Genomic DNA, 57,671 nt, shown 5'->3' on the forward strand with positions numbered 1-57,671 from the left:
GCCTGCTCCACCGGCACGCGGCAGCGGTCGATGAGCTTGGAGGCCAGCTCCTCGAACTTGGCGCGGGTGAGGGTGAGGTCGAGGTGCTTGGGGCCCTCGGGGGTGGCCGTGATGAACGGCAGGTTGATCTCGCTCTGGGTGGCGCTGGAGAGCTCGATCTTGGCCTTCTCGGCGGCCTCGGTGAGGCGCTGCAGGGCCTGCTTGTCCTGGCGCAGGTCGATGCCCTCGTTTGCCTTGAAGCTGTCGGCCAGGTAGTCGACGATCACCTTGTCGAAGTCGTCGCCGCCCAGGTGGGTGTCACCGGAGGTGGAGAGCACCTCGAACACACCGTCGCCCACCTCGAGCACGGACACGTCGAAGGTGCCGCCGCCCAGGTCGAACACCAGGATGCGCTCGTTGCTCTTCTTGTCGAGGCCGTAGGCCAGCGCCGCCGCCGTGGGCTCGTTGATGATGCGCAGCACCTCGAGGCCGGCGATCTTGCCGGCGTCCTTGGTGGCCTGGCGCTGGGAGTCGTTGAAGTAGGCGGGCACGGTGATCACCGCCTGGGTGACCGTCTCACCGAGGTACTTGCCGGCGTCTTCCGCCAGCTTGCGCAGCACCTGGGCGCTCACCTCCTCCGGGGCGAACTGCTTGTTCAGCACCGGGCACTTCACCTTCACGTTGGAGCCGGCCTTCTCCACGCCGTAGCTCACTTCCTTCGACTCTTCGTTGACTTCATCAACGCGACGGCCGATGAAGCGCTTCACCGAATAGAAGGTGTTCTCGGGGTTCATGACCGCCTGGCGCTTGGCGATCTGACCGACCAGCTGGTCCTGGTTCTTGGTGTAGGCCACCACGGAGGGCGTCGTGCGGAAGCCCTCGGCGTTGGCGATCACGGTGGGCTTGCCGCCCTCCATGACCGCGACGCAACTGTTGGTGGTGCCAAGGTCAATTCCGACAACCTTGCCCATGGATAACCGCCTCCCGCAGGGGATTTCAGACTGAAGGCATCCTCAACAGCAGGCCCCTGGTGGGGCTAGGTGTGGTTGCCGAACCGGGGCCGTACGGTGCGGCCCCGACCCCGTCCGGCCCGCGCCGGCGCGTGCGCCCCGATGCCGCCTGCCACCCCTCCCACCGCCGCCGCCGCGATCGGCCCCCTGGCGATCGATGGCCACACCGCCCTGGTGGGGGTGCTCGGCGATCCGGTGCGCCATTCGCTCTCGCCGGCCATGCACAACGCGGCCCTGCGGGAGCTGGGCCTGAACTGGGTGTATCTGGCCCTGCCGGCGCCTGCCGCCCAGCTCGACACTGTGGTGCGGGGCCTGGAGGCGATGGGCTGCCGCGGCCTGAACGTCACCATCCCCCACAAGCAGGCGGTGGCCGCCCTGGCCAGCGAGCTGACCCCCCTGGCCCAGCGGCTGGGGGCCGTGAACACCCTGGTGCCGCGGCCGGGCGGCGGCTGGCTGGGCACCAACACCGATGTGGAGGGCTTCCTGGCACCGCTGCGGCAGGGCGGCCGCAGCTGGCGGGGCCAGCGGGCCCTGGTGCTGGGCAGCGGCGGCAGCGCCCGGGCGGTGGTGGCGGGCCTGGTGGAGCTGGGGCTGGGCTCAATCCAGCTGGCCGGCCGGCGCGCCGCCGGCCGTGACGCCGTTCTGACGGACTGCCGCGGCTGGGCGCCGCAGCTGCAGGGCCTGGCCTGGGGTGAGCCCGGGGGCCTGGCCGCCGAGCTGGCCGCCGCCGACCTGGTGGTGAACACCACCCCCGTGGGCATGGCCAGCGCCAGCGATCCCGCCGCCACCCAGCGCTCGCCGCTCACCGCGGCTGAGCTGGAGGCCCTCCGGCCCGGCGCCAGCGTGTACGACCTGATCTACACGCCAAGGCCCACGGCCCTGCTGCAGGCGGCCGCGGCCCGGGGCTGCGCCACCCACGACGGCCTGGAGATGCTGGTGCAGCAGGGGGCCGCCGCCCTGCGGCTGTGGAGCGGCCAGGAGGCCATTCCCGTGGCGGCGATGCGCGCCGCCGCCCTGGCCCGGCTGGAGGGCCGCTGAGCCGGACGGCCGCTGAGACAGACCATCTAGCCTCGGCCCAGCAGCGGGCTTGCCCCTCCCATGGCCGACATCCCCCTCTGGCAGCGTCTGCTGGCCGTGCTGGCCTACCTGCTGCCCTGGAGCGACGGGCTGCCCTTCGGCCGCTCCCTGTTCGGGATGTTCCCGGCACTGCAGTGGCTCAGCCTGCCCGCCCTGCCGGTGGTGATGCTGCAGCAGATGGTGCCCTTCGGCGGCTTCCTGCTGTTCCTCGCCCTCTATCTGGCGGTGGTGCGCAACCAGAAGGTGCCCTACTACCTGCGCTTCAACGTGCTGCAGGCGATCCTGCTGGACATCGTGCTGGTGGTGATCTCCCTGGCCTTCAGCATCCTGCTCAGCCCCCTGGGCGGCGGCTTCGCCGCCCGCACCCTCAGCAACACGGTGTTCCTGGGGGTGCTGGTGCTGGTGGCCTTCGCCGTGGTGCAGTGCGTGCAGGGCAAGGAGGCGGACATCCCCAGCGTCTCCGACGCCGTGCGGATGCAGCTCTACTGAGGGGCTCCCCACCGCGGGATAAGGTGGTGGATCCGTCGCTGGTGGGGCACGCCCCAGGGCCACGCCGCCAGCCACCGTCCCCTTCGGCGCCCACGTCGGATCGCGCAAGCCATGTCGCAGCCCTACTACGAAACGATGTACATCCTTCGTCCGGACATCCCGGAGGAAGAGGTGGAAACCCATGTGACCAAGTACCGCGACCTCGTGACCGAGGCCGGTGCCGAGGTGCTGGACTGCCAGATGCGCGGCAAGCGCCGCCTGGCCTACCCCATCGCCAAGCACAAGGAAGGCATCTACGTGCAGCTGACCCACAACGGTGACGGTCAGCAGGTGGCCAGCCTGGAGCGCGCCATGCGCCTCAGCGAGGACGTGATCCGCTACCTCACCGTCAAGCAGGACGGCCCCCTGCCCGCTCCCCGCAGCGGCCCCGTGCCCACCGCCACCAGCGACGCCGCAGCCCTGCAGACCACCGAGGCCTGAGGCCCCGGCCTCACCGGCCTGGCCGGTGACCCCTTCAACCCTGACCCCTGTGATGGCTCAAGCCGTCGCAGGGGTCTTTCGCTGTGGCGGGCCATCCAGCGCCTGCCCCAGCGGTCCCGACAGGCACAGCCCGGGGGGCCGACACGGCGGAATCGGTCTAGGCTGAGTCCCACCCGGTGACGCGTCGCCCGCCCAGGCCCCCAAACGGACGGCCGATCCGCCAGCATCGCCACCCCAGCCAAGCCCGAAGGTCCTCCCGATCAGGCCCTGCAGACACCCTTGAGCAGCGACAGTCCCACTCCTGGAGAGCCCGCCGGCCGCACGACCAGCGGCAACGGGCCCAGCGGCAGCCCCGCCGCCGGCGAGGCCAACCCTGGCCGTGCGGTCGGTGGACTGGAGCGGGCCGCCCTGGAGGCCGCGCGCCTGGAGCTGGAGGCCAGCCAGCGCCAGATCGCCGAGCTGGAGGAGCTGCTCAACGACCTGCCGACGATCTTCGAGCGCAAGTTCGGCGAGCGGATCGAACCCCTGATCGAGCGCCAGCGCCTGCTGCTCGATGAAAACCACGCCCTGCACGACCGGCTGAGCCGGCTGCTGCCCCAGGCGGGTGAAACCGGCGGCAGCGCGGCGGCCGTCGAGCCGCCGGAACCCACCGCCGCCGCACCGGACCCCGCCCCGGAGCCCGTGGCCGAGACCCAGGCGCCGGAGGGCCAGGCCCCCGGCCAACCGAGCCTGCCGTCGCTGCCCGACCTGCGGCGCGGCCGCGCCGCCACCAGCCGTCTGATGGGTCAGAACGGCCGGGTGGCCTGAGGCTCAGCCTTCCGCTGAATCAGCCGCGGCGGGCGGCGGCCCAGAGGCGGGTGGGCAGGCCCCACACGTAGATGAAGCCCTCGGCGGCGCGGTGGTCGAACTGATCGCCGGCGTCGTAGGTGGCCATGGTGGGCACGTAGAGGCTGTTGGTGGCGCTGCTGCGGCCCACCACGGTGGCGTTGCCCTTGTGCAGCCTGATCCGCACACTGCCGTTCACGGTCAGCTGGGTGCGCTCGATGAAGCCGTCGAGGGCCTCCTTGAGCGGGCCATACCAGAGGCCCTGGTACACCAGATCGGCCCACTGCTGCTCCAGCTGGCGCTTGGTGCGCAGCACGTCGGCCGCCAGGGTGAGGCTCTCGAGCTCCTGGTGGGCCTTGATCAGCAGCAGCAGTCCCGGGGTCTCGTAGATCTCGCGGCTCTTGATGCCCACCACCCGGTTCTCGATCATGTCGAGCCGGCCGAAGCCGTGGCGGCCGGCCAGGGCATTGGCCTGGCGGATCAGGCTCACCGGATCGAGGCGCACGCCGTCGATGCTCACGGGGTTGCCGTTCTCGAAGCCGATCTCGACCACCTGGGGCTGATCCGGGGCGGCCTCCACACTCACGGTGAGGGCATAGATCTCCTCGGGGGGCTCCACGTTGGGATCCTCCAGGGGGCCCGCTTCGATCGAGCGGCCCAGCAAGTTGAGGTCGATCGAATAGGGCGACTTCTTGCTCACCGGCGAGGGGATGCCGCAGCGCTCGCCGTAGGCGATCGTCTGCTCGCGGCTCATGCCCCACTCCCGCGCCGGGGTGAGCACCTTGAGATCGGGGGCCAGGGCTCCGATGGCCACATCGAAGCGCACCTGGTCGTTGCCCTTGCCGGTGCAGCCGTGGGCCACCGCATCGGCGCCCACCTCGCGGGCGATCTCCACCAGGCGGCGGGCGATCAGGGGCCGGGCCAGGGCGGTGGAGAGGGGGTAGCGGCCCTCGTAGAGGGCGTTGGCGCGGATCGCCGGGAAGGCGAACTCGGTGATGAAGGGCTCGATCAGGTCGCCCACGATCGACTGGCTGGCGCCGGAATCGAGGGCCTTCTGGCGGATCGGCTCCAGCTCATCGCCCTGGCCCAGGTCGGCGGCGAAGGTGATCACCTCCTCCACGCCCCACTCGTTCTTCAGATAGGGGATGCAGACGCTGGTGTCCACGCCGCCGGAATACGCCAGCACCGCCTTCTTGGCCCGACCCATCAACGCTCTCCGTGTGCTCAGTCGGACGATTCTCCCCTGCCGGGGTCGCCCGGCGGCCCGGCCTCACCGGCCGGACGGGACGCCAGCAGACCCCGCACGAGCGCCAGGGCCATCAGGGCCGGGGGCACCAGCACCAGCACCAGGGCCAGCTCGGGGTTGACCGCCAGGCCGTTGGGCCAGAGCAGCCCGGCCCAGCGCAGCAGGGCACTCAGCCCCAGGGCGAAGCCCCAGACCCAGGCGAGCTGCACGAGCTTGGCGGTGATCGCAGGGGACAAGGGGGCGTGGCTACAGGTCGGTTACAATGGCTGATTGGCGGAGATTCCACATCCATGGGCAGCCCCAGCACGAGCCTCAGCCAGAGCCTGAGTCAGTTGGACGGAATCAACCCCTCGCTGACCCGCTACGGCCGCAACGAGCCCGCGCCGGTGCTGCCGCTGCGTGAGGAGCCCGATCTGCTCAGCTGGCTGGAGACCAGCGGCCGCCTGGTGGCCGACGAGGAGACCGCCAGCCCGGATGTGAGCACCGTGGAGGAGGAGGAACTCTCGGCGCTGATGGGCGAGAAGGAGGACTACAACGCCGCCGACGAGCAGACCGAAGAGGACTGGGAAGACTGAGGCCCTGCGGGACCCTGCACGGCCGGCCGCCTGATCGCTTGGTCGCACCGGTTGCCAGCCCCATGGATTGCCGGTCACATCGATGGCCGGCCCGATCGGCTGACCTAGGGTCCGGCCCGGCACGGGAAGCGCGCGTGGCCGCCCCGCGCGGCCCGTGTGCGGCCCGCTCGCTCTCGCCCGCCGCCCCCGCAGCCGCCCCTTGGCCTCCCCGACCTCGCCCTCCGGGGCCCCCAGCCGCCCCGCCGGGCCAATCACCCGGCTGCTGGCCTCCCTGCCCGGCAACAGTCGCCCGCTGGCCCTGGTGCTGGGCTTCGTGCTGCTGGGGATGGCCCTCGCCGGCGACTGGCTGGCCCGGGCGCCCCAGCTGAGCCTGCCGCTGCTGGTGGCGGCCCTGGTGAGCGCGGGCCTCGGCGCCTGGGGCGTGCCGCGGCTGCGGGCCCTCAAGCTGGGCCAGGTGATCCGCCAGGAGGGCCCCCAGGCGCACCTGAGCAAGGCGGGCACCCCCACCATGGGCGGTCTGCTGGCGGTGCCGGTGGGGGTGATCGTGGGGGGGCTGGTGGCCCCGGGCGATCCACGGCTGCTGGCGGTGGCCGGCCTCACCCTGGCCGCGATGGCCATCGGCGCCGTCGACGACTGGCAGAGCCTGACCAAGCGCCACAACACGGGCCTGAGCCCCCGCGGCAAGCTGCTGCTCCAGGCCCTCGCCGCCGCCGCCTTCCTGGGCTGGGCCTGGCAGGGCCAGTGGCTCGGCGGGGCCGATCCCGGCGACATCGCCCTGCCCCTGGGCTGGGTGCTGCCCCTGGGGCTGCTGATCTGGCCCCTGGGGCTGTTCGTGGTGCTGGCGGAGAGCAACGCCACCAACCTCACCGACGGCCTCGACGGCCTGGCGGCCGGCTGCGGCGCCACGGTGTTCAGCGGCCTGGGCCTGCAGCTGATGCTGCGGGGCAACGAGGGCGACCCCGCCCTGGCGGGGTTCTGCGCGGCCATGGCCGGCACCTGGCTGGGCTTCCTGCTCTGGAACCGCCACCCGGCGCGGATGTTCATGGGCGACACCGGCTCCCTGGCCATGGGCGCCGCCCTGGCGGCGGTGAGCCTGCTGAGCAACAGCCTCTGGCCGCTGCTGGTGATGGGCGGGGTGTTCCTGGCCGAATCCCTGTCGGTGATCGTGCAGGTGTGGGTGTTCAAGGCCACCAAGGGCCCCGATGGCGTGGGCCGGCGGGTGCTGCGCATGGCGCCGCTGCACCACCACTTCGAGCTGGGGGGCGCCAGCGAGCAGCAGGTGGTGGTGGGCTTCTGGGGCGTGAGCTTGCTACTGGTACTGGTGGGTCTGGTGCTGCTGCCCTGACCCGGCGCCCCCCAGCGGGTACCCCTGTCCTCGCCCCCCTGCCATGGCCTACTTCACCTGGAAGGAAACCGGCCTGACGGCCGACTGCGCCAGCCTCGAGGCGATGGCGGCCCGCTTCGAGGAGGCGGCGGCGCTGATGCGGCGCATGGCCAGCGAGGGCTTCGTGCTGGAGCGCCACAGCGACGGCCAGCACATCACCCATGGCGATGCCGCCGTGTTCGAGGCCTACGGCTTCATCAACGAGGAGTCGCCGGAGCGCCAGCTCGACCTGATCGCGTGAGGGGCCGTCAGCCGGGGCGCCGCACGTAGCCCACCACCCACACCACGATGAAGGCCAGCGAGGAAATCCCCAAGTAGATCAGGGCCCAGCGCTGCAGATCGTCGATGCTCCAGCCGTTGAGCAGGCCGTTGGCGGCGTCGCCCGCCGTCGCATAGGCCAGCAGTGCGGGGGTCGGCACGGAGTTCGACGCGGCAGAGTCTGTTGAGTATCTCGCCCCCCGCCGCGGCCATGGCCAGCCGACCGTTTCCCCGCACCCTGATGCTGCTGGGCAGCGGCGAACTGGGCAAGGAGGTGGCGATCGCCGCCCAGCGCCTGGGCTGCCGCGTGATCGCCGTGGATCGCTACGCCGGCGCCCCGGCCATGCAGGTGGCCGACACGGCCGAGGTGATCGCCATGACCGACCCCGAGGCCCTCAAGGCCGTGGTGCGGCGCCACCGGCCCGATGTGCTGATCCCGGAGATCGAGGCCCTGGCGGTGGATGCCCTGGCGGAGCTGGAGGCGGAGGGCATCACGGTGATCCCCACCGCCCGCGCCACGGCCGTCACGATGAACCGCGACCGCATCCGCGACCTGGCCGCCGGCGAGCTGGGCCTGCGCACGGCCCGCTTCGCCTACGCCGAGAGCGCCGAACAGCTGGCGGCGGCCGCCGCGCCCCTGGGCTGGCCCGTGGTGGTGAAGCCGGTGATGAGCTCCTCGGGCAAGGGCCAGAGCGTGGTGGAGGGCCCCGAGGGGATCGCGGCGGCCTGGGAGGCGGCGATGGCCGGCGCCCGCGGCAGCGGCGCCCGCGTGATCGTGGAGGAGTTCCTGCGCTTCGAGCAGGAGATCACCCTGCTCACCGTGAAGCCGTGGCAGGGCCCCACCCTCTTCTGCCCGCCGATCGGCCACCTGCAGGAGCGCGGCGACTACCAGACCAGCTGGCAGCCGGCCCACCTGGACTGGGACCAGCTGGCCGCCGCCCAGTCCATGGCCCGGGCCGTGACCGACAACCTGGGCGGTGCGGGGCTGTTCGGGGTGGAGTTCTTCGTGTGCGCCACCCCGGACGGCGGCAGCGAGGTGGTGTTCTCGGAGCTGTCGCCGCGGCCCCACGACACCGGCCTGGTGACCCTGACCGGCCAGAACCTGAGCGAGTTCGAGCTGCACCTGCGGGCCGTGCTGGGGCTGCCGATCCCGGAGATCCGCTCCACCGGCCCCGCGGCCAGCCGCGTGATCCTGGCGGAGGACACCCTGGAGAGCGTGGCCTACACGGGCCTGGAGCAGGCCCTCGCCGAAACCGACGTGCAGGTGCTGCTGTTCGGCAAGCCCGACGCGCGGCCGCAGCGGCGCATGGGCGTGGCCCTGGCCAGCGGCTCCGACCTGGAGGAGGCCCGCGCCAGGGCCGATCGGGCCGCCGGGCAGGTGCGGGTGGTGGCGGGTCCCTGAACCGGCGGAGGCCCCTGGCCGCGGCCAATCACGGGCTTTAAGGTGCGGCGATCGCAAGTAGCCATGGCCCAGGCCGTCCCCCGTCGCGACAGTGAGCGCCCCCGCCGCGGCAGGGCCCGGCGGGAGGATGCGCGGCGGGACGACGGACGGCGCCCGGCGGCAGCACGGGCCGAGGCGGAGCCCGCCACGGTGACGGCCCTGGACGGCCGCCGCAGGCGCCGGCCAGACCCACGCCAGCGCGGCGGCAAGGCGGCCCCCGGACTGCTGCGCCGCGGCCTCTCCAGCCTGCCGGTGTTCGTGGCGGGCCTGGGGCTGGGCTACGGCCTCAGCGGCCCATTGCCCCACCTGGCCAGCGCCGCCCTGGCCGCCCTGCCCCACCCCGGCAGCTCGCTCACCGATCTGGTGTCGCCGGCGGGCATGGGCAACCGCCGCATCGTGGTGCTGGGCAGCGACCAGGTGGCCAGCAACACCGACGTGATGATGACGGTGCAGCTCCAGCAGGGCCGCACCGTGCTCACCCAGGTGCCGCGCGACACCTTCATCGATTCGCCCCGGTATGGGGTGATCAAGGCCAACGCCCTCTACGCCAGCGGCGGACCGGAGCTGGTGAAGCAGGAGCTGAGCAAGCTGCTGGCGGCGCCGGTGGACCGCTACCTGCTGGTGAACCTGGACGCGGTGCAGCGCCTGGCCGACGCCCTCGGCGGCGTGGAGGTGGACGTGCCCAAGCGCCTCTACTACGTGGACAACAGCCAGGGGCTCTACATCGACCTCTACCCCGGCCGCCAGCTGCTCAAGGGCAAGGAGCTGGAGGGCTTCCTGCGCTTCCGCCACGACGAGCTGGGCGACATCGGCCGCATGGAGCGCCAGAAGCTGGTGCTCGCCGAGGTGTTCCGCAAGCTGGCCAGTCCCGCCACCGTGACCCGCCTGCCCGAACTGCTGCGCATCGCCGGCAGCGACATCCGCACCGACCTCTCACCGGTGGATCTGGGCACCCTGATGACGGCCATGGCCACCACCAAGCTGTCCTCGAGCCGGCTGCCCGGCACCCCCTACTGGCACGACGACATCAGCTACTGGATGCCGGATGCCAACCCCGACAGCGGCTACTACCGCAGCCACGAGCAGCCCCTGCCCTAGGAGCCCAGCCTCGCCGCCACGGGGAAACGGGCCCGGTTGGCCTGGTTGACAAGCCGGCCGAGCCCCTCGGCGTCCTCCTGGGGCGGGGCCAGCAGCAGGAAGCGATCCAGGGGAAGCCCCCAGCGCAGCGACAGATGACGGATCGCCTCGGCCTTGGAGGCCCGCGGCGGCAGCACGTCCAGATACCAGTGCTGAACCAGCTGGGCCCGGGCCTCCAGGCGCCGCTGGCGCAGGGTCTGGCGCACGATCGCCAGCGCCCCGGCCGGGGGCGGCCTCAGGAGGTAGCTGAGCTTGAACGGTCCCTGCTGGGCCTCCGCCTGGGGCCGCAGCCGGGACTCCAGCTCGGCCAGGGCCGCCAGCACCGCCTGGCGGTCCCAACCCGGGGCGATCTGCCGCTGCCAGAGCAGGTCGAGCTCGGCGCCAGGGCCCAGACGGATCTCGGTGCCGGCCTGGGTGATCCACACCAGGGGATCCACGAGCTGCAGATCGGCATAGCGGTGGCGGGCCGCCTGGAAACTGCGGCCGCTGAGCACCCCCAGGCCGCTGCGGGGATCGGCGGCCAGGCGGCGACGCAACTGGTCGAGGCCGGCGGCCTCGGGGGCCTGGAGGCAGCCGTCGAGATCCAGCAGCAGCAGCCGCTCCGGAATGGGATCCAGGCCGCTGGAGGCGGGGCTCGCCACAGGAACGGCAACCCGCGGAGCGGCCCCGACGGCTTCCGGCAGGCAGCGGCGGGCGGCATGGCCCAGGTAGCCGCACACGTGGGCATCCCAGCTGAAGCTACGGCTCACCGCCTCCAGGCCGTTGTCGCGCCAGCGGCGCCAGCGCAACGGATCGGCGGCGGCGGCCTCCAGGGCCGCCTGCAGCGCATCCAGGTCGGTCACATCCACGAGCTGGCCGTTGTCGCAGCGGGCCAGGATGTCGCGGGGCCCGCCGTCGTCGGTGGCCACCAGGGGCAGGCCGCAGGCGGCCGCCTCCAACAGGGTGAGGCCGAAGGGCTCGGTGAGGGCCGGGTTCACGAACACCCCGCCGCGGGCCGCGGCCCAGCGGTAGAGGGCGGGGATCTGGGCACCGCTGTGCTGCTTGGGGTAGGCCACCTGGCCGTAGAGATCGAAGCGGTCCACCAGCTCGAACACCTGCTGGAACAGCTCCCGCTGCTGGCGGTCCATCTGGCCGGGGTCCTGGCGGCAGCCGAGCACCAGCACCAGGTTGTGGCGCTGGCGCAGCAGGTCGGAGCGCCCGAAGGCCTCGATCAGGGCGGGGATGTTCTTGCGCCGCTCGGGCCGGCAGATCGCCAGCAGGGGCGGCTTGGCCGGGTCCCGCAGAAACGGCGCCAGCAGCGCCTCCACCGCCGCCGCCTCGCCGGGCAGCAGGGCCGGATGGAAACGGCGCGTGTCCACCCCCGGCGGCAGCACCTCGGCCCGCTCGCCGGCAAAGCGGTCGTAGCGGGCGTACTGGCCCTCCACCTCCTGGCGGGTGCTGGTCACCACCAGGGAGCTGGCCGCCAGGGCCTGCTCCTCGGCCTCGATGCGCTGACCCATGGCGTAGGTCTGCTCGATCAGCTCATGGGTGAGGCCGCTGGCCAGCAGGCGCCGCTGCTTCTCGCGGCCCAGGGAATGGCCGGTGAACACCAGGGGGATACCGAGGCGCCGGCTCACCAGGGTGCCCACGTAGCCGGCATCGGCGTAGTGGGCGTGGATCCAGTCGGGCAGCCGCGGGCGGGCGGCCAGGGTCGCCACCAGGGCATCGGCCAGCTCATCGAGGTGGGGCCAGAGCTGCTCCTTGCGCAGGTAGCGCCGGGGGCCGCAGGGCAGGCGCAGGATGGCGGCGCCGGGGCCGAGCGACTCCAGGGATTCGCCGTAGTCGGGCGAGACGCGCCGGTCGTGGATGCGGCGGGTCACCACCTCCACCCGCTCCACCTCCGGGCGGGCCGCCAGGGCGCGCACCAGCTCCAACACGTAGGTGGTCTGGCCGCCGGTGTCGGCATCACGGCCCAGCTCCAGGTCGCGGCCGCGGAACAGGCCGTGCAGGTGCAGATGCAGAAGCTGGAAGCCCATGGATCCCCCGAAGCGGTGGGCGCAGCGCCAGGCGCCGGCGACTAGCTCATGCCTAGGTGCGTTTCAAGGGGGTGGGCACAAATCCCCCAAAAGGGCTCCACCGCCGGCAGCGGGTGCTGCGGAGGGCCAGATCGACGGCAGCACAAGGGAAGCGAGGCGCCCGGGCGCCAGCCCGACCGCCAAAGTCGTTACGCAGTGAAACAGTCAGCGGTCCCTGGTGCGGGGCGCCTGTCCAGCGAAAGAGCGGCCTAGCCTGCAGCTCTGGCGAGGGCGCCACGGCGCGGCCCTGCCCGATTCGGCCATGACCCATCGAACCCGTCTGCTCGGCCTGGGACCTGCGGCGCTGCTGCTGGGCCAGCTGTCCGCACCGGCCATGGACCCGGCCCTGGCCAGCGCTGGGCAAGGCAAGGCCGGCGTCAGCGGAGCCGGCTGCTTCCAGGGGGTGGTGAAGGAGCGGCGCTTCGGCCGACTCATGGCCCCGGCCCAGACCCCCTTCTTCCAGACGGCGGTGGCGGTGCCGACCCGCGAGACGATCCTCACCCTGTTCAACGGGATGACCCTCACGGCCCTGCAGGAGGCCAACGACACCACCTTCTTCGACAACTTCCAGCTGGGCCACACGGTGAGTGTGTGCAGCGAAACCAGGGTGGCCGCCTGCGCCGATGGCCGGCGGGCGCCGGCCCTGCTCTCCGTCTACGACGAGGTGAGCCACAGCAAGGCCTTGGGCTACATCGGCAGCGACGCCTGCGGGCAGGGCTGAGGGCTAAGGCGGCAGCCTGATCCTGATAGGCAGCCTTGTGGTCAGAGAGTAGTGGTGTGGGACACGAAGCCTGTGCCAGGCAAGATCACAGAATCAGTCACATGGCCTGCATAACAGGAGCGTCTAGATCTCATCAGACCGACTCGGGTCGCGGCACCCACTGAATCACAATGGGGCTTCCCAGAATGTAGACAGCAGAGTAGGTTGATCTGAAGACCATTCCCCAAATCCAGCGGCTGCAGTGGCGAGCTGGCTTTGCATGGCGGCCTCCAGAGCCGGGTCGTAGCTCAGCATGGCAGCTGCATCGACACCATCCACATAGTCAGCCGTGATGGTTTCAGTGGAAGAGTATGAAGAGGGACTGCTGGCACCAAATTCGTCATAGGAGTCGCTATAGGTATTAGTAGCCGAGACCACGAGCCCGGTCAGGGGATCCGTAACCACCTGACCCGTCTGCTCACTAGACCCGCCGGCATCATTGCTAAATGAGGAACTCTGCCGAGATCTCCATGCGACAACGCTTGGATCAAAGCCAGGCACCGAACCTTGGAAAAGACCAGAAAAAACAGGAGCACCAACCGAGAGCTCATATGGGCTGTTACCTGTCAACAAAAGATCTGATCTCAGCCACTGAGACACGGTGCCAAATCCACCAGAGTAGATGTCTCCAGTTGCGTCATAACTCGCCATGTCCGCGTATGGAGTATTATATATCTTGTAATTAATGCCTATAGAGGCAGGAGAGGCATTAACATCTACGCTAACATTATACAAGCTGCTAGCTATTGATTGATATGAAATCTGACGCGACGCATTGGTTTCAGAGCTTTTAATTACAGAATACAGGTCCCTGTTGCTAAGAGCAAGGGCAAGATTAGACTCTGTGGGCGTATAAATGACACCTAGGTCATACTCAAAGCTACCAGCATATCCGCCTCGCTCAAAGAGTTCGATTCCCCCATAACGCACACCTCCTTCGGAAAGACCTTGGATGGACTCAAGCGCATAGCCGCCATCGGGCAAGGAGGCAAAGCTAACCACTGAGAGCAGCCGAACATCAGTGACGGGATAAAGCGTGCCCTCGGCGTCACTACCTGAGAACATCGCGATAGAAATGCCCCCAGGTCGATAGGAATAGTAATAGTAATTAACTTCTGGATTCTCGAAGGTCACACCCCCCGTAAAACTGCCCGAGATAGAGACAGAGGCTGTCTGCTTGACTATGGAAGGCCTGCTGGCATTGTCAAGATGATAAGCATATTGGGAATCTTTGTTGAATTGAGACGTGTAATAGCCATCAACATCCGAATAGCTTTGTGATGATGATGATTGCGTACTAGAAAAAAGAAACGTCGTCTCAAGTTGGCTGGAGACTGGCAAGGGCTGAAATCTGAAGGCCTGAGAGCCTGCAACAAGCCCATCGCCATTGAGATCTTGCCCCAAGCCCCCCTCAGCCGTTTTCTGCTGATCTTGAGTAAGACGACTCCATTCAATGGCACCAACGGTGCCTGGATCAAGGGAGCCATAGTCAATGGCGTCCCAAGCTATCGCCTGATAGGCAGAAGTTGCGATGCTGGACTGATTGACTTCCTGCCAATCGACTACATTGACATCGAAGTTAGCACCTGCAGATGCTTTCTTTAGATTGATCTTACCCCAGTCTAAGTCAGCGCGAGTGACACTGGCAACCGACGACCAATCAACGGAAGACCACGCAAAGCTCGCGTAGGCTTTCGTTGCAGTCCTTGCACTGTTGACTTCCTGCCAATCAACAATATTGATATCGAAGCTAGCGCCTGCAGAGGCTTTCATTAGATTAATTCTTCCCCAGTCCAAGTCAGCGCGTGTGACGCTATCAACCGACGACCAGTCAACGGAAGACCACGCAAAGCTCGCATAGGCTTTCGTTGCAGTGCTTGAACTATTAACTTCCTGCCAATCAACATACTGTATAGAGAAAGTGCTAGAGCTTGCAGCTGCTGTCAGATTGACAAGCGACCAGTTAATACTATCATTTCCGTAGAGTAGCTCACTAAAGGTGGCGTTTTTCCAATTAATTGCCTTGTACAGAGGAACGGGGTTAGCCGCTGAATTGATGGCATCAAAATCGAGCAAGCTCAGATCAAAAGCCGGGGATGTTTGAGCTTTAAGATCAGCAGGCAGATAAGTCATCGAAGGCAGACAGTCGTTAGGAGTGGAACGCTATAAATGAGCGACTTGAGATCGAGTCGGGTCGAGCCCAAGGCTTACCCCAAGCCAATCGCTCAAGAGGGACACTCTCTAGAGATTGCTTAGGTCAAGCCCCTAGAACATGCCCGTACCCTACCCCATAGGGGGGCGACATTGGCTCCCCACCATAAGGCAGTGAGGTACATGGCCGCGAAAGGGTAGCCAGGGACACCTTGATGCCCCGTTGTTCCTGTAACTGCAGTACCCGACAGGCCTCAACCCTCCCGAAGCCCAGTCTCAACGCATCAGCTATGCGTTAGTCGCATAGAATCTAGGCTATTCCAACCGCACAATCAGGCACAGCAGAGGCCTGCAGCGAGCTGTCCGAAGGAATCCTGTGCGTGGGCTGCATCCAATCAGCCCAAATCGACCAGCGGGCGCCCTGGCCTGAGTTCTCAGGCCACCGTTCCCATTGGCTCAGGAGGATGCTGCGCCAGCTCCTCTGGAGTGCCCGTCACCACAATCTCTCCTCCCTTATCTCCCTCCCCTCGGGGCCGAGATCCACGATCCAGTCGGCATGACGAATCACATCGAGGTTGTGCTCGGTCACTAGGATTGAGTTGCCCTTGTCCACCAGCCGCTGCATCATATCCATCAGCTTGTGCACATCAAAGAAGCTGAGGCCGGTGGTGGGCTCGTCGATCAGGTAGAGGGTCTTGCCGCTGGCGCGCTTGGAGAGCTGAGTAGCCAGCTTCACCCGCGGGGCTTCACCGCCGGAGAGCGTGGGCGATGCAGAGGGCCAGATCGACGACAGCACAAGGAAAGCGAGGCGCCCGGGCGCCACAGTCGTTACGCAGTAAAACAGTCAGCAGTCCGTGGCTCGGAGCGCATGTCCGCCGAAAGTGCGGCCTAGCCCGCAGCTCTGGCGAGGGCGCCACGGCGCGGCCCTGCCCGATTCGGCGATGACCCATCAGATCCGTCTGCTCGGCCTTAGTCCTACGGCACTGCTGCTGGGCCAGCTGGCCGCACCGGCCATGGGCCCTGCCCTGGCCAGCGCTGGGCAAGGCAAGGCCGGCATCAGCGGACCCGGCTGCTTCCAGGGGGTGGTGAAGGAGCGGCGCTTCGGCCGTCTGATGGCCCCGGCCCAGACCCCCTTCTTCCAGACGGCGGTAGCGGTGCCGACCCGTGAGACGATCCTCACCCTGTTCAACGGGATGACCCTCACGGCCCTGCAGGAAGCCAACGACACCACCTTCTTCGACAACTTCCAGCTGGGCCACACGGTGAGTGTGTGCAGTGAGACCAAGGTGGCTGCCTGCGCCGATGGCCGGCGGGCGCCGGCCCTGCTCTCCGTCTACGACGAGGTGAGCCACAGCAAGGCCCTGGGCTACGTCGGCAGCGACGCCTGCGGACAGGGCTGAGGGGTCAGGCCACTGCTGCTGCGACCTGAGGAGGCTGCTAAGTCAGCACCTGCTGGAGATACCGACCCGTGTGACTGGTGGGATGCTCGGCGACCTCCTCCGGGGTACCAGTCACCAAGATCTAACCTAGACAGCCTGCATGACATTGAAGGATCCATCAAGGCAGACGAAAGTACTTTTAATGCCCTGAGAAACACAGATCATTCATAATATGCAACACATGCAGGATCGAGTAGAATACTCGAATGCCATATTGCGTGTGTAGCGCCAAATGAAGACTCAACTATGCACACTTTTCTTCACGGAGGCAATTATCTGCTCCAATGCTTCACACGGCCGAGAGCTAACAGTTGCTGATCCAACTGGCAGTCCCCTAAACATTAGGAATGCCAGGGGAGAAGTGGTTTGCGCCGTTCAAAACGGGGCCAAGGTAATTGAGATAGAAAAGGATGGTGGTTTATATTATGTGAGCTCGGAATGGACCGCAGTAAGAACACGAAGCGGCTGCACTGGAAAGGCATGGAGTAAGTACTTGAGGCCTGCCGACCCTAAGACCTTGACCGTTGCGGATCCAACCGGGACACCCTTAAATATTCGGGGCTCAGATGGAAGCATTAAATGCAAAGCGAGGAATGGAGAGATTGTAACCATAGTCAAGAAGTCCGGGGAGTACACAAGTCTAGGGACCGAATGGACAGTTATACAGACATCAACAGGGTGCACTGGAAAGACATGGAGCAAGTACCTAAGATAGACATTATTGAGATTCTGCCAAGATCCGCTTTAGGCTCATCTCCCAAGATATTCGCACATAGAACTGCTAGCACGATTACCTGGGCTGTGTTGGCGGAAAACGTGATTACACCACTAGAAGAACGTAACGCAAAAGTAGATATGCGCGCATCTCAGAGCACCCAGCAAGAATTACGCCCCTATCGGCAGTGATCATCGATCATTGAATCAAGAAGTTCGGTTTTTCGAGTCTCACCGCCTGAATCCCTGGCAGCCTTAAACCCTATTAACAAGCTCACCATGATAGCATCCATAGCACCATGAAGCCTTATAGATGGATAACAAGAAGAGTTAGAATAGACAAGTAAGAGCACTGAGACATGGCAGGTTATTACTGGAGCCATCTAGACATATGCAGTACAATGCGCAGATGCCTTAAAGTTGCACATAGCAAAGCTGAGGCAGTTAATAGCCTGAGGGCGTCCAGTGGGCCGCTACGGTCTGTAATTACAGAGATGGTTACAAGGATCCAGGCATGATCAAAGCGCTCGAGGTCGCCATGAGGCAAACGATTTCTTGTTCAGATAGGGCAATAAGCAGAGTCACTATTTTAAATGGGCTTTTAGTTGCAATTATTTCTTGTGTCTCAGCTCTAACTCAACGCGCAGAAGCATGTTCACATGGTCCGCTTGATCGGATAGTTGCCGGAGAAGGCATCTCAGCAGCTTTTAGAAAGCTAGGCGCATGTGGTGGAGAAGCACTGATAAGCCCTTACAATGGAAGGCACGGTAGTGGAGCTGTATTATGTGCCGATCCAAGCAGAGATAGCAATGGAAAACGAGTTCTAATAATTAATGACAAGGTGGCAGCGGTCCGAAATGGGAGAGGCAATAAAATATTTTGTTCATGGGGAAAGAAATATGGATCCGACTAGGAGGCTGCTGATAACGCGAGAAAAGGCCGGCCTGTCGTTCGGTTCCTGAGTGTTCTTGGCGCCGCGTCAATCAGGTCGACTGGCTGCAAGCCGCTGGCCCCCTGGATGGAGAGGCTCGAGAGCATCAATCCGCACCCGCACCAGCAGGCAGCTAATGAGCACGGGGGAACTTCCTCGGCAGGACGGGGCGAAGAAGGCTTGGGAAAGCCTGGGAGGTCTTGGAGGGACGCGGTGGCTACGGGAGTGACAGACATAGAGCAATCGTGCCAGACTTAGGAAGGCGAGATACCATCAAAAGAATGCTTAGAGAAGCTTTGGCTATCACACTCATTTCTAGCAGCCTCATTTTTAGCAATAGCCCAGAAGCACACGCATGCGCAGATATGGGGCATCTAGATGGATACCAGAAGGGATCTACGCTGGGGGAAATCATTAGGGGCATGAATACGGCCTGCCCTTCGACCATCACCCTAAATGCAGGAATGGATGGCTTTGCAGTGTGCGAGAACTCAAGGTTCTCTAGGCATGGAAAGACAGTCTTTCTGATCGGAAGCGGCAACCGCGTTACAGCAATAAGAAGGGGTCCGAATAGTTATGGAAGCTACTGCGCTTGGTAATCAATCAAAACGAAGGGCTCAACAATTTCCACCTACCTGGCCTTACACCAGCAGGCAGCCGATGAGGTCGGGGGCAACCTGCTCGGCGGGGCGGGCGAAGAAAGCTTGGGGTAGGGCTGGGAGGTGCTGGGAGGTGCTGGGATGTCGGGGCAGCTATGGGAGTGGCTTGGGTCGGAAGAGACTTGGTGGCATTATGGTTAGGCGAGTTGCATGAGTTGCGTAAATAGAGATGAAGGCTCGGGGGCAGACGCTGCTACTTTCTCTTTCAGTAATTTTCCTCAGCATTACTTTGCCACTCAAAGTAGAGGCTGGGTGCGACAGCCAGGAAGCACCCGCTTACTCTGTCAGCCTATCCACTCAATCAAGGCCACAAGTTGACTACGGAGAAGTCGCCGGATGCCAGAGCCTGAAAGGCAGCTTCCAAAGCTCTAAAGGAGAGACATTAGATTTTGAGTGGGCTAACTGCGTTGCCAGTTGCGAGAAAGAGTTCAAGCCTGCGGAGATATACGTCAGAGTTGGCAACACTTTCAAGCCAGGCTCTCACAAAAGAGATGGCTGGGACAAAACATGCATGCGACAGTTTGGCAGTGCAACCATGCATTGCCTTGAAACACTGTAGAATTGAATGGAAAGCGCCCTACATTCCTGGATTAGCTTACCTGCATAGATATCAGCGCCTGGAGGTGTCTATAAGCTTTATTTTTCTTCTGCGCCTCCCCGCTAGCATTGCCGACTCCACATTAGGGTGGCAGATTGCAGTGGTCTTTATTTGGCTACCGCCTCCTACTTCTACAGTCGCTCCAGCTTCTCTGCGATGGCTGCTCAGCAGAATGCAGAGATATTCAGCCAATGACTTCTATTCAGTGGCAGCAGTACTTGGTGAAGTTGCTGGGCATTTCCTTCTGGGTAGGTGTTGGTTAGTTGACCAGGCCCCTCTGGCATTGCTTGGACGCCCTCTTGAATCCATCGCAGGGGCCCCACCCACAGCAAAGCCATATAATTCGCGAAGTCATCCAATCACATTTATTAGGCAAGAGCGATGTTAAGACTGATCGCGTTAGTCTTGGTACTGTTCTCCGAAGCCCCTGAGAGTGCTTTAGCCGAACAACAAGAGCCATGGGTTACATGCAGTTACAATGGAAAATCAATAAAATGCCAACGTAGTTTTCTCTGCAAACAAGCACCATGCAATTCCTTTAGCATAAAGTGGGCGGACGGAGCAAAAGATACCTACAAGCTTGTGAGCACAAGTTCGCGATTAAGCGCAACTTACTCAGACAGCAGAGGAGGACAATGGAATTTGTTGGCATACGCAGGATCTTTCGTCCTACGAAGTCCCGCCAATGGAAATACGATTTTATTCAATGGATCGTACAACACATGCAGAAGAATATGGCTGTTTGGGGATTTATGTGGCAAGCAGTAATCATAGAGTTCGGCACCAAGATGCTTGTCTCATGTCTGAGCATTTGCGTCGAGGCTAGAAAGCCAGAACTGCACTCGAGACAATAGCCTGATTTGCTCCACTATAGCTAAAACAGGAAGAACATCATCTCCGACTGCCGGAGATAGGGGCATTTAATTGCACACTTTGAAAAGCAAGTCCTTGAGCTCAACTTGACATTGCTTGCCAGGACACTTGCCATTAACATCAAACGCACTAATTACATAGGATTTATTAGGATTATTGCGGTCGGGAATATATGAGTATGGGGAACTGTGGGAAGTGTAGACAAAGCTGCCTCTTTGCAGATTACAATTAAAGCCCGTAATAGGCTTTGCTTTAACTCCATCCCAAATACATGCTTTGCCGAGAACGGGTTTGGCTTGGACATTTATTGGGTGCAGGGTCGTCGCAGTTATTAAGAAAAGAAAAATCCTAGATTTTGCAGAAAGAGAAAGCTTGTTAAAGCTTGCTGTTCATAGGAAGGCGGCAAAAGCTCATGGCATGGTTTTAGTTTGAATATGTCTTATTAATAAAGTCACATCCTAGATCTCGTGGAAACTTCTTGCAATATTGGATTCTGCTTCCATATCTCTTGCCATTTTTGCCAGAGCATTTCATCTGGATGTTCTCCATTTCATTACAAAACGGCAGGCTGGAGGAAGCGAATGTGGGAGGGGCAGCCAAAAGAAAGAGATATACGAGCAGAATAGAAATAGGCATGGCAAGCTTTTTCATAGATTCAGATTATAGACTCGAAGAGAATTGCTATCGCCATTGACCGGTACGAACTCAACATATTTTTGAGTATGAATAACATTAAACTTTCTGTCAAGCGTGTCCGCTGCATTGCTTTTGCTAGTCAACTCATATACTGGAGCAGCTTGATAACCTCCAATAAGAACTTTTTTCTTCTCGACACCAACATTGCAGGGTAGCATCATGGAGTCCAATTCACATTGAGTATTCATTTCATATGAGTACAGCCAACCCAACGAAGAATCGCATGAAGCAAAAACAGCACGTGAAGACGCTATTTTTTGCAAGTCATTAAGTGAGTCTTCCAGATCTGTTGTCTTAACACAATAACTTACCTTCTGACCCCAGGGTGTCTGAACAAGAATGGAACTCATTGCCTCATCAGAAGCTACGATCTTAAACTTGCTAAAGTCTGGACATCCTCTGCCACCACATGTACCAGCTACGATAGAGCTATCAACCACTTCAACATATGCGTCTTGAAAGCCTACTGTGTCGTAATACTTACCATTAGGTACCTTGACTGCTTCAACAGATGAGCATGAAGAAATAAGAGTAGCGGCAAAGCTAATGGCGCTTATGAGTCTTGTGAGCAAGAGAGTAAATACATGGATCTAACTACCTTATTGCAAGAACCATGGGGACAGGAATTGGTGTGACGATACTCAGAGTGTCCGCTAACGGGCGAACATTACTAATCAGGCGAGCAATAAGAAGAGAAGGCTTTTCCGTCGTGCTATGGAACTATTTATAGCTACGGCAAAAACAATTCTATTGCATCAGGGAGGTATTTAGGGCAACGTGCTCTAGATATCACAAAAGGCCCAGTACCAACAAGATTCGGACTAGCGTTTATCAGGAGATCTTGGCAGTCACTTCGCAATGTGACTCGATAGGAAGCACCGTTTGGTTGTTTGATACGTATGGGAGTGCCGTCTGTTGGATATCTTCCACTACCCAAGCCATTTTTGACGATTAGAAACATATCAGTGATTTCATATGAACTCTTAAGCGGGCGATACTCAAGAGTCAAGTTACTGCATTTTATAGTCCTTGGCGTGTTCGACGGAGAACCATTAGAAGGACTTGGGAAAAAGGTGTACATCAAGAAAACGGATGCCAGTAAATACCTTTTCATTGGGCTAAAGAAAAACTGGATATGTCATAGCATGGTATCATGTGCCATAGGGGTATTACATTATCATTTAGATCTAGAAATGAAAGACTGGTCAGTCATTTGCATCCCTTTTAGACCTGTAGCAACTGGCATGGTTGCACTTGCTTTCCAAGGCACATTAATTGGAGAACCTGCCGTTGCTCGCTGTCAAGATGGTTTTAGTACTCCGCCTGGATACAATTACTGCGTCCCATCAAGCTCTACTGACAGAAGGACCTGGACTGCATGTGCTGATGAGAGCAGAAGACTTGGCCTACCAGAAATCAAGCAGTTTGGCGAAAAACGCCGCGTAGAGATTGTCGATAAGTTTATCAGTTATTGTCGACGGGCAAAATTGCCGCATCTATATTAAGGCAACACTTATTAGCTTCTTTATGTTGGTTTCTCTGCGGTGTGACGTAAAGGCAACGTGCAATTCTTTCTCGTATCTTACCGACTCTATTGGCACATATCAGATGAGTTATGCAATGCCCAGCCTTTAGACAGTTCTATTTCTGAAAACAGTCATTTTCCGTTATTTCTAGTAAGTTCTTTGTCTTTTGCCATTGACCAAGAGGTGCGCAGCCATTATAATAGGTTGGTCAATTCGACCTGTGTATGATCTTAGTATTGGTTCGGCTTTTCTTGACCTCTAGCCTGATATTCACTGCTTTCGAAGCAAATGCTGGAGAAGATCAGTGTAAATGGAGAAAATACAATACCCCTCGAGGAGTTGGGTCGGAGTGCGTAATTGTTAATGAAAAAGTTGGCTGGATAAAGCGGATAGTAAAAGATCCAACTGCAAACTCGACTGTAATATATTCGACTAAACCTCGTGGTAAAGGTCTCGTAAAAGGATCCATTCTTTATGATGACACAGGTTATCCTGGCACGTCTACTCTAGAATATATTGGTCGTGACAAAGTTGTTATCCGAATAAAGGGACAGACTCCTGGTGTAACTCTTTACCGATAAGCATTCTGACAGTATAGTTTCATGAACAATACAAAGACGGTAGACTTTCTCATGATTGAGACGTATTCCTCAGGCTTTGGCTAACATACGTCCATAAAGCCTGGTCCACTCTTTCTGATTAATCTTGAATATAATGGAATAGCCTGCGAACGTGTTTAACACATATAGCCAACTAAGGATATTCGTTTTTTGCTGTGCGAGGTCAGTCCAGCAAGCGACAACCTAGTCCATTTACTCTATTCCCGTACCATACCTGATCTACAGAAGTTCCTATAGGGTCTCATTCTCAGAATACATCTAGAAGATATAGTTTAATTACCCTAGAGTAGTGTTATGGTGGTGTACAGTATCCAAGATTTCCCTTTAGAGGCGGTTGACATGCAGCACGGAGTGGAACAAAGATTGAATTACCTGTAACTTCATTAATCCACAGCTGATTTCCATTGGGAAAGGAGTTTAGCCACCATCTGCCTGATCTTTTATCAGTATACAATGAAGAAGCTTGGGCAAGTCCTTTTGACCGTAATTTACGATTATCAAGATCTGTGGCTGGTCTTACAAGCCATATGGTGGTAACCACACCATCCTCCCACTTGATTTGATTGTTTTTGAATCCAGAACATTTGATTGCCTTTTGATTATATTCGCAATCATAAGGATAGGATCCACTCCGTGGTATCTGGCATCCTATTCCGTTTCCATAATTAGCCAGACATTGCTTTAGTGATCTCTGTTGAGCTTTCAATGGGGCCGAAGTCGCAACAGTGATTAGAATCACTGTAAAGAGTGGTTGTCCTACATATATTAGCTGCTTCATGTTACTTTTAGGTTAGACAAGCCAAGTTTAAAGATAAGGTGACTCTAGGGTATGTCGTTTATGGGTGACATGCGAATGATACTCTTTGATTATTGTAAAGGGTAAAGACTGGATGTGCGTCTAGGTTTGAATAAATCCATCTCCTGCCAGTTGCATCCTTATAAACCCTTTGAGACTTAATGCCATCTTCTCCGTTGCGCCCTACATCAGGGATAATAACCTCGGTCAATGGTCCGATTGAATTAAGCTTTAACTTAACCTTTCCATCTTTTGCTCTGATGAGGACATTATTATGGCCAGGTTCTCTTGCGCCAGATATCAGGTATTGTGCGTCCCTTTGATTTTCTTGGATTTTTCCGATACAGCTCCAAGCGTATGAGCTTGCCTCAGCTTCATGAGAGAGTATTGGCAGAATAAATAAGATTGCTGTCAGAAACAGATTTTTTGTCATAAGAGATTGCTTTTGGAGTAAGTTTTTCTCAATTCAGCAAGGAGAACTACCAATAATAAAACATCGATAGCCATACATTTGGGTCTAGAAGGTGTCGATTTTATGCAGTAACGGCATATCAAAGCAGGGGTTGAATGCTGACAAGGGGCACAAAGCTGCTCTCTGCCCCCCTCCAAATAACCAGTCCCCCCTCAAGCCACAACCCAAGCCACCTCCCCAGTCATCCCAACCAGCCAAATTCTCCCAGACCCCTTCCCGCAACTACTATCTCCGGCGGCTTGACATCTTGGTTACTATAAACGAACACCTTTTTATCAACTCCGATGAACCTAGGCAAAACAATATGCATTGCGGCACAACAACTAATATTTGCATCAACAATAATTGTGGGATTTCCGCTGGTAGTAAAAGCAGAGCAATGTGCGTTTAACGGAAAATGGGAAGGCTGCTCATTAAGTCTAATAACTTCAAATGGAAATCAAGTGGGCACAAGGGTTAAATGGTTAAGTGATGGCAAAGTCGTCTCATATTATTTTTTCAATTGCAATGAATATCCTGGTGGGCAAGATTGCAAGACCAAGATCGTAGAGGATAATGGGAGAATAACCTACGGCACCTCAGCCCACGGAGGCCGTGGTACTAACATAACAAGCAGCAAAGGCAATAAAACTTTAATACCCCCTTTCTCTACATCTAATCAAACTCAGATGCGTGATCTAGGGTACTACTGGAAAACAACAAGGGGGAGCGATGGCTCTAAGAAGATGCGATGCTTTAATACTGGAAATAACCAAGAGACAGATAATAGACGTTGCAAGATGGCAGAAGAGTTAATTAACGAGGGATACAAGCCAGGAGATTAGAGAACGGGTGCATCAGAAGGAGTTGAAAACAGGAATACACTCCCCAGAAACAACATTATGTGTTAACATTAAACAGAGCTATCAGGCTCAATTTGAATTCACCCACCAGCATACTTTCCGCCAGAAGCAGGATACTTGACCACAACTCCATCGGTTAATCTAAGAACTCTGTAGCCATTTTCTGTTGACACCCTAGCAACAGCCTTAAATTCCTTCCGCTTACCATAAGTAACGTTTGCACGTGTATCGGAAAGCCATTCAATCTCAAATGTGCCATGCCTAAATATAACTCCTCCGTAGGAGGCCCCTCCACTACCATAAGCACATGGCTGAGCCACATTATTGATATAACATTTTGAATAATCAATACAACGCGTATTATATTCACAAAGCTGAGCTAATGCTTTTACTGGCAACAGCATGGCTACGATAGCTCCGGCATTAAGGATCCTGTGCTTTATACTATTCATTAGGGAATTAAAGCTTTTATCATTATGCCATGATTTTAGGACCTGATAGCGGGATTTAATGGTTATACACGGATAGTCGTACACGTAGGGTAGAAATACTCATTTCCTTCTTGCTAATGCAATCACGCGATTGAGTATATGCATGCATTCCGACAACAGGAGCTAAGAATGGAATTGAAGCCACAACCCCCTTCACCCAATCCCCCCAATTCCCCAAGATCCCGTCCAGGATCTCCGCCTCAGCCCCCCGCCACCATCGGCGGATGCTGGGCCAGCACCTGCTTGAGATAGCGGCCCGTGTGGCTGGTGGGATGCTCGGCCACTTCCTCGGGGGTGCCCGTCACCAGGATCTGCCCGCCCTTGTCGCCGCCTTCGGGACCGAGATCCACGATCCAGTCGGCACAACGGATCACATCGAGGTTGTGCTCGATCACCAGGATCGAGTTGCCCTTGTCCACCAGGCGTTGCATCACATCCATCATCTTATGGATGCTGTGAGATCCCAATGAGGATGCTGGATCTCAAGGGTGCTCCGAGCGGTAAGCCAGAAGTCAAGCCACATTGCCTGAAATCCCCTTGCTCTGTATCTCCCTGAACCTCCCACGGCTACGAACGGCTTCAATGCAGGGGTAATGGCTTGGCTTGGCCTCAAGCCACCCAATAGCCAGGTGGACACAGCCTGATCCACTGGCTCACCATGAAAAAGCCACCTTCCCTGCGGAACAACAACGGGGCACTGCAGCTCCGAGTCCGCATCGACGGCACCGATGCATTCATCAACCGCTTGGGATCCTGGAGCGACCCTGCTGCCATTGCCAAGGCATCCGCTCTCAGTGCCCGCATCTGGTCGGACTACTGCGGTGGCGTCTTCGACAAAACCCTGAGGACGTACCAGACAACCAGTGACCATCAGGACAAGGGACTGCTGGAGGGTCTGGAGCACCTTGCCGCGGCGAATCGGCAGGGTCGAACGATTCATGCCTACCGCACCCTCCTGAAATACGGCAAAACCCTGCGAAACCGCAAGGACGTGGAGCTCTTCATTGCCTGGATGCAGCAGCAGGGTCTGAAAAATCAAACCATCGTCGGGATCCTCTCAGAATTCCGCCGAGTCCTTCCCGACTGCGGCAAACTCTTTGCCTGCTCCCTGAAATTCAACAAGACCCCAAGGCACACGGACGTGCTTTCGGCCGATGAGATCAAGGCGGTTCTCAAAGACCTACAAGCGAACGATGCCTGGTTCTATCCCCTGTTCTTCCTGTGGTTGAGCACGGGTCTCCGCAACGGGGAGCTCCGTGCACTCACCTGGGATTGCGTCAGGTGGCAGGAGGGGGAGCTCCTGATTCACAAGTCCCTGCGGGTCGATGGCTTGGCGACCCATCGCTTCATCGCCGCCCCAACCAAAACGGGCAAGGAGCGAGTTGTGCCAACCAACCCTCAACTGCTCCAGACGCTAAAAAACCACCAGATTCACATGGACCACTTGGGTCTCTATGAATCTGATGGTCTGGTCTTCGTCACCCCCATCACCCACCGAAACGTCTATGACGCACTGCTGGGCAAAGTCTGGAAACGATCATTGAACCGATGCGGTCTCAAACCACGTCGTCTCTATGCCCAACGGCATACCTTCATATCTCATGCACTTGCCATGGGTAACTCGGTTGCTGACCTTGCTCAGGTGGCAGGGCACAGCACCGAGACCATGCTCAAGATCTATGCCAAACCAACGGGGAAGGTCTTCCTTCCATGCTGGAAATGAAAGATATTACCAATCATGCCTTGATCCCTTGGCAACGAATTAGTTCTGACGCAACTTGACTCGGTGTCAGTAAAACGATAGTTCCATTAGCACGAAAACCAAGTTGCTCATCTGACCATGCTGACTGGCAGTCATAGGAACAACTGCTGATGCTAAAGAAAGGCATAGTGCTATGCGCAAAAAAGAACTTTGATATTAGTTCAGTGGCATAGCAATATGTGTCCTGCTTTTCGATCGGAGTTCCGATAAGAACATGAGTTTTACCATTGTCGACACTGACTCTGTTGATGTATTCCAATAGGACTGGGATTAACTCCTCCCATTCGACTATGCCCTCGGCATTGGACACAATATTAACAATCTCCGATGCAGAGTCATGGTCGACGTCAAGACCACAAGGGTATTCCCACGCATCTTCGACATTTGTTTCTAATTCACGACTTCTTGATAAGATGACGCAGCATCTCTTAGCAAGTGGAGCAAGAAGTTCTGCAATGTCTTGCCTATCGAACTCGTCATCGAGGATAATTTCGCAATATGTTTCTGTGATGTCAATCATGATGTTTCTAAAATATAATATAATGCCCTGTCTCCCCGAGCAAGGGTGCTGAATTAGAGATATTCTCTTCCGACTGCCGTTATATCGGTGTGCCGTTTCAACCCGATCAATATAGAACGACTTCCGGAATATGTCAACTACCTCTGTCCCTTGTAGTCTTGTTCGGGTTACCCCCATTGACCCCATCCTTATGGCGAAGAGGATAAGGACTCCTGCAATTCGTGCCTTTACCAGTTCTTCCGGCGTGAAATCTTTCCCTCTGATACTCCGTGTACAGATCAGGGTTGAGCGCCTTGATCAAATTGGCAAATGACAACTTCCTGTAGGCACAAGCATCTCTCTTGCAGGTGAAGGTCCAAGCATTCCATGAGTCCACCCAGATCAATGCACAGACCTTCTCATTGCGTTTGGATTCTGTCTTTCTACCTGGGGAGCAGAAAGGGCATGGAGCAACCCATTTAGGATGCTTCTGGCATCCTTTGAGAATAGGTTGATTAAAGTAGTACTGAAGGATCTGTTCTCGATACCTTTTATCAGTCACCGATTCTTTATTCATAAGATTATATGCGTCACACTGGTGATTATAAGATCTTGTTGTGATTCTGTCAAGATACCTTCTTGGCGTGTGTATACGCCGTGACTTGACATGGTTGAATATCTTGTGTATAATGCCTATGTTAGGTTTTGACGATTTTATCTGGATCTTGAGTTTCTGAAATACATAAATAACTACGTTAGTGTTTGATCAGGGTATAAGATCTTATAAGATTCAAAACAACAGATGAGTTGCCGTAGGCAACCTTGTGCGTAGCACAAGCAATTAAAAACACCATTTAAAACCTATTGGCGTATTGTATCTCCCATCAGGACCCATTCGCTCCCAATGATCCAAGAGAGAACCTCATAAGGAAACAAGCAACACCCCAAGAATATAAATACCTATATTCACCATAAGAGCTCGTCACCGAATGCATACAAAGACCCAAGAGAAGCCAATTCGCGAATCCTTATCATTCAAGCAACATGAGGTTTACCTTCTGGACACCAGAGATTCCTTATGTCAGCACTACAAGCTCAACAAGAGTGATCTGGTGAAGTTCCTGATCAAAAAAGAACACCAGAACCTCAAGGCACCCGATACCTACCTGTTCAAATGAAATCTGAATCCAAGCGGATCCTGATAGAGATCCAAAAGAAAGCCATCAACCCCATCACCCACAAGCCATCCTTCAGAACACCTGATGAGGTCCTTGAGGAAGCACTCGATCACCTCTACAGGCGGCTCAAGCAACAGAAGGTCCTCTGATGCTCTCAGAACCCTTATGAGACCCATGAGCGACCCATCAGATCTTGATGCTCCCAGCGACCCCAACAGCAGTCGCCAAAACCCCAAAGGGTCCCATTGAAAAGGGTGGTCAGCTCAAACCTACAAAAGTGGGTGCATCGGACCTTGATATCTCATGATCAGCCGGAGTCCTCCTGGTCCTCATCTTCCACCAGATCGAAGTGAAGGACATACAGCAGGTCCTCACTGGTCTCCAGAATCAGAAGGGCAACGTCAAACTGCTGGTAGAGAAAGGTGAACTGGTCCAGCACCTCCACTGGATCCTTGGGTTCTGATGGGAACGGTGGTTCTGATGCTTTGCACTTCATGATGCCTGGGATGCGGAGATCCCAGGCTTAACGCGTGAAGGTTGGATCCTTATGAGTAAAGATGAACCGCCATAAAAAAGGAGCACAACAGTGCTCCAATCGAATTCAATGAAGCCTTATAGGGATCAGATAATCGTGCCACCAGCAGAACCAGGCAGAACAACCTCAAAGGGATCCTGAGCTGACTGACCGAAAACTGTATAAGTCGAAAGATCAGTCAAACTCGTAAATCCACCTCCTGAAGCAGTTGCAATAGTTGCAATCAAATCATTACTACTCTTTTTCAAGATTTCAAAACTCACCGTTTCTCCCGTGACCTTGCCTCTCTTGTTAAGAGTTTGAACAACTTTGGAGTTAAAGACATAATCAGACTTTTGTCCAGCAAGTACAATGAAATCTTCAACTGCAAAGTTGTTGATCACCGCATGGCCAACTGCGTAGGCATCAGACCAAGCGCCTGATGATGTCTCACTCCTAAGATCAAAAATATCCTTGGCAGACAAGGTGCCGGTCAGAGTATCGACAGTCCCTGTGGCTGATACACCGCCACCAATCAACCAGTTAGTTCCTATACCACCTGTGATCGTGTCCGCACCACTTTTACCATCAATCACGACGAGACCTGAGAATGCCGCTCGGATTTCAATTGTGGTTGATGCAGGATCATCCTTGAATCCAGCAGCAGTGATCACGTTGTTTGCATCGCCACCATTGACAACTAAAGCATCAAGAGGTCTTGTGGGATTGTCAAGGTTGATGTTAGTCCAGTTGTAAGTAGTGGTTGCATTTTTTCCCTTGCCCCTCGTCGTAGTGTATGTTTCGACCTTAGGATCGTTCAAACTACCTGATATCACGATTGGAGTTATGACAAATGGTGCTGCAGCAATGCCAATTTCAGCCGTTGCTTCTGGAATATCACTAACCGCCAGTGCGTAAGTCGCAGTAACAGGTGTTGATCCACCAACCGTGCTATCGGCAACACTGACCGTGACGTCCAGAATTGGATTGGTCTCATAATCCAGTACTGCTCCTGCCTTCACATACAAGACACCAGCATCAGCCTCAAAGAGTGCTGCGTCAGCACCAGACAGCGTCACAGCATTGGTGCCAAGCGCATCATCCGTGATTTGGATGTCGGCAACTTTGATGCGGTTAGTGGTAACAGTATTCTCGAGCAGAGAAGTACTCTTATTAGTCAGCGTTACTGCAGTTGGTGCTTCGTTGACATCTGTAACTGAGAAGTCGAATGCTTGATCGTAGAAGGCGCCAAAGTCGTCAAACACTCGCAGGGTCGTCTGATAAGAACTCTTTGTTTCAAAGTTAGGAATATCAGTCAACTTGATTGAATTTCCCTGGATTTCAAAGATCTCGACCGTGTCAACAAGCTGACCACCCGAGCCAACAAACTTATAAGTGAATTGATCTTGTTGATCAGGATCAAAGGCAGTAAGGATCGCAATTTCTGTACCTACTACAGAATCTTCATCAAAATTACTAGAGGAGGAGGAAATACTGGTGGGACTCTGATTGAAGAACCCAACATTTTCAAATCCAGTCAAAGTTAAATCGACGGAGGAAAAGGACACTGAGAATATCTTGCCAACGGGATCAGCGAGATAAGCTTGGAGATCGTCAAAAGTTCCTTCAGCTTTCAGGTATTGAACCTCTTCACGAGTCATCTTCAAAGTAAGATTATCCGATCCAATGCCACCGTCAATTGCCAAGGATTGGCGAATACCATCAAAATTTGGGGGAAGTGCATTAATCCTTATCTCGACAGAGTCATCACCACCAAGCAGATTAATGACCTCAAAGGACTCAATATCAGTCTTGTCAACCCTACCAATAAGAGACTCATCGACAGAAAAGAGATTAATATCTTCTGATAAACTTAAGGTGTCAAATCCAAGTCCACCATTGAGCTTACCGAAGAGATAGCCAGTTGGGTTGATTGTCGCAAAGTCATCACCACCCTTAAGGTCCAAGGCATAGAAGTTTGTGAAATCAGTTCCATCTACTACACCAAGGCCTGGGCCGTTAATCGACGCGGTATTCGCATCATCATTCATAAATATCGAATTCAAGCCACCATTGAACTTATATCCAGGTGCAATTGGCTTAAATTCAATGGGAGGCGTCGTTGGTGGTGGTGGCGGGGATGTTACTTCTGAACCATCAGGATTGGTATATCCATCACTGTCACCCTGATAGTCATCGACATTGCCGTCATCTGGAACATAGATAACAGTACCCCCACCTGTAGCTGCACTGCCCCCGTTTAACAAACCTGTGAGCATCCCTCCTGAACGAATATAAACCTCATCGTTTCCACTTCCAAGGTTAATATTCTCAATTCCTGAGAACTGAATACCGTCCAAAGTTCCTTGGTTTATTCCGGTAAGTATCAGCTTGTTCTTTAGCGAATTGGCGTTTAATGTGTCAATTCCATCTCCGCCCTCAACTGTCATGGGAATAGAGTTGCCCGCACTCTCATTGATTGAGATTTCGTCATTGCCAATGCTTAGATCAAAAGTGAAGATATCTTCAAATGATCTTCCGTCGAGAGTTCCTTTCCCAGCCCCAGTAATTACCAGATTATTGCTAACGCTATAGTCGAAACCTGTGCCTCCACCTCCACCATTTGATCCTCCGTTAGTAATTTCTACAATTGCATAGCGAGGGCCGCTGCCGTCATTATTGTTGTCATTCCAGTATCCAGTCTGATTATCGCCTGAACTATAGTAATAGTTCAGTTCTCCCCAGTCCTCATCTCCGGTCTGAAGTTCATTGTCGGGAGATCCAGGTAGCCAGTTAGTGTAATCGACCTGTTCTCCACTTACCCAAACCCACATGCCTTCGGTTTTGATATCGTTAATTCCCATCCAATAAGAACTATGAAGTTGCCCATACGCTTGATTGAGCCATTGGTTTTCTTCATAACTGTTAATGGTTACCAGGTTACCTCCAAGCGAAACTGCTTTAGCTTGGCCTTCTGTCCATGTAGACGCTGGGACAACTACATAAATACTTGACCCAAAGCTAAGATAAGGTATCTCAGCTATTCCTCTGGTTGTTTCGTAAAAATCTACTCCACCGTCATATCCATAAGGTCCCCTAAAGTCGTTCCAAGTACCGCCATCATAGTGGCGCATTTGTGCCCAATTACCATCTCCACTCGGTTCGTTCGATGCAACTCGCCAATTGGTGTAAGTGACGGCGCTTCCATCAGACCATCCCCAAACATAATTATTCAAACGATTGAATCCAATCCAAGCATTGGCGGTTGATCTATATGATGGATCAAGAAGAGAATATACGACTGAGTTCTCTGTTGCACTTGAAATTGATGCGAGATTACCGCCCAGGCTTTGAGCATTTTGGCTTGCTTCAATCCAAGTAGGTCCATCTACAAATCGATATAATTTTCCAGTGTCTGATTGCTGTAAATAGACATCACGATCAATCGCCATGTCATCGAAAACTACTGATTCAAATCCAGATAACTCAAGCTGATAATCATCTGCTTCTGACAATGTCAATGGGTTTTCCGGATCGCCAGAGACTATCCTTATATTGCCATTTGCATCCGTGGAAACAATTACGCTGTAAAAGCTTTGTCGTATTCTTAATGTATCAAAACCCAGCCCGCCAGAAATCTTGCTTGATATTGCAATCCCAGATATGTCAACGATGTCATTGCCATCGCCCATTTCGATACTGGACTCTGAAAGCGCTTGTCGTGTAGACCACGCGCGAAGAGTATCATTACCGCCACCCATGATCACGGTAGAGTTAACTATTGCATAAGCTGTATATTGACTGTCAAAATGACCTGTAACTACTGATGATAAATAGTCATTATCTGCTCCCATGTCAATGGATGATCCACTAATAGAAGCAATCCAGTCGGTTGTTAGGTTAACAGAGACATTTAAACTATCTGTGCCAGCTCCAGCATTTAAATTAGACGAAAAAGCTGTTTGCGCATAGTAAGCCGAACCCCCGGTTACAACATTAATATCGCTATTGCCGCCACCCATCACAAGATTGTTGCCAACAAAGTTATAGCCATAATTACCACTTGTGATTGTGGAATCTATACGTACATAGCCATCTCCAAGGTTAAAATTGCTATTAACTATTGATCCGTTTGGCCCCCCGCCCCCATTGTAACCCGAAGAACTTATAAATGTATTGCCTAAGCTATCATTTATGGTAAGTTCGTATATTGTTGCATTAAACGGCCCAACAGAATAAGGAACGCCTGTGTATACATCGTCGCCCGAAGATCCATTGATTATTCCTGTAAATTGACTATTTAATTGATTTGTCCAATAGGTAGCACTTGGAGAGGGCGTGATGTTCCCAAAAGAGGGAGACTGATAAGCTTGAGATGCTTCTGCAAGTAAAACACTAAAGTCATCACGAATTTCAATCTGATCAGTATTAGCCGCAAATGCTTCGAGCTGGCTCTGGCTTGGATTTCCGCTAAATAATTGATAAGAAAAATACTCACCTTCATCCCCCTTAGAATCACCCTGGTTCAGCTGATCATCCAAATAATGTCCCAGCTCCTCCGTAAGAACCCGTTGAATCTCCTCATCACTCGCGGTCAGGAGCCAGTCCTGATTCAGGTAAATGGTGTCGGTGCTGTCCGCATAAGCACCCCGTGCACCACTGATGTCATCTGCCGACAGCAGCACAATCTGAGGCAGGTTCTTGAAATTCCCTGCTGACCACTGCGACACATAGCTCTGCAGCAGTCCCTCACTACCCTGCTTGGCATTGCTGCCGTCCAGCACCAGGGCATCAGTCGCAGCAGCAACCAAAGACCCGTCCAGCGACCACTGGCTAAGCAGCTCGTACCAGGTGGGCAGGATCTGGTTGAGGCGGTCCTGAGCAGTAGTCATAAGGTTTCGGTAGGAGCTCGGACCCGATCACCAGGGGTAACCCCCAGAAGACCAGTCCTTGCCTCTGTGACGAAGTATTGCCAGCAACTCTACTCTTTCTTAAGCATCTTCTCCCTGAAAAATAGGTGAGAGTGCTCATGCCACCCTTAGATCCTTGTGATAGCAGTCCCTCACTGGGGTCTAAGCCGTGACCTCCAAGATGGATTCCTGGAATATGCATTCTTTGCATAAGAATCCAGCCAGTCCCCCAGAGCACCTCACCCCACGCCTGGTGTCTCCCCTACCTCCAAGCACCAGAACCCACCCGGTCCCCCCTCAAGCCACAACCCAAGCCACCTCCCCCTTCACCCAATCCACCCCAGTCCCCCAGATCCCTTCCAGGATCTCCTCCTCAACCCCCAACCACCTCAGGAGGATGCTGCTCCAGCACCTGCTTGAGATACCGACCGGTATGACTGGTGGGGTGCTCGGCAACTTCTTCTGGGGTGCCCGTGACCACGATCTCCCCTCCCTTGTCTCCCCCTTCTGGGCCAAGATCCACGATCCAGTCGGCACAACGGATCACATCGAGGTTGTGCTCGATCACCAGGATCGAGTTGCCCTTGTCCACCAGGCGTTGCATCACATCCATCAGCTTGTGCACGTCAAAGAAGCTGAGGCCGGTGGTGGGCTCGTCGATCAGGTAGAGGGTCTTGCCGGTGGCGCGCTTGGAGAGTTCAGTGGCCAGCTTCACCCGCTGGGCCTCACCGCCTGAGAGGGTGGGTGCCGGCTGGCCCAGTTTCACGTAGCCGAGGCCCACATCCACCAGGGTGCGCAGGCGATCGGCCGCCTGGGGGATGGCGGAGAACACGTCGGCGGCCTGCTCCACCGTCATCTCCAGCACATCGGCGATGGTGTGGCCCTTGTAGGTCACCTGCAGGGTTTCGCGGTTGTAGCGGGCGCCCTTGCACACATCGCACTGCACATACACATCCGGCAGGAAGTTCATCTCGATCACGTTCACGCCCTGGCCGCCGCAGGCCTCGCAGCGGCCACCCTTGACGTTGAAGCTGAACTGGCCCACCTGATAGCCGCGGGCCTTGGCCTCCACCGTGGCGGCAAACACCTGGCGGATCGGATCGAAGGCGCCGGTGTAGGTGGCGGGGTTGGAGCGGGGCGTGCGACCGATCGGCGACTGGTCGATCACGATCACCTTGTCGATCGCCTGGATGCCCTTCAGCTCCCCCAGACCCGTGGGGAAGGGCACCTTCAGGCCCAGCTTGTGCTCCAGGGCAGGATGCAACAGCTCGTTCACGAGCGTGCTCTTGCCGCTGCCGCTCACCCCCGTGACGCACACCAGCCGCCCCAGCGGCACCTCCACATCAAAGCCGGAGAGGTTGTTGCGCCCGCAGCCCACCAGGGTGAGCTTGCGGCTGCTACTGGTGCGCCGCTCGGCCGGCGTGGGGATCGAGCGCCGGCCGCTGAGGTAGGCGCCGGTGAGCGACTCCTCCGCATCCAGCAGGTTCTGCAGCGACCCCTCCGCCACGATGTGGCCCCCGTGCACGCCGGCGCCGGGGCCGATGTCCACCACGAAGTCGGCGGCGCGGATCGTGTCCTCGTCGTGCTCCACCACGATCAGCGTGTTGCCCAGGTCGCGCAGCTTGATCAGCGTGCTCAGCAGCCGGTCGTTGTCGCGCTGGTGCAGGCCGATGCTCGGCTCATCGAGCACATAGAGCACCCCGGTGAGGCCGGCACCGATCTGGGTGGCCAGGCGGATGCGCTGGGCCTCGCCGCCCGAGAGGGTCATCGCCGGGCGATCGAGGCTCAGGTAGTCGAGCCCCACATCCAGCAGGAACTTGAGGCGCATGCGGATCTCCCGCAGCACCAGATCGCCGATCTGGATCTGGCGCGGCGTCAGCAGCGGCTCGGCCCCCTCGCTCTCGCCCACCCCCATCAGCGCCTCGATCCGCCGCAGGCTCTCGCCCACGCTGCTGCTGGTGAGCTCATGGATCCGGTAGGGCCCCACCCGCACCGCCAGGGCCTCAGGCTTGAGCCGCAGCCCCTGGCAGCTGGCACAGGGCACCAGCTCCAGGAACTTCTCCAGCTTCTGGCGCACCGACTCGCCGCTGGCATCGCGCAACTGGCGCTCCAGGATCGGCAGGATCCCCTCGAAGGGCCGCACGTAGCCGGCGCCCTTGCGGTAGCGGCTGTCGGCCTGGATGGCGATCGGCTCCTTGCTGCCGTTCAGGAGCACGTCCCGCTGGGCGTCGTTGAGCTGGTTCCAGGGCAGCTTGATCTCGAAGCCGAAGGCCTCGCCCACGGAATAGAGCAGCGAGAAGTAGTAGGAGTTGTCCTTCTCGGCCCAGGGCGCGATCGCGGCATACACCGGCAGCGAGGGATCGGGCACCACCCGCTCCACCGTGAACTTGCGCAGGTGGCCGATGCCGTGGCAGTCGGGGCAGGCGCCGTAGGGGCTGTTGAAGGAGAACAGGCGCGGCGAGAGTTCCTCCATCACGGCGCCGTGCACCGGACAGGCGAAGTTCTCCGAATAGAGCCGCTCCTGCTCCACCCCCTCCGGCAGCTCCTCGCCCGCCTTGGGCACCACCTCCACCAGGGCCAGGCCGTCGCCGCGCTTGAGGGCCGTGCGCAGCGAGTCGGTGAGCCGTTCCTGGATCCCCTCGCGGGCCACCAGCCGGTCCACCACCACCTCGATGCTGTGGGCGTGGTTCTTGTCGAGCTCGATGTTGTCGGCCAGCTCGCGCACCTCGCCGTTGATGCGCACCCGCGCAAAGCCCTCGGCCACCAGGCCGCCCAGCAGCTTCACGTGGGTGCCCTTCTTGCCGCGCACCAGCGGGGCCAGCAGCTGGTAGCGGGTGCCCTCGGGCAGCGCCAGGATCTGGTCGACCATCTCGTCGATCGACTGGGGCCGGATCGAGCGGTCGCACTCCGGGCAGTGGGGCTCGCCGGCGCGGCCGAACAGCAGGCGCAGGTAGTCCTGGATCTCCGTCACCGTGCCCACGGTGGACCGGGGGTTGTGGCTGGTGGATTTCTGGTCGATCGAGATCGCCGGCGACAGCCCCTCGATGGCGTCCACATCCGGCTTGTCGACCTGGCCGAGGAACTGGCGCGCGTAGGCCGAGAGGCTCTCGACGTAGCGGCGCTGCCCCTCGGCAAAGATCGTGTCGAAGGCGAGCGAGCTCTTGCCGCTGCCGCTCACGCCGGTGAACACCACCAGGCGGTTGCGCGGGATCGTGAGGTCGACGTTCTTGAGGTTGTGCTGGCGGGCGCCCCGCACCCGGATCACGTCCTCCAGGGAACCGCCGCTGAGGGCGCGGCTGCCATCCCGCTGGGCCGCCTTCTCGTGCAGGGTGAGGGCCGGGGGGGCCTCCGCCGGGCCCTTGGCCTTCGGCTGCCTCGCTTCGCTGCTGCCGGCCGTCCGTTTCGCTGCTGTGGCCTTGGGCCCGGAACCGGCGCTCGCGCGGGGCATCCAGCGTCTTCGTGAACAGCGGATTCTACGGGCGCTGGTTGGTGGGCCAGAGGTTGGAGCCGCCGCCGGGCTGGGGCTGAGGGCCGGCGCAGGGGCGAGGGGCTGCCGCTCAGGCCGACGCCGACGCGATGCGTGGCGGCAGCCCCGGGGCCGGCAGCACAGCCACGCAGTTGCGGCCGGCGGCCTTGGCGGCGTAGAGCCCGTGGTCGGCCATCTGGATCAGGGCCTCCAGCGACAGCTCGCCCGCCTCCATCGCCACCACACCGACGGACACGGTGATGTGGACCGGTGGGGTGGCGTCCGAACCGCTGGAACGCGGCATCACCGCCAGACCCTCCACCGTGCGGCGCACCCGTTCGGCCGCCGCCACGGCGGGCTGCTGGCCGGTTTCGGGCATCAGCACCGCAAACTCCTCACCGCCCCAGCGGGCGATGGTGTCGATCTCCCGCAGGGCGGTCTGGGCGGCCTCGCCGAAGGCCCGCAGCACCAGATCACCGGTGCCGTGGCCATGGCGGTCGTTGATCTCCTTGAAGTGGTCGAGATCCAGCAGCAGCAGGGCCAGGGGCGCTCCCGTGCGTTGGCAGCGGGCGATCTCATAGGTGGCCAGCTCCTCGAACCGCCGCCGGTTCACCAGCCCCGTGAGCGAGTCGGTGCTCGAGAGGCGCCAGAGCTCCTGGGCATGGCGATCGGTCTCCCGTTGCCGCTGTTGCGCCAGCAACTGGCTGTAGGCCAGCAGACCGGAGGCCGTGGCGGCCGCCAGATAGAGGGCCCCGATCAGCAGCTGGCCCTGGGGCGACGCCAGCAGGGATCCGCGCTGGAGCTGGTCGGGCGGCACCCGCATCACCAGCATCCAATCCAGGTTGCCGGACGGGCCACCGCGCCCGAGGCCGGAGCCCGGAGCCGCGCCGGGCCCCTGCTCGAGGGGGTTGATCGCCTGGTACACGAACAGTCCCTGCGGCCCCAGCTGCCGGCCACTCGCATGCTCGGCCAGGGGAGTCCGCAGCATCGGGAACCGCTGGAGCAGGTCGAGGGGCTGCTGGCGGGACCCGCCGTGGGGCGGCGCGCTGATCACCCGGCCCCGGGCATCGAGGATCCACGCCTCGGCCTTCAGCTCCGGCACCTGCAGGATGCTGGCGATGCCGTCGAAGCTGCCGTTGAGCTGAACGTCGGCCCAGAGCTCGAAGCGCGGATGGCCAGACGCATCCATCAGGGGGCGGCCCACGGGCAGCAGGGCCCGGGATCCCTGCCACACCAGATGCAGCACCATCAGCTGGCGCTGCTGCAGCAGCAGCTCGGCCTCGGCCTTGGACAGCGCCGCGGCGGAGCGGGTCTTCGCCGCGGCCATGGGGAACGCGGCCACGGATACGCCGGCTCGATCCAGAACCTGGATGGAGGGATAGCGGCCGTATTCGACCGCGAATCCCTCCAGCTGCTCCGCCACGGCACGCCAGTGGGCCTCGCTGGGCTGCTCCACGGCCGTGCGCACGGCCGGCATCCGGCTGATGATCCCCAGATCCCCGATCACCTCGAAGAACAGGCGCTCCAGGTCGCGGGAGGCCTCCCGCACCGCCCCCGTGGCCTGGACCTCGATCACGGCGACCCGCTGCCGCTCGAAGGAACCCAGCAGGAAGGCCAGGGCGACGCTGAGCAGCGCCGCGCTGGCGGCCGTGAGCACCCCGAAGCGCAGCAGCAGGGAACGCAGCGGGAACGGACGGGGCAGGGACGCCATGGCCTCGTTGTAACTCCCCGAGCCCTGGGACGCCTCCCCCGTTGGGGGCAGTGGGGCAGGGCGCCAGGGCCCGGGCTCAGGCGCTGCGCTTCTCCAGCAGGCTCGCGGCATAGCTGCGGGTCTCGCCGGAGTCGCCGCCGGCCAGTTCCGCCAGTTCCGCCTGGCGCGCCTGAGTGTCCCGCAGTTGGGACACCCGCGTGTGGGTGAGGCCGCCCACCACCTGCTTGGACACCCGGAAGTGGTGGTCGGCTGCGGCGGCCACCAGGGGCTGGTGGGTGACGCAGAACACCTGACGCTGCTGCGCCAGCCGCTGCAGCAGCTCCGCCATGGCCCCGCTCACCCGGCCACTCACACCCGCATCGATCTCGTCGAACAGCAGGGTCACGTGCGGATCCGCCGCGGCCAGGCAGGTTTTCAGGGCCAGCAGAAAGCGGCTCATCTCGCCGCCGGAGGCCACCTCCGCCAGGGGGGCCAGGGGCTGGCCGGGGTTGGCGGAGAACAGGAACTGCACCGCATCGGCCCCCTCCTCGCCAGCGGGCGCCGGCGCGATCGCCACCGCGAAGCGCACGTTGGCCAGCCCCATCGGCCGCAGGGCCGCCATCAGCTGCTGCTCCAGCTGCCGGGCGGCGCTGGCGCGCCGGGCGCTGAGCTGGGCATTGGCCTGATCCCGGCCCGATCGGGCCTCGTGCTCCAGCTGCTCCAGGGCCTCCAGCGACGCCTCGGCCCCACCGGGGGCCAGCTGCTCCCGCAGCTGGTCGCGCAGGGCGATCAGCCCGGCCAGATCCTGGCCGTGGCGGCGCTCCAGGGCCTTGAGCTGGGCGATCCGCTCCTGCAGCCCCGCCAGGCTCTCGGGGTCGCTCTCGAGCAGGGCGCCGTAGCGATCCAGGTCGCGGGCGAGATCCTGCAGCTGGGCCAGACCATCGCTGCAGCGGCTGCGCAGCTCCGCCACAGCGGAATCGCAGGCTTCCATCTGGGCCAGCTCCTGCTCGCAGGCCGCCAGGTGATCCAGCACCGACGGCGCCTGGTCGGCCCCCTCCACCAGGCGCCCCAGCAGGGTGCCCACCCCCTCCTGCAGGCGCACGCCATGGGCCAGCCGGTCCTGCTCCTGCTGCAGCCGCGTGCGCTCGGCGGGGTCCTGCAGCTGGGCCGCCTCCAGGTCGTCGAGCAGCTGCTCCTGGCGCTCCCGCTCCCGCTGCAGCTGCTGCCAGTTGGCCCGGGCCGCCTCCAGGGCAGCGGCGGCCTGCTTCCAGCTGCGGTAGGCGCGGGCCACGGGCTCCAGCGCCCGCTGCAGCTCCTCGCCGGCGAAGCGGTCGAGCCAGCGGCGCTGCTGGCCGGGGCGGGCCAGCTGCTGGGTCTGACCCTGCACCGTGAGATCGAGCAGCAGGGGCCGCAGCTCCTGGATCTGCGTGCGGCTCACCACCACGCCGTTGAGGCGGTTGCGGCTGCTGAGGCGGTCGTCACTGCGGCGCCACTCGCGGCTGAGCAGCAGCTCCCCCTCCTCGGCCTCCAGCTGCTGCTGCTCCAGCCAGGTGCGCAGGGGCGGGCTGAGGCTGAAGCTGGCCTCGATCACGGCCCGCTCAGCCTGGGGGCGCAGCAGCCGGCCACCGGCCGCGCCCTGGGCCCCGCCCAGCAGGGCGTCGAGGGCATCGAGCAGGATCGACTTGCCGGCCCCGGTCTCGCCGGTGAGCACCGTGAACCCGGCCCGGAAGTCGAGCTGGAGCTGCTCGATCAGGGCGATGTTCTCGAGGCGCAGACCCGTGAGCACGCCGGCCTCCGGAGTGGAACAGGTGTTCGCCCCGACCGTAGCGGCTGTGTCTTTCGTTTAGAAGGGGAACCGTCCCAGTCCGGGCAACCGGCACAGCGCCATGGCCCGCGCGCAGTCCAGCAGCGCTCCGCAGCCCGCACCCGCCCCCACGGCCGCCGGCGTGCCCGTCCACACCGCCGCCGAGGCCGCCCTGGAGGCGATGCAGGCGGCGGTGTTCGGCGAGGCGATGAGTGGTGGATCGGCCCCGGCGGTGGTGGCGGATGGGGCTGAGCCCCTGGAGCCAGCGGACGAGCCAGTCCCGGGCGACCCAGCGCTGTCCCACCCAGCTCCGTCCGGCTCAACGCCTCAAGGCCCCGCAGCTGCCGAGCCGCACCCGCGCGCCGAAGACCCCGAGCCCGGCCCGGCAGAGCAGCCTTCCCCCAGCCCAGCTTCCCGCTCCGGCGCGGCGGCCGACGCCGACCTCAGCGACTTCCTGGAGGCGGCCGGCCTGCTCAGCTACGACCCGGCCGCCATCACCCGCATCTATGCCGGCCACCCCCAGCGCCTGATCCGCCGCCTCTGGCAGACCCTGGTGCCCATCGGCCTCTACCTGCTGGGGGTGGGCGTCGACTGGCTCACGGGCCGCCTGAACAACAAGGGCCACGCCCGGGTCCGGGCCAAGGAGGCCGCCGACCTGGTGGCCTCGCTCGGCCCCGCCTTCATCAAGGCCGGCCAGGCCCTCTCCACCCGGCCGGACATCGTGCCGCCGCTGCTGCTGGAGGAGCTGGCCCAGCTGCAGGACCAGCTGCCCGGCTTCGATTCGGCCCTGGCCATGGCCTGCATCGAGGAGGACCTCGGGGCCCCGGTGGACGCGATCTACGCCGAGCTGGAGCGCGAACCGATCTCCGCGGCCTCCCTGGGCCAGGTGCACCGCGGCGTGCTGCGCACCGGCGAGCGGGTGGCGGTGAAGGTGCAGCGGCCGGGCCTGCGCGAGCAGATCACCCTCGATCTCTACATCGTCCGCAACATCGCCGCCTGGCTCAACCGCAACGTGGGCCTGATCCGCAGCGATCTGGTGGCCCTGATCGACGAGCTGGGCAAGCGGGTGTTCGAGGAGATGGACTACTGCAACGAGGGCGCCAACGCCGAAGCATTCGCCGCCCTGCACGCCCACAATCCGCGCATCGCCGTTCCCCGCATCTACCACCAGGCCACCAGCCGGCGGGTGCTGACGATGGAGTGGATCGATGGGGTGAAGCTCACCAACCTCGAGGCCGTGCGGGCCCTCGGCATCGACCCCGACGACATGGTGACCGTGGGGGTGAACTGCAGCCTGCAGCAGCTGCTGGAGCACGGCTTCTTCCACGCCGATCCCCACCCGGGCAACCTGCTGGCCCTGCCGGATGGCCGCCTCGCCTACCTCGACTTCGGGATGATGAGCGAGGTGAGCCGCGAGGCCCGCACCGGGCTGATCCAGGCGGTGGTGCACCTGGTGAACCGCAACTTCGGCAAGCTCAGCAAGGACTTCGTGAACCTCGGCTTCCTGGCCGAGGACGTGAACCTGGAGCCGATCGTGCCGGCCTTTGAGGGGGTGTTCGGCCAGGCCCTGGAGATGGGCGTCAGCCGCATGGACTTCAAGGCGGTGACCGATGACCTCTCGGGGGTGATGTATCGCTTCCCCTTCCGGGTGCCGCCCTACTACGCCCTGATCATCCGCTCGCTGGTGACCCTGGAGGGCATCGCCCTGAGCGTGGACCCCGACTTCAAGATCCTCGGCGCCGCCTATCCCTACTTCGCCCGCCGGCTGATGGAGGACCCGGACCCCGAGCTGCGCAACAGCCTCAAGGAGATGCTGTTCGACGGCGAGATCTTCCGCTGGCAGCGGCTCGACAACCTGATCAGCAGCGCCGCCAGCGGCAGCCAGCTCGATCTCGATGGCCTGCTGGATCAGGTGCTCGATTTCCTGTTTTCCCCCAAGGCGGGCCTGCTGCGCCAGCAGCTCGTGCAGGCCGTGGTGGACCAGCTCGATGCCCTGGGCTGGCAGACGGCCCTGCGCCTGGGCCAGCGGCTGCCCCAGCGGCTGCTGCCGCCGGGCCTGCGGGACCGCGAACCGATCAGCGCCGGAGAACTGGAGCTGCTGTCGCTGGAGCCGATCCAGCGGCTGGTGGAGATCCTGCGCCAGCTGCCGGGGTTCGAGCCCCAGCTGCTGCTCAAACGGCTGCCGCGGCTGCTGCAGGAAAGCGAACTGCGGCGCATGGGGCTGGATGTGGCCCGCGGACTGGCCGAACGCGGTGTGGTGCGGCTGCTGCGGGATGTGCTGGTGGCCCCCCAGACCCGCCGGCGGGTGGGGCTGGCCGCACGGCAAACCGCCCAGGCCTCCTGAACAGCCCACCTACAGTTCAGGCATCGATTCCCAGGCCCGTTCGCCCATGGCCATCGCCACCCTGCGGGGCCGCCTCAGCGCCAGCGCCGCCGCCGCCACCCTTGGATTGGGGTTGATCGGCGCCAGCCCCGCGGCCCTGGCGGCCGAGCAGGTGGTGTTCGTGAGTGGCGCCTTCCGTCGCTCGATTCCGGTGGCGGACATGGAGCACCTGGCCCAGACCGGCCAGGCCCGCGGCCTGCTGGCCGATGTGATGGCCCTCGGCAAGCAGAAGCCGGCGGAGGTGGCCAAGCTGCTCAACCAGCCCCTCAGCCTGCCGCTGGTGCTCACCAGCCGGCTGCTCAGCACCCGCATCGGCGAGGCGATCCTGGCGCGGGTGGCCACGATCGTGTATCCGCTCAAGGCCAGCTCGGCGGGGGTTCCCGCCCTCAAGGCCGGCGTGATCAACGGCCTGGTGAGCGGCAACGGCAGCCTCACGGCGGTGGGCTTCCTCAAGGCCTACCCGAACGATGAGATGGAGGTCAGCATCCCGGCCCTGCTCCAGATCATGAGCAAGGCGAGCTCGATCAGCGAGCTGGTGAAGTTCTTCTCCGACTCACCCCTGGATGGCCTGCGGGGCGAGGAGGGCCAGAAGCCGGCGAAAAACGCCTCCTGAACAGGGTTCTGGCCCGGGCCGTAGATTCGGCCCAGCCCCCCCTTGCCGCCCGTGCCCCTGCTGTCCTCCCTGCGCCGGCGCCTGGGACCCAAGCCCTCCATGCAGGACTGGCCGGGTCTGATCGAGGGCTACCGCCGCTGGCTGCCGGTGTCGGACAAGACACCCGTGATCACCCTGCGGGAGGGGGCGACGCCGCTGATTCCCGCGCCGGTGATCGCCGAGCGCATCGGCAAGGGCGTGAAGGTGTTCCTCAAATACGACGGCCTCAACCCCACGGGCTCCTTCAAGGACCGGGGCATGACCATGGCCATCAGCAAGGCCAAGGAAGCCGGCTCCGAGGCCGTGATCTGCGCCAGCACCGGCAACACCTCGGCCGCCGCGGCCGCCTATGCCCGCCGCGGCGGCATGCGGGCCTTCGTGCTGATCCCCGATGGCTACGTGGCCCAGGGGAAGCTGGCCCAGGCCCTGCTCTACGGCGCCGAGGTGCTGGCGGTGAAGGGCAACTTCGACAGGGCCCTGGCGATCGTGCGCGAGGTGGCTGAGCAGTACCCCGTCACCCTGGTGAACTCGCTCAACCCCTACCGCCTGCAGGGCCAGAAGACGGCCGCCTTTGAGGTGGTGGATGCCCTGGGCGAGGCGCCCGACTGGCTCTGCATCCCCGTGGGCAACGCCGGCAACATCAGCGCCTACTGGATGGGCTTCAACGAGTACAAGGCCGCGGGCCACAGCCGCAAGCTGCCGCGGATGATGGGCTTCCAGGCGGCCGGCGCCGCACCGCTGGTGCTGGGCCACACCGTGGAGCAGCCGGACACGATCGCCACCGCGATCCGCATCGGCAACCCGGTGAACAGGGAGAACGCCCTCAAGGCCCGCGCCGAGAGCAACGGCGACTTCATGGCGGTGACCGACGCCGAGATCATCGAGGCCTACAAGCTGCTGGGGGCCGGCGAGGGGGTGTTCTGCGAGCCCGCCAGCGCCGCCTCGGTGGCGGGCCTGCTCAAGCGGCGGGAGGAGGTGCCCGCCGGCGCCACGGTGGTGTGCGTGCTCACCGGCAACGGCCTCAAGGACCCCACCACGGCCATCGAGCACAACGACTCGAAGTTCCACACGGGCCTGGAGCCCGTCACGGCCACCGTGGCCCAGGTGATGGGCTTCTGAGCGGAGCCGCGGCCAGGGTCCGGTCGCGCTCGCGACCCGGCCCTGAACGGGGCCGACCTCCGGACCGATCCCCCAACCCCGATCCCCTTCAGCCCCGTGGTGCCTCGGCACTGCGGGGCTTTGTGCTGGGCGCCCCGACCGCCCACCAACCACCCCGGCCGTCCACAACCAGTTGAACAAGCGCCTGTCCGCAAGCTGGGGAAAAGCAGCGGAGGACCTTGGGAGAGGGGAACGGGCCCGACCCGGCAAGTCATCAGACCGTTTTCCCCAGGAGCGGGAAACAGTGGAAATCAGGGCTCTGTCCCGAAATCCAAAACCTGATTCCCCAGCCTGGGGTAAGCGAAAAGGCTGTGATAGCAAGGGATCTGTGCAGTTCTTGCCGTTTTCCCCACCCCCTACGGCTACTGGGTTGTTTTCTTCTCTAAGAAGATTTCAATCCGTTGGACAGTCGGGCAGCGGGTCGCGGGGATCCGGCCGGCCAGGCCCGTTGCGGATCGGGACGCCTTGTGGAACCGTGGAGGGCCCCCATGCCGCGCCATGAAGCTGGTCTGCTCCCAGGCCGAACTCAATGCCAGCCTTCAGCTGGTGAGCCGGGCCGTGGCGGGCCGCCCCACCCATCCGGTGCTGGCCAACGTGCTGCTCACCGCCGATGCCGGCACCGGCCGCCTGAGTCTCACGGGGTTTGACCTGAGCCTCGGCATCCAGACCAGCCTGCCGGCCTCGGTGCAGAGCAGTGGCGCCATCACCCTGCCGGCCCGCCTGTTCGGCGAGATCGTGGCGCGCCTCTCGTCCGACAGCCCGATCACCCTCAGCTGCGAGGAGGGCAGCGAGCAGGTGGAGCTCACCAGCCAGTCGGGCAGCTACCAGATGCGGGGCATGCCCGCCGACGACTTCCCCGAGCTGCCGCTGGTGCAGAGCGGCACCCCGATCCGCCTCGATCCCGAGGTGCTGGTCAAGGGCCTGCGGGCCACCCTGTTCGCCAGCAGCAGCGACGAGGCCAAGCAGCTGCTCACGGGCGTGCACCTGGGCCTCGATGAGCAGGGCCTGGAGTGCGCCGCCACCGATGGCCACCGCCTGGCCGTGCTGCGCCTCGACAACACCACCCCCGGCACGGGTCTGATGGACGTGACGGTGCCGGCCCGCTCGCTGCGGGAGCTGGAGCGCCTGCTCTCGGCCCGCAGCGGCGGTGATCCGGTGAGCCTGTTCTGCGATCGGGGCCAGGTGGTGTTCCTCTGGGCCGACCAGGTGCTCACCAGCCGCAGCCTCGATGGCACCTACCCCAACTACCGCCAGCTGATCCCGGAGAGCTTCGCCCGCTCGCTGGTGGTGGACCGCCGGGCCCTGGTGGCGGCCCTGGAGCGGGTGGCGGTCCTGGCCGATCAGCACAACAACGTGGTGAAGATCACCAGCGATCCGGTGGCGGGCCAGCTGCAGATCAGTGCCGACGCCCAGGACGTGGGCAGCGGCTCCGAGGCCGTGGCCGCCGAGGTGAGCGGCGATGCGATCCAGATCGCCTTCAACGTGCGCTACGTGCTCGAGGGCCTCAAGGCCATCGCCGCCGAGCGGGTGGAGCTGCGCTGCAACGCCCCCACCACCCCCGTGGTGCTCTCCCCCCAGGACGACGGCGGCTTCACCTATCTGGTGATGCCGGTGCAGATCCGCAGCTGAGCCGGTGTCCCTGCCGGAACAGCTGCTGCTGAGCGACCTGCTGCGCCGCCGCATGCGCGATGCCCAGGGGGTGGACCACGGCCCCGGCGTCCTGGCCTGGATGCACCCGCCGGTGCACCGGCTGCTGGGCTGGATCAGCAAGCCCTCGGCCTTCGGCGATCGGCGCCTGGCCTGGCGGCTCAACCAGCTGCGGGGGCTGGCGGAGCTCGAGCTGTTCGTGGAGGGGGAGCCCGCGGTCACCGACCTGATGACGGTGGAGCGCCTGCCGACCCTGATCGAGGCGGCGCTGGTGGGCCAGGGCGGCGCCGTGCTCGGCAGCGTGGCCGATGCCGCCGTGGAGCTGCGCACTGGCCGGATCCGCCACTACCTGGTGGCCCGCAGCGATCCGCGCCTGCCGGGCACCAGCCGCTGGCGCCTGGCGCCCGATCGCATCGTCGATCAGCAGCCTGGCCAGGTGGTCACCGCCCTGCAGGGTCTGGACGATCTGCCCCTGGCCCGCGCCAGCGTGCGCCAGCAGTTCCTGCGCCGCTCCCGCCGCTGGCGCGACCAGGTGCAGGAGGAGACCGGCCGCCTGCGGGACCAGTTCCAGCAGGTGGGCGACCGCTTTGAGGAGCGCCTGGAGGGCTGGCTGGAGGAGCCCCCCTGGGACGAGGGCGCGCAGGCGCCGGACTGGGAGGACCGCGGGCCGGAGCGGGACTTTGACCCGGAACCGGAGCCGCGGCGTCGGCCCACGGCGGCACCTGAGGCCGAGAGGCGCTGGCCGGGCCCCGAGCGCGAGCCGGACTGGCGCCCGCCCGAACCGTCCGCCGAGGCCTGGGATGACGACGACTGGGGCCTGGAGGAGCCCGAGCCGGAGGTCGCGGCCTGGGATCGCCCCTCCGATCCACCGGACGGCCCTGAACCCCGCCGCTCCCGCTACGGCGGCGCCTTCCGCGATGGGCCGCCATCCCCCGCCCCGGACGACGACCCCTGGGTCTGAGGGACGCTCTCGAGCCTCCGGCCCCGGTGAGTCGCTCGGCGAGACTGGAACCCACTTGCCCAGCTCCCCGTGGTCGTCGCCCCACCCGAGTACTCCGTTCCTGAGGCCCTCAAGAAGGAGAACCTGCGCCAGGCCGACTACGACGAGATCTGCCGCCGCCTCGGCCGTGCCCCCAACCGGGCCGAGCTCGGCATGTTCGGGGTGATGTGGTCGGAGCACTGCTGCTACCGCAACTCGCGGCCGCTGCTGCAGGGCTTCCCCACCACCGGCCCGCGCATCCTGGTGGGCCCCGGTGAGAACGCCGGCGTGGTGGACCTGGGTGAAGGCCAGCGCCTGGCCTTCAAGATCGAGAGCCACAACCACCCCTCGGCCGTGGAGCCGTTCCAGGGCGCCGCCACGGGCGTGGGCGGCATCCTGCGCGACATCTTCACCATGGGCGCCCGGCCCATCGCCCTGCTCAACGCCCTGCGCTTCGGCCCCCTGGAGGACGAGCGCAACGTGGGTCTGATGGAGGGCGTGGTGGCCGGCATCGCCCACTACGGCAACTGCGTGGGCGTGCCCACCGTGGGCGGGGAGGTGGCCTTCGACCCCAGCTACTCCGGCAACCCCCTGGTCAATGCCATGGCCCTGGGCCTGATGGAGACGGAGGAGATCGTCTGCTCGGGCGCCGAGGGCGTGGGCCATCCGGTGGTCTACGTGGGCAGCACCACCGGCCGCGACGGCATGGGGGGCGCCAGCTTCGCCTCGGCCGAACTCACCGACGCCTCCCTCGACGACCGCCCCGCCGTGCAGGTGGGCGACCCCTTCCTGGAGAAGGGCCTGATCGAGGCCTGCCTCGACGCCTTCAAGAGCGGCGATGTGGTGGCGGCCCAGGACATGGGCGCCGCCGGCCTCACCTGCAGCTGCTCGGAGATGGCCGCCAAGGGGGGCCTGGGCATCGAGCTCGACCTCGACAAGGTGCCCGCCCGCGAGGCCGGCATGACCCCCTACGAGTTCCTGCTGAGCGAATCCCAGGAGCGGATGCTGTTCGTGGTGAAGCCCGGCCGCGAGCAGGCGCTGATGGAGCGCTTCACCCGCTGGGGCCTGCAGGCGGCGGTGGTGGGCCGGGTGCTGCAGGAGAACGTGGTGCGGGTGCTGCAGAACGGCGCCGTGGCCGCCGAGGTGCCCGCCAGCGCCCTCGCCGACGACACGCCGATCAACCACCACGACCTGCTCAGCGAGCCCCCGGCTGAGATCCAGGCCCACTGGCGCTGGCGCGAGGCCGACTTGCCCGCGGCCACGGCCGCCGGCATCACGCCGGCCGGCGGGGCGTTCGCGGGCCAGAGCCTGGGCTGGGGCCCGGTGCTCCGCGCCCTGCTCGATGACCCCACCATCGCCTCCAAGCGCTGGGTGTTCCGCCAGTACGACCACCAGGTGCAGGCCAACACCGTGCTGCCCCCGGGCGGCGGCGATGCGGCGGTGGTGCGGCTGCGGCCCCAGCTGGGCCAGGGTTCCCTCCAGGCCGTGACCCGCGGCGTGGCGGCGGTGGTCGACTGCCCCAACCGCTGGGTGGCCCTCGATCCCGAGCGCGGCGGCATGGCGGCGGTGGCCGAGGCCGCCCGCAACCTCAGCTGCGTCGGCGCCGAGCCCCTGGCCGTGACCGACAACCTCAACTTCCCCTCACCGGAGACCCCCACCGGCTACTGGCAGCTGGCCCTGGCCTGCCGCGGCCTGTCGACCGCCTGCAGCGCCCTGGAGACCCCCGTCACCGGCGGCAACGTCTCCCTCTACAACGAGACCCGCCGGCCCGACGGCTCGATGCAGCCGATCCATCCCACGCCGGTGGTGGGCATGGTGGGCCTGGTCCACGACCTCAGCCAGGTGCGCGGCCTGGCCTGGCGGGAGGCGGGGGACCTGATCTGGTTGCTGGGTGCCCCCCTGGAAACGGGCGCCGCCCCCGCCGGGGCCCACGGCACCGCCGCCGCTGGCCCCGATCCCCGCGTGGGCCTGGCCGGCAGCAGCTACCTGGAGCGCCTGCATGGCCAGGTGACCGGCCGGCCGCCGGAGATCGACCTGGCCCTGGAGAAGGCCGTGCAGGCCTTCCTGCGTGAGGCGATCGCCGCCGGCCTGGTGGCCTCCGCCCACGACCTCAGCGACGGGGGCCTGGCGGTGGCCGCGGCCGAGGCCAGCATCGCCTCGGGCCTGGGGGCCCACCTGGAGCTGCCCGCCGGCTCGGTGCGCCTCGATCGGCTGCTGTTCGCCGAGGGTGGGGCCCGCATCCTCGTGAGCGTCCCCCCGGCCCAGACCGCCGCCTGGCAGCAGGCCCTGGATCAGGCCGCCGCCGCCGGCCGCCCGGTGCCGGCCCAGTGCCTGGGGGTGGTGGAAGCTGACCCCGAACTCTCGATCACCCAGGCGGGCACCTCCCTGCTGCGGGAAGACCTGGAGCCCCTGCGCCAGGCCTTCGAGCAGGCGATTCCCCGCCGCATCGGCGCCGCTGTGCCTCCGACCCACTGAGGCACAATGATGAAACGAACCTGAAGGTGGGATGGCCCGTGCCGATCGACCAGCCTGACCAGCCCACCCAGGTCCTGCCGGCTGCGCCCGCTGCCAGCATCCCTGCAGCCAGCACTGCGGCCACGCCGGAGCGGCCCGACAAGCCCGAGGAGGCCTGCGGCGTCTTCGCCGTGCTGGCCCCGGGGCAGCCGGTGGCCAACCTCACCTACTTCGGCCTCTACGCCCTGCAGCACCGCGGCCAGGAGTCGGCCGGCATCGCCGTGTTCGACGACGGCCAGGTGCGCCTGCACAAGGACATGGGCCTGGTGAGCCAGGTGTTCGACCAGGACGTGCTGGAGCGCATGCCCGGCAGCCTGGCCATCGGCCACAACCGCTACTCCACCACCGGCAGCAGCCGCGCCTGCAACGCCCAGCCCGTGGTGCTGATGACCCGCCTGGGCCCCTTCGCCCTGGCCCACAACGGCAACCTGGTGAACGCCGGCGAACTGCGCGAGGCCATCGCCGCCGACACCCCCGAGGCCGAGTTCACCTCCACCACCGACTCCGAGCTGATCGCCTTCGCGCTGCAGCACGCGGTGAATGGGGGGCTCGACTGGGACGGGGCGATCCGCCAGGCCGCCGGCCGCTGTCGCGGTGCCTTCAGCCTGGTGATCGGCACCCCGGAGGGCCTCTATGCCCTGCGGGACGGCCACGGCATCCGGCCCCTGGTGTTCGGCCACATGGGCGAGCTGGACGAGGCCCAGTGGGTGGCCAGCAGCGAGACCTGCGGCCTGGACATCATCGGCGCCAGCTACGACGGCGATGTGAACCCCGGCGAACTGATCCACTTCCGCCAGGGCGATCCCACTCCCCACCGGGAGCAGTGGTGCAGCGAACCCGCGAAGCTGTGCGTGTTCGAGATGATCTACTTCGCCCGGCCCGACAGCCGCTTCTTCGGCGAGTCGCTCTACAGCTACCGGGTGCGCATCGGCGAGGCCCTGGCCCGTGAGACCCCCGTGGAGGCCGACATCGTGATCGGCGTGCCCGATTCCGGCATCCCGGCCGCCATCGGCTACTCCCAGCTCAGCGGCATCCCCTTCGGCGACGGCCTGATCAAGAACCGCTACGTGGGCCGCACCTTCATCCAGCCCACCCAGGCCATGCGTGAGGCGGGCATCCGCGTGAAGCTCAACCCCCTGCCGGATGTGCTGGCCGGCAAGCGGGTGGTGGTGATCGACGACTCGATCGTGCGCGGCACCACCAGCCGCAAGCTGGTGGCCGCCCTGCGGGAGGCCGGCGCCACCGAGGTGCACATGCGGATCAGCTCGCCGCCCGTCACCCACCCCTGCTTCTACGGCATCGACACCGACACCCAGGACCAGCTGATCGCCGCCCGCCTCACCCTGGAGGAGATTGCCGCCCACCTGGGCGTCGATTCGCTGGCCTACCTGAGCAAGCAGGGCATGGTGGAGGCGGCCCTGGCCAATGCCAGCCACTTCTGCACCGCCTGCTTCGACGGCGCCTATCCGATCGCCATGGAGGAGTCGCTGCGCAATAGCAAGCTGATGCTGGAGCCGGCCGGCATCGCCGCCACGCTCTGAGTCGGGCGTCTGAGTTGGGGCGCCTGAGGGACGTCCCTCAGGTCGCCTGAATCAGGGGCACCAGGTTCTGCACCGTATCCGTGGCCTTGAGGGTGAGCAGCTCGCCGGCGCCGCTGGCGTCCTCGGGCGGCAGCTGATCGGCCGCCAGCCGCAGGCTGCGGCCATCGCCGAGCACCACCCCCAGCACAGCCGCCTCGCCGCCCTGCAGGTCCACCAGGGCATCACCGCGCCCCTGGAAGCGCAGGCCGATCTGGCCCAGGTCGCCCCGTTCGCAGCGCCGCAGGCCCGTGATCGCCAGGCGCTTGAGTTGCCCCAGGCGGCTGGCCAGCAGCACGCTGCCGTCCTCGCCCGCGCAGGCGGCCCCCACCACGGCCTCGCCCGGCAGCAGCCGCATCAGCATGGGTCCCTGGGCCGTGCGGCCCATCAGCGGCAGGTTGGCCTCCGACACCGCCAGCCGCAGCATCCGCCCGGTGCTGCTGGCCACCACCAGCTCCTCGCCCTCCCGGCAGACCACCACGCGCTGCAGGCTCACGCCCTCCTTGAGCTTGAGCACGGTGGCGGCCCGGCCCGAGAGCTCCTGGACGTCCTCCAGGGGCAGTCGCTTGAAGCGGCCATCGCTGCTGAGCAGCCCCAGGCTCACCCCTGCCGCTGCCCCGCTGCCGCCCGAGCCGGCCCCGGGGAGGGGCAGCACCTGCACCACCGGATCGCCGCTGATGCCATCGGGCAGGAACTTCTCCAGGTTGCCCTGCTGCTGGCCGGCGAATTCCCAGCGCAGCAGCGCCACCCGGCCGCTGGCGGTGAAGGCCAGCAGCGCCGGCTGCTGGGCCACCGGCAGGATCAGCCGCGCCGGGGCCGGATGCTCGCCCGCGTCGGCGGCTTCCTCCAGGTGCAGGCGCCCCAGCAGCTGCGGACCCACGATCTTCACGGCGCCATCGGCCTGGATCAGCAGGCGGCCGTCGCTGGCCAGACCCTCCAGGGCCCGCCGGCGCTGCAGCTCGGCGTTGGGTCGTATGGCCGCGCTGCGCTGGGCCACCAGCTCGTCGCCGCCCTGCACCAGGCGGGTGCGGCGTGGCGTGGCGTAGCGCTTCCTGAGGGCCTTGAGTTCGGCCACCATCGCGTCCAGCAGCGCCGGCCGCTCCTCCAGCAGGTGGCGCAGCTGGCCCCGCTCCAGCCGCAGTTCGTCGGCCTCCTTGCGCAGGCTCTCCTGCTCGAGGCCCGTGAGGCGGCGCAGCGGCATGGCCAGCACCGCATCGGCCTGGCGCTCGCTGAGATCCAGGTGCACCTGCAGGCTGGCCTTGGCGGCGCCGGCGTCGGGGGCGGCGGTGATCATGTCGATCACCTGGCGCAGGGAGCCCAGGGCCTTGGTCAGGCCCTCCACCACCTCGAGGCGGTCTTCGGCCCGCTTGAGGGCGTGGCGGGTGCGGCGGATGATCGTCAGCTCCCGGTATTCCAGGAACTGCTGCAGCAGCTCCCGCAGGTTCAGCTGCACCGGTTTGCCGTGCACCAGGGCCAGCAGGATCGCGCCGTAGTTGCTCTGCAGGGCGGTGCGGCGCTGCAGTTCCGCCAGCACCTTCTCGGGGTCGGCGTCGCGGCGCAGTTCCACCACCACCCGCATGCCCTCGCGGTCGGATTCGTCGCGGATGTCGGCGATGCCGGTGATCTTGCCGTCGTTCACCTGCTCTGCCAGCTTCTCGATCCAGCCCGCCTTGCTGAGCTGGTAGGGCAGCTCGGTGATCACCACGGCGCCGCGGCGGTGGCGACCCTTGCCCGGCTGCACCTCCTCGATGTGGGCCACGCCACGCATCGGGATGCTGCCGCGGCCGCCCAGGTAGGTGTCGCGCAGGCCGCTGCCGAGCAGCACCTCGCCGCCGGTGGGGAAGTCCGGGCCGGGCACCAGCTCCAGCAGCTTCTCGTCGCTCAGCTCGGGCTTGCGGATCAGGGCGATCAGCGCGTCCACCACTTCGCCCAGGTTGTGGGGCGGGATGTTGGTGGCCATGCCCACGGCGATGCCGGTGCAGCCGTTGAGCAGCAGGAAGGGCAGCTGGGCCGGCAGCACCGTGGGCTCCTGCTGGGAGCCATCGAAGTTGGGGGCGAAATCGACGGTGTCGGCGCCGATCTCATCGAGCATCGCCGTGTTGGCGATCGGCGCCAGCCGCGTTTCGGTGTAGCGCATGGCGGCCGGCGGATCGTCGTCCACCGAGCCGAAGTTGCCGTGGCCATCCAGCAGCGGGTGGCGGCTGGAGAAGGTCTGCACCAGCCGCACCAGGGCGTCGTACACCGCCTGGTCGCCGTGGGGGTGGTACTTGCCGAGCACGTCGCCCACCACGCGGGCGCACTTGCGGTAGGGCCGATCCGGGGTGAGCCCCAGCTCGTGCATCGCGAACAGGATGCGCCGCTGCACCGGCTTGAGGCCGTCGCGCACGTCCGGCAGGGCCCGGCCCACGATCACGCTCATGGCGTATTCGAGGTACGACCGCTGCATCTCCTGATGCAGGGCGATCGGCTCGATCGACTTTCCGATCGATTCCTCGGGGCGCTCCTCGGCCATCCGGTGCTGGGCTCTGGGGGCGGAAAGTGGCGCTCAGCCTACAGATCCCGTCCAGGCCAACCCAGCGCCGCTCCGCTGCAGGACCCCGCGGCTCTAGGGCCCCTCGTCATCGCCGCTGCTGGCCCCGGCGTTGGCCTGGGCCCGCTCCACCGCCGTCTTCAGTTCGGCGCGGCCCAGCAGGGTGCGGGTGGCGGAGCGCAGCCGATCCCCCCACAGCTGTTCCTTCTGGTAGCTGTCGAGCACGTAGTTGGGCTCCTCCGCCAGGGCGCTGTTGGCCAGCTCGATCGCCTCCGGGCTGCCGGCCTTGCCGGCATTGAGGGCGGCGGCCAGGGCCAGCCTGGGCTCGGCTGCATCGGCCTTGATCGTCAGCACCCGGCGCCAGCGCTGGATCGCCTCGCCCTCCTTGCCCTGCTCGTAGAGCACCAGCGCCTGGTTGTTGATCGACTCCCAGAAGTCCTTGCGCAGGGCGGCCGCCTGCTCGAAGGCCTCCAGGGCGGCGCTGCGGTTGCCCATCAGGATCTGGGCGTTGCCGAGGTCGAAGTAGCCGCTGGCGTTCTTCGGGTCGAGCTTGAGGCCCTGGCGGATCAGCCCGCTGGCGTCCTTGGGCTTGCCGTCCCGCAGGGCCAGGGAGCCCTCGGCAAACCAGATCCCGGGGTTGTTGGGATCCAGCTGTTTGGCCCGGGCCAGCGCCACGCCCGCCTTCTGGATCTGGTTGCTGCGCAGCTGGGATTCGGCCAGCAGCACCCAGCCGCGCGGATCCTGGGGCAGCAGCTGCACGGTCAGGGCCGCCAGGCGCGCGGCATCCTCCGCCTGGCCCAGCCGCAGCAGCCGGGCGGCGGCCTGGGCGATGCCGAGGCCGGCGGCCTCCAGGTCCCGGTTGCCGGGCACCAGCACGTAGGGCACCAGGGCCTGGGCGGGCCGTGGGATCGCCAGCAGCGCCCCGAGCACCAGGGGGACCGCCGCCAGGGACCTCAACCAACGCGGAGCCATCGCGGCCGTTCCTTCCAACGCCCAGCCTAGGGAGCTCCGGCCGGGCCGTCCCCGGCCCGTGGGCCAGCGCTGGCCGCGCCCTGGGCCGCGGCGATGTTGCGGCGCCACATCCAGGGCTTGATCCGGCGCAGGGCCGAGGCCCGCAGCTTCTCGTCCCAGTCGGCGTCGCTCCAGGCCAGGGCCTGGTCGGGCCTGAGGTCCAGCCACCAGGGCCGCGGCTGCACGTCCGGGTCGGTGCTGCTGGCCAGGGGCCGCTGGTTCCAGGGGCACACGTCCTGGCAGATGTCGCAGCCGGCCACCCAGGGCCCCAGGGCCGCCGCGATCCCGGGGGGCAGCGCCGGGTCGCGGTTCTCAATGGTGTGGAAGGCCAGGCAGCGGCGAGCATCCACCACGAAGGGCTCGGGGATGGCGCCGGTGGGGCAGGCGTCCAGGCAGGCGCTGCAGGCACCGCAGTGGGGCGTGGCCGGCGCGTCGGCCGGCAGCTCGAGGCTGGTGAGCAGATGGCCGAGCAGCAGCCAGGAGCCGCGCTCCCGGTGGATCAGGTTGCCGTGCTTGCCGATCCAGCCCAGGCCCGCCTCCTCCGCCCAGGCCTTGTCCAGCAGGGGGGCGCTGTCCACGCAGGCCCGCCAGCGCACCCCCGGCACCTGCTGCTCCAGCCAGCGGCCCAGCTGGCGCAGGCGGCCGTCGATCACCCGGTGGTAGTCGCGCCCCCAGCCGTAGCGGGCCACCGCCAGGCTGCCCGGCGCCCGCTCGGCGGCCACGTAATAGGAGAGGCCCACGGCCACCAGGCTGCGCACCCCCGGCAGCAGCTGCTCCACCTGGCGGCGGCGCGGGTCCGCCATCCAGGCCATGGAGGCCTGGTGGCCCGCCGCCAGCCAGCGCTCCAGGGCGGCGCTGCGCAGGGCCAGCCGCGGGCCGCCGGGCACGGCGGCGATGCCCACCGGATCAAAGCCCAGCCGTCCCGCCTCTTGCCGGATGGCGTCCGCCAGCTGGGCAGGTTCGGTGGCCACCCGTACAGTTGCGCGATTGCGCCATCTTCCTGTGACCACCGCCCCCACCGGCCGATTCGGCACCCTGTCGCGCTGGCTGGGCTTCACCCTGGTGGTGTTGCTGGCCCTGCAGCTGCTGGCCGTGCTGGCCGTCAACGGCTGGGGTGAGGAGGCGTTCCGCCAGCTGCTGGTGGAGCGGCTGGTGACCCAGGCGCCGATGGCGCTGGTGGGGCTGCTGCTGGTGCTCTTCGGTGCCCGCCTCGACGATCCCCACGCCGGCCGCACCCCCCTCAAGTGGGTGGTGGGAGTGATCGGCGGCGTGCTGGCCCTGGCCCTGCTGGCCGCGATTCCGGTGTCCATCAGCGGCGACAGCGCCATCAGCGCTAAGGCCGACCAGGCCCTGCAGGCCCAGAAGGGCCAGGTGGCGATGGCCCGGGCCCAGCTCAACAACCCCCAGGTGCTGGAGCAGGTGATCGCCCAGGGCGAACAGACCGGCCAGATCCCCCCCACGGCCAGCCAGGAGGAGAAGCAGAAGGCGGCCAAGGCCTTCATGGAGCGCCAGCTGGGCCAGGCCGACCAGCAGATCCAGCAGGCCGAGCGGGCCCGCGATCTGGCCACCAACCAGCGCCGCATCGGCGGCACCGGCACCGCCGTGGTGCTGGCCATCGCCTTCACCCTGGTGGCCCTGGCGGCGCTGCTCTGAGGCCTGGCCTGCCGCTGGGCGGCACCGGCGGCTGGCTAAGTTGCGGATTGGTATCTGCTGACCGGAGAGCCGGGCCCCCCGTTGGTGCAATCCAGTCCCAGACCTGACCAGCCGCTGGGCGACCGGCTCCAGCAGGACCTCAAGAACGACCTGATCGCCGGCCTGCTGGTGGTGATCCCGCTGGCCACCACCATCTGGCTGGCCACCACGGTGAGCCGCTT

At 62.7% G+C, this 57,671-nt stretch carries 39 protein-coding genes and 3 pseudogenes (1 of these 42 running past the window's edge); 22 read left to right on the forward strand and 20 right to left on the reverse strand.

The genetic code is table 11. The features are described 5' to 3' along the window. On the reverse strand, nt 1-950 hold a 950-nt coding region (locus tag ACLV7J_RS10025; protein WP_411868961.1), incomplete at its 3' end, for an Hsp70 family protein. A 141-nt stretch (nt 951-1,091) separates the two neighbouring features. On the opposite strand from ACLV7J_RS10025, the gene ACLV7J_RS10030 reads away from it, so the two are divergent. The 4 genes from ACLV7J_RS10030 (at nt 1,092) to ACLV7J_RS10045 (ending at nt 3,842) form a co-directional block, all read left to right on the forward strand. Continuing rightward, complete coding sequence (locus tag ACLV7J_RS10030) at nt 1,092-2,027, forward strand: shikimate dehydrogenase (protein WP_411868962.1); 936 nt, start codon at nt 1,092-1,094, stop codon at nt 2,025-2,027. Nucleotides 2,028-2,087: 60 nt separating this feature from the next. Beyond that, the gene (locus ACLV7J_RS10035) at nt 2,088-2,555 is read left to right on the forward strand and encodes a Tic20 family protein (RefSeq protein WP_411868963.1); all 468 of its coding nucleotides are present in this window, start codon (nt 2,088-2,090) and stop codon (nt 2,553-2,555) included. Between the two features lie 111 nt (nt 2,556-2,666). Next, the gene (gene rpsF / locus ACLV7J_RS10040) at nt 2,667-3,035 is read left to right on the forward strand and encodes a 30S ribosomal protein S6 (protein ID WP_255125984.1); all 369 of its coding nucleotides are present in this window, start codon (nt 2,667-2,669) and stop codon (nt 3,033-3,035) included. Between the two features lie 279 nt (nt 3,036-3,314). Next, nucleotides 3,315-3,842 (forward strand): hypothetical protein, encoded by a 528-nt coding sequence (locus ACLV7J_RS10045; RefSeq protein ID WP_411868964.1) that lies wholly within the window; start codon nt 3,315-3,317, stop codon nt 3,840-3,842. Nucleotides 3,843-3,861: 19 nt separating this feature from the next. Here the strand turns inward: ACLV7J_RS10045 and ACLV7J_RS10050 are convergent, their stop codons facing one another. Next, on the reverse strand, nt 3,862-5,067 hold the full coding sequence (locus ACLV7J_RS10050) for an argininosuccinate synthase (protein ID WP_411868965.1): 1,206 nt from the start codon (nt 5,065-5,067) through the stop codon (nt 3,862-3,864). 17 nt (nt 5,068-5,084) lie between these two features. Continuing rightward, on the reverse strand, nt 5,085-5,342 hold the full coding sequence (locus ACLV7J_RS10055) for a hypothetical protein (protein ID WP_411868966.1): 258 nt from the start codon (nt 5,340-5,342) through the stop codon (nt 5,085-5,087). Between the two features lie 54 nt (nt 5,343-5,396). Here ACLV7J_RS10055 and ACLV7J_RS10060 point away from each other — a divergent pair, with 54 nt between their 5' ends. From ACLV7J_RS10060 to ACLV7J_RS10070, 3 genes are all read left to right on the forward strand, one after another. Then, nucleotides 5,397-5,681: a DUF3134 domain-containing protein gene (locus tag ACLV7J_RS10060; protein WP_094588960.1), complete on the forward strand. Its 285-nt coding sequence runs from the start codon at nt 5,397-5,399 to the stop codon at nt 5,679-5,681. 325 nt (nt 5,682-6,006) lie between these two features. Continuing rightward, nucleotides 6,007-7,026 (forward strand): phospho-N-acetylmuramoyl-pentapeptide-transferase, encoded by a 1,020-nt coding sequence (mraY, locus tag ACLV7J_RS10065; RefSeq protein WP_411869102.1) that lies wholly within the window; start codon nt 6,007-6,009, stop codon nt 7,024-7,026. 43 nt (nt 7,027-7,069) lie between these two features. Beyond that, entirely contained in the window at nt 7,070-7,306 is a 237-nt protein-coding gene (locus tag ACLV7J_RS10070) for a hypothetical protein (RefSeq protein ID WP_411868967.1), read from the forward strand. 7 nt (nt 7,307-7,313) lie between these two features. Here the strand turns inward: ACLV7J_RS10070 and ACLV7J_RS10075 are convergent, their stop codons facing one another. Further along, the gene (locus ACLV7J_RS10075) at nt 7,314-7,484 is read right to left on the reverse strand and encodes a cytochrome B6 (RefSeq protein ID WP_411868968.1); all 171 of its coding nucleotides are present in this window, start codon (nt 7,482-7,484) and stop codon (nt 7,314-7,316) included. Between the two features lie 50 nt (nt 7,485-7,534). Between ACLV7J_RS10075 and purT the strand changes: the two genes are divergently transcribed. Beyond that, nucleotides 7,535-8,725: a formate-dependent phosphoribosylglycinamide formyltransferase gene (gene purT, locus ACLV7J_RS10080; protein ID WP_411868969.1), complete on the forward strand. Its 1,191-nt coding sequence runs from the start codon at nt 7,535-7,537 to the stop codon at nt 8,723-8,725. 63 nt (nt 8,726-8,788) lie between these two features. Beyond that, on the forward strand, nt 8,789-9,862 hold the full coding sequence (locus ACLV7J_RS10085) for an LCP family protein (RefSeq protein WP_411868970.1): 1,074 nt from the start codon (nt 8,789-8,791) through the stop codon (nt 9,860-9,862). Here ACLV7J_RS10085 and ACLV7J_RS10090 read toward each other — a convergent pair. Then, complete coding sequence (locus tag ACLV7J_RS10090; protein ID WP_411868971.1) at nt 9,859-11,916, reverse strand: HAD family hydrolase; 2,058 nt, start codon at nt 11,914-11,916, stop codon at nt 9,859-9,861. The two genes, ACLV7J_RS10085 and ACLV7J_RS10090, sit on opposite strands and share 4 nt — an antisense overlap. Before the next feature lie 301 nt (nt 11,917-12,217). Here ACLV7J_RS10090 and ACLV7J_RS10095 point away from each other — a divergent pair, with 301 nt between their 5' ends. Continuing rightward, a complete protein-coding gene (locus ACLV7J_RS10095) occupies nt 12,218-12,676 on the forward strand; it encodes a hypothetical protein (RefSeq protein WP_411868972.1) in 459 nt (152 codons plus the stop codon). 165 nt (nt 12,677-12,841) lie between these two features. On the opposite strand, the gene ACLV7J_RS10100 is transcribed toward ACLV7J_RS10095, so the two are convergent. Then, on the reverse strand, nt 12,842-14,848 hold the full coding sequence (locus ACLV7J_RS10100) for a hypothetical protein (RefSeq protein WP_411868973.1): 2,007 nt from the start codon (nt 14,846-14,848) through the stop codon (nt 12,842-12,844). Between the two features lie 452 nt (nt 14,849-15,300). Continuing rightward, nucleotides 15,301-15,635 (reverse strand): annotated as a pseudogene (locus ACLV7J_RS10105) (excinuclease ABC subunit A); the annotation flags it as partial. Nucleotides 15,636-15,807: 172 nt separating this feature from the next. On the opposite strand from ACLV7J_RS10105, the gene ACLV7J_RS10110 reads away from it, so the two are divergent. Continuing rightward, on the forward strand, nt 15,808-16,266 hold the full coding sequence (locus ACLV7J_RS10110; protein WP_411868974.1) for a hypothetical protein: 459 nt from the start codon (nt 15,808-15,810) through the stop codon (nt 16,264-16,266). Nucleotides 16,267-16,303: 37 nt separating this feature from the next. On the opposite strand, the pseudogene ACLV7J_RS10115 reads toward ACLV7J_RS10110, so the two are convergent. Together ACLV7J_RS10115 and ACLV7J_RS10120 are read right to left on the reverse strand one after the other, a co-directional pair. Further along, nucleotides 16,304-16,387, reverse strand: a pseudogene (locus ACLV7J_RS10115) (DNA helicase UvrA); the annotation flags it as partial. 4,340 nt (nt 16,388-20,727) lie between these two features. Continuing rightward, entirely contained in the window at nt 20,728-21,348 is a 621-nt protein-coding gene (locus ACLV7J_RS10120) for a hypothetical protein (protein WP_411868975.1), read from the reverse strand. Between the two features lie 3,126 nt (nt 21,349-24,474). Here ACLV7J_RS10120 and ACLV7J_RS10125 point away from each other — a divergent pair. Beyond that, nucleotides 24,475-25,014, forward strand: coding sequence for a hypothetical protein (locus ACLV7J_RS10125; protein ID WP_411868976.1), 540 nt, complete (start codon nt 24,475-24,477; stop codon nt 25,012-25,014). Nucleotides 25,015-25,112: 98 nt separating this feature from the next. Here ACLV7J_RS10125 and ACLV7J_RS10130 read toward each other — a convergent pair whose 3' ends face one another. Together ACLV7J_RS10130 and ACLV7J_RS10135 are read right to left on the reverse strand one after the other, a co-directional pair. After that, complete coding sequence (locus ACLV7J_RS10130; protein ID WP_411868977.1) at nt 25,113-25,568, reverse strand: hypothetical protein; 456 nt, start codon at nt 25,566-25,568, stop codon at nt 25,113-25,115. Between the two features lie 155 nt (nt 25,569-25,723). Continuing rightward, nucleotides 25,724-25,972, reverse strand: a pseudogene (locus ACLV7J_RS10135) (hypothetical protein); the annotation flags it as partial. A 209-nt stretch (nt 25,973-26,181) separates the two neighbouring features. Here ACLV7J_RS10135 and ACLV7J_RS10140 point away from each other — a divergent pair. Then, nucleotides 26,182-27,246, forward strand: a complete 1,065-nt coding sequence (locus tag ACLV7J_RS10140; RefSeq protein WP_411868978.1) for a site-specific integrase — start codon at nt 26,182-26,184, stop codon at nt 27,244-27,246. Between the two features lie 13 nt (nt 27,247-27,259). On the opposite strand, the gene ACLV7J_RS10145 is transcribed toward ACLV7J_RS10140, so the two are convergent. From ACLV7J_RS10145 to recN, 6 genes are all read right to left on the reverse strand, one after another. After that, a complete protein-coding gene (locus ACLV7J_RS10145; RefSeq protein WP_411868979.1) occupies nt 27,260-27,805 on the reverse strand; it encodes a hypothetical protein in 546 nt (181 codons plus the stop codon). A gap of 1,464 nt (nt 27,806-29,269) precedes the next feature. Next, a complete protein-coding gene (locus tag ACLV7J_RS10150) occupies nt 29,270-29,407 on the reverse strand; it encodes a hypothetical protein (RefSeq protein WP_411868980.1) in 138 nt (45 codons plus the stop codon). A gap of 176 nt (nt 29,408-29,583) precedes the next feature. Then, nucleotides 29,584-34,260 carry a lectin-like protein gene (locus ACLV7J_RS10155; protein WP_411868981.1) on the reverse strand — a complete coding sequence of 1,559 codons (4,677 nt, stop codon included), beginning with the start codon at nt 34,258-34,260 and terminating at the stop codon, nt 29,584-29,586. A 499-nt stretch (nt 34,261-34,759) separates the two neighbouring features. Continuing rightward, entirely contained in the window at nt 34,760-37,834 is a 3,075-nt protein-coding gene (gene uvrA, locus ACLV7J_RS10160) for an excinuclease ABC subunit UvrA (protein ID WP_411868982.1), read from the reverse strand. Between the two features lie 109 nt (nt 37,835-37,943). After that, a complete protein-coding gene (locus ACLV7J_RS10165) occupies nt 37,944-39,563 on the reverse strand; it encodes a diguanylate cyclase (protein ID WP_411868983.1) in 1,620 nt (539 codons plus the stop codon). Between the two features lie 76 nt (nt 39,564-39,639). Continuing rightward, the gene (recN, locus tag ACLV7J_RS10170) at nt 39,640-41,328 is read right to left on the reverse strand and encodes a DNA repair protein RecN (RefSeq protein WP_411868984.1); all 1,689 of its coding nucleotides are present in this window, start codon (nt 41,326-41,328) and stop codon (nt 39,640-39,642) included. 100 nt (nt 41,329-41,428) lie between these two features. On the opposite strand from recN, the gene ACLV7J_RS10175 reads away from it, so the two are divergent. From ACLV7J_RS10175 to purF, 7 genes are all read left to right on the forward strand, one after another. Further along, nucleotides 41,429-43,690 (forward strand): AarF/UbiB family protein, encoded by a 2,262-nt coding sequence (locus ACLV7J_RS10175; RefSeq protein WP_411868985.1) that lies wholly within the window; start codon nt 41,429-41,431, stop codon nt 43,688-43,690. A 46-nt stretch (nt 43,691-43,736) separates the two neighbouring features. Next, nucleotides 43,737-44,342: an alpha/beta hydrolase gene (locus ACLV7J_RS10180; protein ID WP_411868986.1), complete on the forward strand. Its 606-nt coding sequence runs from the start codon at nt 43,737-43,739 to the stop codon at nt 44,340-44,342. Between the two features lie 99 nt (nt 44,343-44,441). Then, nucleotides 44,442-45,500 (forward strand): threonine synthase, encoded by a 1,059-nt coding sequence (thrC, locus tag ACLV7J_RS10185; protein ID WP_411869103.1) that lies wholly within the window; start codon nt 44,442-44,444, stop codon nt 45,498-45,500. Between the two features lie 537 nt (nt 45,501-46,037). After that, nucleotides 46,038-47,168: a DNA polymerase III subunit beta gene (dnaN, locus tag ACLV7J_RS10190; RefSeq protein WP_411868987.1), complete on the forward strand. Its 1,131-nt coding sequence runs from the start codon at nt 46,038-46,040 to the stop codon at nt 47,166-47,168. 4 nt (nt 47,169-47,172) lie between these two features. Then, the gene (locus ACLV7J_RS10195) at nt 47,173-48,147 is read left to right on the forward strand and encodes an RNA methyltransferase (protein ID WP_411868988.1); all 975 of its coding nucleotides are present in this window, start codon (nt 47,173-47,175) and stop codon (nt 48,145-48,147) included. A gap of 69 nt (nt 48,148-48,216) precedes the next feature. Further along, nucleotides 48,217-50,640, forward strand: a complete 2,424-nt coding sequence (gene purL / locus ACLV7J_RS10200) for a phosphoribosylformylglycinamidine synthase subunit PurL (RefSeq protein ID WP_411868989.1) — start codon at nt 48,217-48,219, stop codon at nt 50,638-50,640. Between the two features lie 98 nt (nt 50,641-50,738). After that, complete coding sequence (gene purF, locus ACLV7J_RS10205; RefSeq protein WP_411869104.1) at nt 50,739-52,220, forward strand: amidophosphoribosyltransferase; 1,482 nt, start codon at nt 50,739-50,741, stop codon at nt 52,218-52,220. Between the two features lie 37 nt (nt 52,221-52,257). On the opposite strand, the gene ACLV7J_RS10210 is transcribed toward purF, so the two are convergent. The 3 genes from ACLV7J_RS10210 to queG all read right to left on the reverse strand — a co-directional run bounded on the left by ACLV7J_RS10210 (nt 52,258) and on the right by queG (nt 56,768). After that, a complete protein-coding gene (locus tag ACLV7J_RS10210) occupies nt 52,258-54,768 on the reverse strand; it encodes a DNA topoisomerase (ATP-hydrolyzing) subunit A (protein ID WP_411868990.1) in 2,511 nt (836 codons plus the stop codon). A gap of 93 nt (nt 54,769-54,861) precedes the next feature. Further along, a complete protein-coding gene (locus ACLV7J_RS10215) occupies nt 54,862-55,758 on the reverse strand; it encodes a hypothetical protein (protein ID WP_411868991.1) in 897 nt (298 codons plus the stop codon). A 26-nt stretch (nt 55,759-55,784) separates the two neighbouring features. Then, on the reverse strand, nt 55,785-56,768 hold the full coding sequence (gene queG / locus ACLV7J_RS10220; protein ID WP_411868992.1) for a tRNA epoxyqueuosine(34) reductase QueG: 984 nt from the start codon (nt 56,766-56,768) through the stop codon (nt 55,785-55,787). 31 nt (nt 56,769-56,799) lie between these two features. Here queG and ACLV7J_RS10225 point away from each other — a divergent pair, with 31 nt between their 5' ends. Further along, on the forward strand, nt 56,800-57,450 hold the full coding sequence (locus ACLV7J_RS10225; protein ID WP_411868993.1) for an HpsJ family protein: 651 nt from the start codon (nt 56,800-56,802) through the stop codon (nt 57,448-57,450). 81 nt (nt 57,451-57,531) lie between these two features. Further along, on the forward strand, nt 57,532-57,671 hold the 5' portion of the coding sequence (locus tag ACLV7J_RS10230) for a DUF502 domain-containing protein (RefSeq protein WP_411868994.1). Its footprint extends 610 nt past the window's final position; 140 of the gene's 750 nt are visible here — the first part of the coding sequence; its start codon is at nt 57,532-57,534; the stop codon falls past the right edge of the window.

It is taken from the genome of Vulcanococcus limneticus LL (genome assembly GCF_943369875.1).
Lineage (GTDB): Bacteria > Cyanobacteriota > Cyanobacteriia > PCC-6307 > Cyanobiaceae > Vulcanococcus > Vulcanococcus limneticus_A.

Excerpts from the sequence above, each read along its gene's own strand:
- ACLV7J_RS10030 (WP_411868962.1), top strand. The coding sequence starts at position 1,092 with ATGCCGCCTGCCACCCCTCCCACCGCCGCCGCCGCGATCGGCCCCCTG.
- ACLV7J_RS10050 (WP_411868965.1), bottom strand. The coding sequence starts at position 5,067 with ATGGGTCGGGCCAAGAAGGCGGTGCTGGCGTATTCCGGCGGCGTGGAC.
- ACLV7J_RS10165 (WP_411868983.1), bottom strand. The coding sequence starts at position 39,563 with ATGGCGTCCCTGCCCCGTCCGTTCCCGCTGCGTTCCCTGCTGCTGCGC.
- ACLV7J_RS10070 (WP_411868967.1), top strand. The coding sequence starts at position 7,070 with ATGGCCTACTTCACCTGGAAGGAAACCGGCCTGACGGCCGACTGCGCC.
- ACLV7J_RS10095 (WP_411868972.1), top strand. The coding sequence starts at position 12,218 with ATGACCCATCGAACCCGTCTGCTCGGCCTGGGACCTGCGGCGCTGCTG.
- ACLV7J_RS10110 (WP_411868974.1), top strand. The coding sequence starts at position 15,808 with ATGACCCATCAGATCCGTCTGCTCGGCCTTAGTCCTACGGCACTGCTG.
- ACLV7J_RS10215 (WP_411868991.1), bottom strand. The coding sequence starts at position 55,758 with ATGGCTCCGCGTTGGTTGAGGTCCCTGGCGGCGGTCCCCCTGGTGCTC.
- ACLV7J_RS10035 (WP_411868963.1), top strand. The coding sequence starts at position 2,088 with ATGGCCGACATCCCCCTCTGGCAGCGTCTGCTGGCCGTGCTGGCCTAC.
- dnaN (WP_411868987.1), top strand. The coding sequence starts at position 46,038 with ATGAAGCTGGTCTGCTCCCAGGCCGAACTCAATGCCAGCCTTCAGCTG.
- ACLV7J_RS10175 (WP_411868985.1), top strand. The coding sequence starts at position 41,429 with ATGGCCCGCGCGCAGTCCAGCAGCGCTCCGCAGCCCGCACCCGCCCCC.
- purT (WP_411868969.1), top strand. The coding sequence starts at position 7,535 with ATGGCCAGCCGACCGTTTCCCCGCACCCTGATGCTGCTGGGCAGCGGC.
- thrC (WP_411869103.1), top strand. The coding sequence starts at position 44,442 with ATGCAGGACTGGCCGGGTCTGATCGAGGGCTACCGCCGCTGGCTGCCG.
- ACLV7J_RS10085 (WP_411868970.1), top strand. The coding sequence starts at position 8,789 with ATGGCCCAGGCCGTCCCCCGTCGCGACAGTGAGCGCCCCCGCCGCGGC.
- ACLV7J_RS10060 (WP_094588960.1), top strand. The coding sequence starts at position 5,397 with ATGGGCAGCCCCAGCACGAGCCTCAGCCAGAGCCTGAGTCAGTTGGAC.
- mraY (WP_411869102.1), top strand. The coding sequence starts at position 6,007 with ATGGCCCTCGCCGGCGACTGGCTGGCCCGGGCGCCCCAGCTGAGCCTG.
- ACLV7J_RS10125 (WP_411868976.1), top strand. The coding sequence starts at position 24,475 with ATGAACCTAGGCAAAACAATATGCATTGCGGCACAACAACTAATATTT.
- ACLV7J_RS10180 (WP_411868986.1), top strand. The coding sequence starts at position 43,737 with ATGGCCATCGCCACCCTGCGGGGCCGCCTCAGCGCCAGCGCCGCCGCC.
- ACLV7J_RS10140 (WP_411868978.1), top strand. The coding sequence starts at position 26,182 with ATGAAAAAGCCACCTTCCCTGCGGAACAACAACGGGGCACTGCAGCTC.
- ACLV7J_RS10100 (WP_411868973.1), bottom strand. The coding sequence starts at position 14,848 with ATGACTTATCTGCCTGCTGATCTTAAAGCTCAAACATCCCCGGCTTTT.
- ACLV7J_RS10090 (WP_411868971.1), bottom strand. The coding sequence starts at position 11,916 with ATGGGCTTCCAGCTTCTGCATCTGCACCTGCACGGCCTGTTCCGCGGC.
- rpsF (WP_255125984.1), top strand. The coding sequence starts at position 2,667 with ATGTCGCAGCCCTACTACGAAACGATGTACATCCTTCGTCCGGACATC.
- ACLV7J_RS10145 (WP_411868979.1), bottom strand. The coding sequence starts at position 27,805 with ATGATTGACATCACAGAAACATATTGCGAAATTATCCTCGATGACGAG.
- ACLV7J_RS10210 (WP_411868990.1), bottom strand. The coding sequence starts at position 54,768 with ATGGCCGAGGAGCGCCCCGAGGAATCGATCGGAAAGTCGATCGAGCCG.
- uvrA (WP_411868982.1), bottom strand. The coding sequence starts at position 37,834 with ATGCCCCGCGCGAGCGCCGGTTCCGGGCCCAAGGCCACAGCAGCGAAA.